Genomic DNA, 57,671 nt, shown 5'->3' with positions numbered 1-57,671 from the left:
CCTGCAACCATTCTGTAGACTGTACATCTAAATGGTTGGTCGGCTCGTCCAATAAATAAAGGTCTGCTGGCTCAATTAACACTTTTGCTAAAGCGACACGTTTTTGTTGACCACCTGAAAGGGTTAACACTTCTTTATCAAACATTTCAATGCCAAGCTTTGTCAGCGCGGTTTTCGCAAGGGCATTGACATCCCAAGCTTGCTCCTCATCCATACGTTGCTGTAAGCTAAACAATGTTTTTTGTAAGCTTTCTGACGTTGGTTTCATCGCAAGCGCAGCCACAGTTTCTTCATATTGTCGGTTCAGTTGTAAAACGGGCGAATTGCCTGCAAACACGGCTTGTAGTACCGTTTCACCACTATTAAATGTTGGTTCTTGGGGTAAATACGCTATACGATATTTATTCGGACGATCAATGGCAATTGCATCCGCTTCGATTTGACCAGCTAAAATGGACAGCAACGTAGATTTCCCTGTACCATTAATGCCGATGAGACCCGCACGCTCCCCTTCATAAATTGTAAATTCGATATTTTGAAAGAGCGTTTTATCGCCCACTGTCTTCGTTAAATTTTGTACGATTAAATGACTCATTATGCTTTTCCATCTCTTTCATTCTGTAATTGCTGTAAAAAGCTGACCATAAATTGATGGCGTTCATTTGCCATTTGCTTGCCTTTATCAGTCGTCATTAAATCTTTCAATAATAAAAGCTTCTCATAAAAATGGGTTACAGAAGATGTATTTTTACTTCGATAATCTTCCTCGGTCATTGTTGTACGTGCTTCTTCTGTATCATCGTAGAGTTTACGACCTTTGGCACCACCATAAGCAAATGTCCGTGCAATGCCGATTGCGCCAATGGCATCCAAACGATCAGCATCACGCACAATTTTCGCTTCAAGTGAAGTGGCTTTCAGTTCATTGCCCCCATTAAACGACACTTGTGCGATGCAATCACGAATATGTTGTTTTTTTGCATCACTAATCGGCAATTCATTAATAAGCTGTTCTTCTTGTTCTTTGCTATCTGTATACTTTTTATCACTCACATCATGCAAAAGCACCGCCATTTTCACAACCTCTGCATCTGCATCTGGTTCTGTATGTAAAATCGCTACCGCATTTTCATAAACGCGCTCAATATGTTGAAAATCATGACTCGCATCAAATTGCTCATAGATACCACGTACCTTGTTTTTTAAATCATTCATATCCATTCTCAGTCCTTCCTCTTTGCCTATTATACTGTATTGCTATCGGAAGTTGGTAACGATGTAGCCTTTTCTAGAGAAAAACAAATAAAAAATACATATCAATTGATTAATTATTCAGACTATTGTAAAATAACCATACAGAACAACCTCTATTGTTCTGTATACTCACAATTTGCGTAGCGTACAAAAAACTATGTGTTTTACTAGCTTAAATAACTTCAGCGGGCTTACAATTGAATACTGTTTGACAGAATGATGAAATGCGTATAGTGTAACCGATCATCTTCAATAAAAGTGAACATTTTCCCTTATTTTCAAGTTTGTCAACCCGCATAGTACATGTACAATACAAAAATTTGTGAACAACCAGTTAGTTTTGTTTGCACGACCACGAAGGCTTTTACCAAATGTAGCAAGGTATGATGGATTCTTCATTAATCGATGTTACCTTCTACTATTCGATACCTGAGTAGATTGGAACGTAACGCCTACCTTTAATGATTCATGTATCATCCACTATGTGATCATTTTGCGAAATGCCGCATCATTGGAGTCGTGCTAACAAGGATCGATAATTCATTTAGGCAACATTTTTCCGAAGTTCATTTTAGGTAAAAAGGAAGTAATACGTTACGAAGGAAGTAGGAAAGAAATTGACTGCATGTAATACCCTCCCGCTGAAGGAACTATAAAAGCTGCCCATCTTATTGAGATGTTGGCAGCTTTTATATTGTGAATGCTTTTACCCGCGAATTGAGGTATTTTATCCGCGTTTTTTTAAACTTTACCCGCGAAACAACTACTTTTACCCGCGGTTTTTAATTAAAACAACCCGACCGCATGTCCTTCACGATCGACATCCATACGTAGGGCAGCTGGCTGTTTCGGTAAACCAGGCATCGTCATAATATCACCTGTTAAGCAAACTAAAAATCCTGCACCAAGCTTTGGAATGACTTCACGAATCGTTACGGTAAAGCCTTCAGGACGCCCTAGTAAACTTGGTTGGTCAGATAACGAATATTGTGTTTTGGCCATACATATCGGCAACGTATCCCAACCAAATTTTTCGATTTGCGCCATTTGTTTTTTCGCTTGGTCTGTAAATTGGACATCTTTCCCGCCGTAAACTTTCTGCACAATAGTACGTACTTTTTCTTCAATTGATTCGGTTACATCATATAAAGGAGAGAAATTATTTTCTTCATCTAACACAGATAATACTTGTTCTGCTAAGGCTAATCCACCTTTGCCGCCCTCTTCCCAGACATTTGTACGGGCAATGCGCACATGATTTTCTTGACACCAGTTTAGCACGGCTTCTAGTTCTGCTTCTGTGTCTGTAATAAAACGGTTTAACGCGATAATTGGTTCAACACCGAAAGTGCGAACTGTCTCCACGTGTTTGGCTAAGTTTTCGATGCCTTGTAACAACGCAGGCACGTTTTCTCCAACAAGTGCTGTTTTTGCTACACCGCCATGCATTTTTAATGCGCGAATTGTTGCCACGATGACTACTGCACTTGGTTTGAAGCCTGCTTTTCGCGCTTTAATGTTCATGAACTTTTCGGCACCTAAATCGGAACCGAAGCCCGCTTCTGTTACGACGATATCAGCTAGCTTACGTGCTGTTTGTGTTGCCATAATGGAGTTACAGCCATGTGCGATATTCGCAAATGGACCGCCATGAATAATAGCAGGTGTCCCTTCTAATGTTTGCACTAAGTTTGGTTTGAACGCATCTTTTAATAGCAGCGTTAGTGCGCCTTGTACTTGTAAATCGCGCACAAATACTGGCTCACGATCAAATGTATAACCAATCACGATGCTTGCTAAACGCTCACGCAAATCATCTATGCTAGTTGCCAAACAAAATACCGCCATAATTTCAGAGGCAACTGTAATATCAAAGCCATCCTCACGTGGCATCCCTTGTACTGGTCCACCAAGACCGATCACCACTTTTCGAAGCGCACGGTCATTCATGTCCATCACACGTTTCCAAATGATACGACGAGGATCTATGTTTAAAGCATTCCCTTGATGGATATGATTATCAATAAATGCTGACAGCGCATTGTTCGCTGTTGTGATGGCGTGTAAGTCACCAGTAAAATGTAGGTTAATATCCTCCATCGGTACAACTTGTGCATAGCCACCACCCGTTGCGCCCCCTTTGACACCCATTACTGGACCTAGGGAAGGCTCACGCAATGCAACAACAACATTTTTCTTTAATTGATGAAGGGCATCTGCTAACCCAACCGTAACTGTTGATTTTCCTTCACCAGCTGGCGTTGGACTAATGGCGGTCACTAATACCACCTTTGCATCCTCACCATGAGCTGTTATTTTTAAAGGATCGATTTTAGCTTTGTAGCGACCGTATTGTTCTAATGCATCCTCTGGAATGCCGGCCGCTTTGGCGATGTCTATAATTGGCTTCATTACCGCTTGGCTAGCAATTTCTAAATCTGATAAAGGTTGATTTTTCGTTGTCATATGGAACCCTACTTTCTCTATATATGATTCAACTCCATTATAGACTTTATTGTGAAAGAATACACAGTTAGTTATGCAATATTTCGACAATCAATTGACATCTCTAATGAATTCATGTATGTTCTAAGAGAAAATGCAATTTTTCATATTTTTTCAATTATGTCACGATTTAATTGATAGTATTTTACATTCAAGCGCATTGGAGGCGAATGCTTATGCAACAAGGAATCGTAAAGTGGTTCAATAACGAAAAAGGTTATGGCTTTATTGAATGTGATGATGGAGAAGATGTATTTGTACATTTTACGGGCATACAAGAGGAAGGCTTCCGTACACTTGAAGAAGGGCAAAAGGTTTCATTTGATGTAGTGGAAGGCAATCGCGGTCCGCAAGCATCCAATGTTGTGAAATTATAAGGTACAAGGAGCTGTTCAACAACTGAACAGCTCCTTATTTATAAACGGTCCTACTTTAAACATCTCTAAGGGTTAAGCCAATAAAATGCCGAAGGAAACATTAATGTTTCCTTTGTTCGATCAGTATCCTTCAATGTCACTCCGAAAGGCCCTTCACTTTTATGTCCAAGCATCATTTTTGTAGCAGCAGCTTCTTCATAGAAATCTAAACGAATATTTGGCAAATGTAAGGCAATAAACTCGGAATGTACAACTGGCTCCGGTAATTGTAATACTTCATGCCATAACTTTGCTGTTGCCTGTGCATCTTGCACATAAAATTGCACAGATTCCATTGAAATCGTTTGTGATGTTGTTACCGCCCCACTGGCTATTAACTGCGCATAGCGCTCCTCATCTCCATCAGCCCACTCAATAAAAAATGGAAAATCAATTGCTTGCCCTACTTTCCCAAAATGCAATAGTTTCCAATGCACAACTGATCCATCTGGTCTCGTTCGACTACAAGCATCTGGTCCATAAACATCGAAACCAAGAGCACTTAATCGTTGTGCCTCTTGCTCTATATTTGTTGTACGTAAAGCAATTCTTGAAAAACCATAGCGCTCATTGTTCTGTTTGAACGTATAATGCAGAGAATACGGTAATTTAGCCGCTTCCTCAAATAGTGCATGATCGTATACTGCTATTTGTTCAATATAGCTTAATCCAAAATAGCTTAACGTATTATATGTCCCCCACATTGTGTGTTGCCCACCATTCACGGTATGGATATGACGTTTATTTAAAAAGACTTTCATATTTTCTGGTGACTGAACTTGATGAACTAAATGATCAAAATACAAAGTCATACTTCTACCTCCTTTTGTCCTTTCATTATATACTTTACCAGTTAGTTTTGTTGGTTTAAATTAAAATTAAAAATATTTAAATAGTTATAGTACTTTCTCTATACTATGAAACTATTTTAAATGATGTCATTCAAGGCCTACAATGGATTTTGTTTTAAGATTTTGCGAAGTTTGTAGCTGCTTAAGAGGATTGTAATTGAAAAAATAGACTATAAAAAAATGACCAATGCCAGTGTTCTTTCTTAACATACAACACTGCTATTGGTCATTTTTTATGGGATGTATAAGGCGAGTAGTTAATATTTGTTTAACGTAAGGATTACGTTTTGTACATCATTTTATATACGAAAGTTGTCAGCATATTTTAACACGAGCTGCGTTCGGGAAGTGACTTGAAATTTCCGATATAAATTTTGCAGATGCTTCTTCACCGTATTTTCACTGACATATAAAATACTAGCAATTTCTGCATTTTTAAACCCTTTACATAAATAGCGTAACAGTTCCTTTTCACGTTGGGTAATTTGCAATGATTGTGCTGGCTGAACGTATTGATGTAATAAATAACTATTTTCAATCAAGCGCTTCACAACTAATAGCTTTTGTCGATCCTGTTCGGTAAAGGGCTTTTCCCCCTTTTTGCGCAAAAAGCCAATTGCCGCGGATGGCTTATGTTGTATAGTCAAATACAACACCATTTCATCTATAAAATCATGGTATTGTAAAAAGCTTTCTATATAAAAACGCTTATTCTTTCTTGATATCACTTCGTTTTGTTGCATTAATTGAATATCAGGCTGGTTTTGCATATTCATCGGATGTAAAGGATCATAAAATTTATATACATTTAAATAATTTTCCACTGTATACGCTTCTACATTAAAACACACTGGTTGATTAGTTAACTCGTCATCTATCACTTCCCAGAATATAGCATGCTCGTAGTGACAACATTCACTTAATACTTGCAAAACATTCAATTTAAAATCTTCACTTGTTTGTTGCAAATTAATATTTGAAATTCTAACCATTGCTTCTAGTAAATAGTTCACCTCTTTTATTTCAAAAAATATTATAATCACCTCTATTCTCTCTTTTAAACACATATATTCTCTTTAAAGCAATTTTATCCTTTCGGGTAATGTTACTTTTTCATTTATCATTTTAAAATAAACTTGTAAGTCAAACTAATAATGAGGTGATCAGATGAATTTACAAGAATATGCTTCCTATGATGGGCTTGGATTAGCAGAGTTAGTAAAAACAAAGCAGGTGACACCGCAAGAACTTACAACATTAGCGCTACAAGGAATTGACAAAGTGAACGCTTCGATTAATGCCGTTGTTAGCGTATTAGAGGAACAGGCTGAAAAAGCAATGTCAACTTTACATGAACAACAACCATTTGCAGGTGTCCCCTTTTTAATTAAAGAACTTGTCATTCATGCGGAGGATGTGCCACATAGTATGGGCAGTCGTGTGGCAGAAAAGGCGGTGATGTCCGTTGACAGTGAATTAATGAAACGTTTTAAAAACGCAGGTTTTGTATTAAGTGGTACAACGACAACACCGGAATTCGGTTATAATGCTGCAACAGAAGCTGTCGTTTACGGCCCTACTCGTAACCCATGGAATCTAGACCATAGCCCAGGAGGTTCAAGTGGTGGAGCATCTGCTGCTGTTGCTAGCGGCATTGTCCCTATCGCACATGGTAATGATGGTGGTGGATCACTTCGTATTCCCGCATCATGCAGTGGTGTCATCGGTTTAAAGCCCTCACGTGGCCGCGTACCGATGGGCCCTTACAATAGCGAAGCATTAAATGGACTAGCCATTGAATTTGCCCTTACTAAAACCATTCGTGATACTGCTACTTTACTGGATCAAGTAGCAGGGCCAGACTTAGGTTGCTACTCGGTTATACAAAGCCCAGAAATGCCCTATAGTAAAGCGATACTACAAAAGGGAAGACCACTAAAAATCGCCTGGACTACAGCAACTAATTCTGGTGTATCCGTCGATATGGAATGTATTGAGGCCGTTCATAAGGCGGTAAAATTATTAGAACAGTTAGGGCATGAAGTAGTTGAAGCACGACCAGTTTATGACCAAGCAACCTTTTCCAGTGCAACGGTCAATATTTGGACAGCGAATATTTATAAAATGATTGAAGGTGCTGCCGCATTAACTGGGAAAACACCTTCACGCGATCATATTGAAGCAGCCATTTGGCAGTGTTATGAATATGGCAAAGAGTTAAAGGCTAGTGCACTATTAGAAGCCATCCATACCAATGCACTTGTGTCACGCCAAGTTGGAACATTCTTTGCGGATTATGATGTGCTATTAAGTCCAACAATCGCCACATTACCAGCCAAAATCGGTGAGCTAAATGCCAATAACCCAACTATTTCAGCAATTGAATGGACAGAACAAATTTTCACATACGCACCGTTCACAAACTTGTTTAATGCAACAGGTCAACCATCGTTATCATTGCCACTTGCGATGAGTGCGTCAGGCTTACCAATCGGACTCCAATTTACAGGGCGCTTCGCAGATGAGCTAACACTGCTTCAGCTTGGGAAACAATTAGAGGAAGCGGTTCCATGGAAAGACCGTCTTCCACCCGTACATGTAGGTACTGAAGTTGCAGAAATTGCTAGAAAGTAAGAAAAAGGAGGTGCAAGATTCATGCTTGCACCTCCTTTTTCTTGTTTATCGACATTGGACATTCTATTAAGTCAAACGTTTGAAATAGGAGACAACGGGTATTGTTTGGATAAAGGCGCTTCGTGAATGAATACATAGCTAAAGGATAAGCGTTTAGGTGCTGTTTCAATTGCTAGTTAGTCTAAGAAAGGATAAGAAACATGAAAAAAATTTTATATGCAAGCATCATCGCTCTAAATTTATGTTTTTTTACCATCATTCAGGATGGTAAAGCAAAGGAAAATGATGAAACGGAACGAAAGATTGTCCTTATCTCATTTGATGGCATGAAAAATGACTATACTAAAAAATATGTGCAAGAAAATAAATTACCTCATATCAAACAAATGTTAGCAAACGGGGTTACTGCAAAAAATCCTTCTACCATTACCCCTTCTCTTACTGCCCCTTCACACGCAGCCATTGCCACAGGGGCGACACCGAAACAGACGGGCATCGTAAGCAATCATTTTCACGAACCAAATACAGCTATCGATAATGAAGAAAGTGGTTTCCAAGCAGAAAGCGAAGTACCGCCCGTGTGGGTAGAAGCTAGGAAACAAGGCAAAACAACCGCTACTATCGCTTTTCCTGGAGCAAATCCTAAAGAAGAAAAACAAGGTGATTTTGCTATTTATTTTGGTGAAACATGGTCTCCAAGCACTTTGGAGTCATTAACCTTTCAACTAGCTTCCGCATGGATTGATGCCCCTACAAGCTACAGCCCTATTAAGGAAACCGAATTGTCTATTGACATGAAAAATGAAAAAAATCGCCTTCTCCATATTTTAGCGATTGACTCGTCTAACGATCAAATACAAAACTATGACACCTTTATAGTATCTGCAGATAAAAAGGTCGATGCGGATGACGTGATGGTAACAGCAAAGGAATGGGGAGCTCTTTCCTTCCAGTTAAAAGACTCTCTGTCCGCAGGTTTTTACTTTAAAGTAAAAGCCGAGATGCAAGACCTTAGCCATCCTGTAAAGTTTTATAGAACGGCCGTAACTTCTAGCTTAATTAGTGGTCCTAAAGGATTTTCCGATGAGATTGAGCAACAATTTGGTTTTTATCCTGTCCAAGATGACGACAGTGCCCTAGAAAAAGGATGGATTACGAGAAAGGAATATGAAGAAATCAGCGCCCGATCTGTTATGTGGGTTACAAAAGTTGCTCTTTATATAAAACAGCAATACAACCCTGATTTACTTATGTTTTATACGCCCCATATAGATCATGAACAGCATAAGTATTTATTAATCGATCCACGGCAACCAGACTTTTCAGTTAAAAAGTCCGAAAAATATATGGGCTATATCGAATGGTCATATCGTTTAGCGGATCAAGTAGTTGGTGAAACATTAAATTCCTTGAAAAAGAATGATGCATTATTTGTCGTCTCGGATCATGGAATGGAACCAGCCCATACTACTCTTTTCCCTAATAAAGTATTAAAAGATGCTGGGTTATTAACTGTAGATGAAAAAAACAACATAAACTATGCGCAATCAAAAGCTTACGCCATTCCTAGTGGCTCCGCGGCACATGTCTATATTAATTTGAGAAACCGTGAAAAGAAGGGAGTTGTACCACGTGAACAATATGAACATGTCCGTAGCCAAATCATGCAAGCTTTTAAAGAGGTAAAAGTCTCGGATAATAAGGAAGCACTTATTCAATATGATGTGCAAAAAATGAAAACTGCCATTAAAGTAGAGAGCTTTGCATTCCCTACTGTCCAACATCATATCAAAGATCTTTGGCACCATCTTTTGAAACCAAAAATTCATCCCTATGAAAAGGTCATAAAAAATACAGACGACAATAGTACCCTTTTAGAACATCAAAACGCAGGTGATGTTCTATTAATTGGCGCTCCTGGCTATGTGATGGGCAGCGACATGGAAAAAAATAGTGCACCACCGATTGAATTAGGGACACATGGAGGAGATGCTGATAGAAAGATGTTACAACCTATTTTTATCGCTACTGGGACAGCTATTGTAAAAGGGAAAGAAATAAACACCACGTCTAATTTAGATATTGCACCAACGATTTATCATGTACTTGGCTTAGATATCCCTTCATTTGTTGAAGGCGAAATTATTGAAGACATTGTTACCACCCAAAAAAGGGAATGATTCACACAATCATTCCCTCAAAGTATGAGCAACACGCAGCCGTTTGTTCTTAATCGAACAATAGTGTACCCGCATAAATTGCGTTTGTTCTTACCCCTGGTTTAATTTCTCCATTTATAGAATAAATGTTGCTATCCATTAACACTAAGCCCTCACCACAAGGTGCATCAAATGGGACTTTTCCTACAGAACGCCAAGTATCTTCTTGCGCATTATAGATGAGTACATCTTTATTCCACTTAAATTCATAAGGGTCTGCAGTAAAGTATTTTGTTCTAAATGCCAAAAGTTCATCATCTTTTAATGTCCCTAAATTTTTTACTGCATCATCATAAACTTCTTTATTGAAACCGCCAATGACCATCATTTCATTGTTATTTAATTTGACTGAATTAGCGCCAAGTAAAGATAGCTCTTTGTCATCCAGTTTTACAGAGGAGGCTTTAGACCATTGATTTTTTTCAATATTATATTGGTAACCATCTGTATAGGCAACAGATCCGCCACCACTAAATACATAAAGGTTTCCATTTAATATTTGGGCCACACTTTGGTTTCGAACACTTTCCCCTGGTATCGAAGCTAGCTCTTTTATTTTCAATGTTTTTAAATCATATTCATATAATTTATTACTTTCTTTTGCATTTTGCTTACCAAGTCCAATATACAATTTACCATTCTTTTCAGCCGCTATCCCATCACTAAATGTAAATGGCAAATCCCCTATTTTCTCTACTTTCAATTTTTGATTTTGGTCAACCGTCAATAATGTGATATCATCTGCATATTCTTTGTCAGGACTGCCACCAATATAATAGATTCCCTTTTCTGTCGTGATAGACGCTCCATAACCAATCTCATGATTAAGGTTCGTATGCTCTACCAGCGTTAACTTGTTGTTATCTTTTTTATAGACATAGACATCGGAGTAATGTTTCTTTGCCCCTCCATTTAAAACTGTATCATAAGGGAAATTAGCACCTCCTCCTACGATTAAATAATCTTTATAAGAGCCAGCTAAGACGCCAGCTGTTCCAATATTCTTGTCAAATCCTTTTTGTGCCTCAAGTTCTCCTGCATATTCCGATACGAAAAATTTGTTAAAGTATATTTAAATCTTTATAGAAACAATTTTTACTATGGCACAACTTATATCTTTCGAATTTCGTCTTGTGCCTTCCTGTTTCACCAAGTCTCGATTTGCCGAAGCTACTACGATTTGATATAACTCTCCACAGGCTTAAATTCCGCAGTATCGTTGCGTACATATCTAAGGTTTATTGTTCGTTAAATTCCTTAGATTGGGTAATTTGCTAAATTGATTGAAGCATTCAAATCTCTATCCATTTCATGACCACATGAACATTTAAATACTCGATTAGACAATTTCAAGTCTTTCTTAATATTTCCACAACAAGAACACATTTTCGAAGAAGGATACCATTTATCAGCTTCAACAAATTCAATCCCATACTTTTCGCATTTATATTGAATCTGTCTTTTGAACTCATGTAAGCACTGTTTCGCTATTGCTTTCGATACATGCTTATTCTTCATCATTCCTTTGATATTCAAAGTTTCCATAACAATACGAGATGGTTTGGTTTTCACAATCTCATTTGAAGATTGATGAAGATGATTCCTTCTGATATTAGTTAGTCTTTTATAAATCATTCGAATCTTATCGTTTTGTTTTTGAATGTTTTTCATGTTTTTTAAAGGTGCTTTGTAGATGGGTTTACGATTTTTGGTATGTGCAACAATATTAGCTTGAATTTTACGAGATAGTTTCTTTTGTTCTCGTTTCAATTTTCGTTCTAATCGTCTAACTTCTTTCGTTTTGTTAATGTTCTTTTTGAATGAACCATCAGAACAAACAGCCAATTCCTTGATACCAACATCAATTCCTAAGCTCTCACCTGTTAATTCTACTTTTTCATATTCAATCTCATACCCAACAGTTAGAAACCAATTTCGCCCATCATATGAGATTCTAGGGTTTGAATAGTTCTCACCTTTCGGTAGTTTAGGTAGAGGTTGATATGTTTTGACAACCCCCATCTTTTCACCTCGAAAACCTTCTTTTGTACGCTTCAGACTTTCATAATTTACATAAAAACTAACTTTACTTTTGAATTTCGGCTTGCCTGATACACCGTCAAACCAACGTTTTCTAGCTTTATCAGCGTCCTTTACTGCTTGTTTCATTACATTGCTTCCAACTTCTTTTAACCATTGATGGGTAGTCTTTTTCAATACATTGTTTATATATTTTCTAACGTCACTTTCTTTAATGGTTTTCTTTTCGTGTTTACCGTTAAGATATTCAGAATAGTGCCGTTCACTTTCAGCAAGAAAGAAGTTATAAGCCCACCTAGCAGTTCCAGCAGACTTCCAAAACAAACGTTCTTGTTCTTTAGTGGGATTAAGTTTGATCTTCATCGATAGTAGCAATGTTTTTCACCTCGTCAATCAAACAGTTTTCTTTGACGGATGACGCTCTTAATTGTTCAGTCGAGTATTATCTAGTATTCTGAAACAGACATGGTTTAAGCAATACTTCACTATCATTTTTCTAATGGTAGAAATGCTTACGCCAACTCGTTTAGCAAATGAACATTAATTTCATACTTACTCTCTCCATGTTTCATATAAAAATATAAAACCGAGAAACCAAGTTAAATTTGTTTCAATATAAATTTAATATTTTTCAACAGATTTTTTCTTGTTCACACCAAGGCGCAACCCTTAATGCAGTCTTTCTCTCGCGAGTAGACTTCTCATGCTTTCACATGAGCGCAGACTATTTCTTCATCTCAACAAAGAGATGCGGTATTTTTCTTCCGCCATTCGCTTGCGGCTTTACTCTCCCTCAAGGAGATAGTCGTTGAAGGTGTCCCATATCAAAGATTGACTTAGGGCTTTCCCTGCTAAACACCCATTGTACTAGCACTTAGCACTCCGTTTACTATATGTCACGATAATCCATTTATAGTCACTGAGAGGTTGTTTTCAGCTTATGCTATCCTTATTTTTTTTTCTGCTTTCGCACCGTTACGCTTACCGTTTCCAGTTTCGCTTTGGTCATAAGGCTTTAGGGGTTCAAAGCAATTAACACCGAGTACGCACCGTTCACACGATACGCAGGGTATTCAGTTGATAAACCTATACTTTAAATAAATTGCTATCAATTTTTATAGATTTTTAGTAACTGTTTAGTTACCCATGTTATTCTGTCCACTGATTCTCCGTCCCTAGAAGCTTCTACTTTTTTATTTGCCACACCAACACCTAAAACCAACATTGATGCCATAGCTACTACCAAAAATTTTTTCATACGTTCGCCTCCTCTTCATTTGGAAATATAAATTTCTTATTATGGATATAAAAAATAGTGCGCAAATCACCTCCTTTGGGGGGATTGCTTTTATTTCTAAATAGCCCTATAAAAATTCTAAATATTCCGAATATTTAAGTGTGAAAAAGATTATTCTTTTGAAGGAAAACGATAAGAGGTGAAAATAGCGTTTATATTAAACGACGGACATCGTAACAAAATCTATGTTGAAACGATACTTACTAGTATTTAAGAAAACAATCAGCTTCTTCGACAACAAAACTCCTTAAATAAACCAATGCTAGTCATCCATTGATAGTTCTTTTTGATAAGATAGGACACCTCTACAAAAAGTCATTAGCACCTCGTAATGATCGTCTAAAACTACTATATCTGCATCCTTCCCTACTGCAATACTTCCTTTTCGATGACTAATATTTAACTGCTTTGCAGGATTTCTTGACGTCATGTTAATAACATCTTCCAGTGTACAGTCATCACAGTAATGCAGCATGTTTTTCATTGCATCATCAAGTTTTAACACACTGCCCGCTAATGTGCCATTTTGTAATTCAGCCGTACCATCTTTCACGATGACCAACTGACCGCCTAAATCATAATTGCCATTTTGTAAACATTTTGCACGCATGGAATCTGTAATTAAAATGAGCTTCTCACTTTTTTTACTTTGATATGCTAACTGAATCATTTCAGGACATACATGAATGCCATCTACAATTAACTCAGCATATAATTCTTCCAGCAACAAAGCAGCCCCCGCGACGCCCGGCTCTCGGTGATGCAATCCTTTCATTTGATTAAATAAATGCGTTACTTGCGTAGCCCCCGCAGCCATTGCCTTTTGGACTTGCGCAAATGTCGCATTCGAATGGCCGATTGAGATGACAACACCATGTTGTTTCAAATGCTGGATTAGTTCCAAGCCTCCTTTTTGCTCAGGAGCCAACGTAACTAGTTTAATGGTTCCTTCAGCTAGCTTTTGCCATTTTTCAAATAGCGAGATTTCTGGCAGCACGATAAAATCCACTGGTTGAGCCCCTGCCATGCTAGGGTTCACAAATGGCCCTTCTAAATGAACCCCTAGCACCTCTGCCTGACCTGGTTGTTGATGATTTTTTATAAAATTTGCTGCGTTTTTTAACGCCTGTGAAATATGGTCGTCCGATTGTGTCATTGTCGTCGCTAAAAAACTCGTTGTCCCTTCCTGGGGCAATGCTTCGACAATTGTTTCCAGCGATGCAATTTCTCCATCCATTACATCAGCACCAGACGTACCGTGAATATGAATATCAATGAGGCCAGGTATTACGTTCTGTCCTTGTAAATCAATGATAACCGCTTGCTCATCCGTTCTATAATTGTGCATCCATCCTATAGCTTGAATGTTCATACCCGTCATCTTTATAAATCCATCATCAATAATGCCATTTTCTGCATATATTTTGGCATTCGTTAAAACAATTGATTGTTCCATCAACCTCACTCTCCCCACCAATCAATTTACTTGTCCTAATATTTTGTCTGCCTTTATAACATCTTCTCTATAACCGCTTGTGCAGTCAGTTCTTTGTTATGAACGGAGTCCTTATTTGTTTTCTTAAAGTATTCTAAATAGAGTAAATCTAAAAGATAGAGCTGTGATATTTTTGCAGATAAACTGCCCCCTTGAAGTGGCCCTTCATTCGCGCCGCAAAGCAATGTAATATCAGAAAAACTTGTTAAAGGAGACTTGGCAAATCTCGTGATTGAAATAATTTTTGCCCCTCGTTCTTTTGCTACTTTTGCTACTTCAATTGTATCCTTCGTTGAACCCGAATAAGATATAAGCACAGCTACGTCTTGCTTTGTCATTAAAGCAGCAGACATAATTTGCAGATGTGAATCGAGCGAACACTCGGTTTTATTCGTAATTCTCATAAACTTGTTTTTGGCCTCCATTGCTGTCATTAAGGACGAGCCGACGCCAAAGAAGTGAATTCTTTGGGCATTAATCATGCACTCAACAGCTAGTGCAATATCCTGTTCCGATAGTAAATTAAAGGTTTCCGTTAGCGCTTGAACGTTTGAAGATAAAACCTTCGACGATAGTTCCGCAATCGTATCTTGCATCGTAATGGCACTAGATAGTTGCGGGGTTTCATTATCGAGAGAAATGCTATGAGCTAACATAATTTTAAACTCCTGATAGCCTTTTAAATCCATCGTTTTACAAAATCGAAATACACTTGATTCTCCTACATGACACGCATCAGCCAAATCGGTAATCGACATGTAAATAACATCTTTAATATTTTCGAGAATATAATCAGCTACCTTTTTTTCCGTGTTAGTAAAAGAATTGTATCTCGAATGAATAAGTGAAAATATATCTTGTTTTGCCATTTTAATACTCCTTCTATTAATCGCCTCGTAAATGAAGTGACACAGCACCTAAAACGCCGGCTTTATTTCCAAGTGAGGCTTGCATAATTTTAACATCTGCGAAACTTTCCATCGTTAACGCTTTCACTTGATGTGCTATAATCTCAACAAGATGATCTTGCTCCATAACACCACCACCTATTATAATCGCTTGAGGATTAAAAATGTGAATGAAGGAAGTTAACCCTAATGCTACTTCTACTATCCAATCTTGAAAAACCTTTTCTAAGCTCTTTTCTCCCTGATGCATTCTTTCGAAAATGACTCTACCATTTATAAAGTCAGCGTTTATTTGCTGTGCTTTTTTTATTAAAGCCGTTGTCGAAGCGTACGTTTCATAACATCCTTGCTTACCACAGTTACACTTATTACCGAAAGGATGCGTAATCACGTGCCCAAATTCTGCTGCTAAGCCATTATGCCCTTTATAAATTTTAGAGTCTATGATAATGGCACCACCAATACCTGTACCATAAGTTAAACAAATAAAATCATGATAGTTCTGTGCTGCACCAAAATGCTTTTCCCCTAGGGCAGCTGCATTGACATCATTTTCAACTTTAACAGGCACTTTAAAATGCCTCTCGAGAATTTCCTTTAATTTAGTTCCCGTATAGTTTGGAATATTATCATTAGCATAAATAATAGAACCATCTGCACTATTAACCTGACCTGCCGTACTAATGCCTATTGCTTGAAAGCCTTGAAACTCATGGATTATCTTAATTAGTTTATCAACTAAATACTTTCCGCCTTTGTTACTTTCCGTATCATATTCTTTAAATACTTCTAAGCGTCCATTATAATCTGCGATTCCTACTTTTATCGATGTTCCACCAATATCAGCGGCTAATATTTTCACTTGCATCATCCTTTAAAACACTATTCTTCCTCGTCTAGCAATCTTCACTATTGTATAGCCTGAACGAATCTTTTCGTAATTTCCATCGGTCTAGTGATTGCTGTACCGATCACTGCTGTATGAACACCTAAATCAAAAACGCGTTTCAATTCGTCTGGAGTCCAAATACCACCTTCCGCAATAACAGGAATCGGAAAACTTTGGACTAATCTTTTAATTAACTCTGTATCAGGCAATTTTTTATCATTTGTATATTCCGTATAACCACTTAATGTTGTACCTAAGCAATCAAACCCAAGTTCATAGGCCACTTTTGCTTCTTCATACGTGGAGCAATCAGCCATAAAAATTTGGTCTTTAAATGTTTCCCTAATTTTAGGGAAACATTCGCTGATAGTGGTGCCATCAGGTCGTATCCTTTTCGTGGCATCTAGCGCAATGATATCTACCCCCTCCTGATAAAGCAATTCAATCTCATGAGCAGTAGGTGTTATCACTACGTCGGACCCTTCACACGTCTTTTTTATAATACCAATAATCGGCAGTTCAACCATACGCTTAATTTCTCTAATATCTTCAATACTATTTGCCCGAATGCCCTTAGCTCCCCCAAGCATCGCGGCATAAGCCATTTTCCCCATAATAAAAGGGCTGTGAAGAGGTTCTTCTGGAAGTGCCTGACATGAAACAATCAGTTGTCTTTTAATACCGTCAAATACTTTTTGTTTTTTATTCATTTGCATACATCTCCATGGATAAACATTTACTTATCTGCTCCAATCGTTATTCCTTTTGTAAAGTACTTCTGGAAGAAAATAAATATCAGTAACATCGGAATCGCTGCTACAGTAGCACCAGCCATCTTATAAGCAAAGTTTGGATTTAAATCTTGCATTAAGGTTGCGATTCCTACCATTAATGTTTTGGAATGAACGTCTTGCCCAACAACAAGCTGCCATAAATAGTCGTTCCAAACTTGCACAAAGTTAAGAATAAATAAAGCACCTATACCCGGTTTAACTAATGGCAACATAATCTTAAAAAATATACGGAATTCGCTTGCGCCATCGATTTTGGCCGCTTCTCTTAATGAATCTGGGATAGTATCAAAAAATCCTTTTAGTAAAAATACCCCGAAGGCTGTTGCGACATTAGGCCAAATCATACCACTTAATGTATTGACCATATTCATATCTTGAATAATTCTAAATAGCGGAACAATCATAACCTCTTTAGGTATCATTAAACTTGAAATAAAAATAATGAAAATGATGTTTTTCCCTTTAAATTTCAATTGGGAAAAGGCATAGGCCGCAAGTGAACTAACAACAATTAAAGCAAATGTGGACATTAAAGCTACAAACAAACTATTATAAGTCCATATAAAAGCTGGCTGATTGTTAAATACATCTACATAGTTACTAAAGTTTAAGCTTTTTGGAAACCAATCTGGTGGCATTTTTACTACATCCGCACTGTTCTTAAAGGAACTTGTCACAAGCCAATAGAGCGGGAAAAGACTTAAACCGGCAAAAAATAGTACAATGCAATTTGTTATGATTTCTATTTTTTCTCTTTTCCTCTTGTTGTTATTTCTTCGCATACTCGTTCACCTCTAATTCTTCTTGAGCATTGTTCTTAGCTGTGGCGTAGATAACACTAATGTAATGAGGAACATAATTACACCTACTGCAGAAGCAATACCAAGCTGATTATACTTAAATGCATTATTGTATAAGTAATACATGAGTGTCGTAGAGGCGTTGTTTGGCCCTCCACCTGTTAATAACTGAATAACGACAAATATTTTAAGTACTGCGATAATATTCATAATAATAATGTAAATCGTCGTCGGTTTAACCATTGGAATAATGATTTTGAATATGATTTTCATGCGACTTGCACCATCGACTTCAGCCGCTTCAAAAAGTTCCTTTTGCACCCCAATCATAGAGGCAATATAAAGGATAATGGCCTGCCCCACATTTGTCGCAAATGTAACGAAAATAATGACTGGTAATACCCAATTCGTATCCCCTAAAAAGTTGACGGAGGCTAGTTCCATTTTTCTTGCTATAAAAGGAATAAGTCCATTTGCAGGGTTTAGCAAAAAGCTCCATATCATACTCATAACAACCGCCGAGACCATTACCGGAATATAATATGCACCTTGTATAAAAGACACATATTTCGCATTTTTATCAAATACAGTAGAGGCAACAAACAGGGCAAAAAACACCGTCAGCGCGACAATACATACTACAAAAATAACGGTGTTGATTGTAGACTGAACGAATACAGGATCACTAAATAATTTTTTATAGTTAGCAAAACCAACAAACACTTCATCTTGATAATTTATTTTAAATAAACTTAAACGGATTCCTTCTATAATAGGGTAAACTAAAAATATAAGAAAAAGTAAAATTTGAGGTGCGATAAACAAGTAACCTGTCATATTTTCTTTAAACGATTTTTTATTGATTTTCATCGCTATCATTTACCTTTCTACAATTTAAGCCCCAGCATCTAGGGGCTTAAATTGTTGTAAAGTTATATACACGCCATGCTATTTTTTATAAATTACAGAATCTGCTTTTGATTCTTCAATTACCTCATTGCCTTTTGTTTCATAATCTTTCACAGCCTGCTCCGCCGTTTTTCCACCCGTGTATAGTGCTTGTAGTTCTGGATATAAAACTTGTCTTAATTGGCTGTAGCCCGGTACGTTACCTGTGAAGTTAAACATGTAAGGGTCGTTAGCAGAATACGCCTCGAAATAAGGCTTTTCAGATTTGAACTCGTTGGCAACTGATGTTCTAACAGGTACACCATTTTTAGAAGCCTTGACAAGTTCAGCATCTGTGGAAATAAATTTCACAAAATCTTTACTAACTTTTATTCTCGTTTCATCTTTTGTGTCAAATACAGTTGCACCCGTTACATACGTGAACGATAATGGATCGCCACTTTCAGAAGGAATGTTTGCTAGTCTTATATCAAACTTAGGCGCTTTTCCACTTTCCATATCAGCCTTTGCGTTATTGAATAATATTGCGTTAGTAAAACTAATTGCAAGCTGTTGATTTTGGAACATCGCATTCACGTCATTTGAAGAAACAGATTCTACCCCTGGATTTGTTAAGCCATCATCGTAAATTTTCTTTAACCAATTGGCTGCTTTCACACCGTTAGCATCATCAATGATTAAATTGCCGTTGTTATCAAAAAATGGATTGCCAAACATTCTTAAATAAGCAAGATTCCAAGTATCACCTTGATTATTTAACGCATATAATCCCATAGGGTACGCATTGGAATATTGATCTTTCGGTATATCGGACTTTAACTTGTTTAATATGTTTTCATAGTCAGCTAGTGTCCAAGTTTTAATTTCATACTCTCCACCAATGTACTCGTCAAGTCCTGCAGCTTTAAACATGTCCGCATTGTAAGCTAAAGTACCTGGGTTATGCGAGAACGGGAAGAAGTACACATCTTCACCAAATGTCACACTGTCCCAATAACCTTGAGCAATATCTTTTTTTGATTCCTCATCCACAATATCATTTAATGGTACTAATGCTCCTCTATGCGCGTAGTCTCCCATGGCAAATACACTTTCAAAGAACACATCTGGAGGTGTTCCACCATTCAGATTGACATTTAATAGCTCATCTCGTTGCTCCCCTGCAATTACCTCTACATTCACCTTAACGTTATGCTCCTTATACTCAGCAGCGAAACGCTCCCCTGCATGTTTGAAGAAGCTATCATAATCTGCTCCATTTTCAGAAGCATCTAAAACCCCTTTCCATTGCGGAGTTAACCATACTTTTAGCTCGACCACATCAGATGAACTAGAGCTAGATTTTGAACTATCAGTAGAATTACTTGTACATCCTGCTAGCACTGAAAGTACAAACAAGATTGCTATTGCAGTTGCGAAATAACGCCTTTGAAACATAAACGACTCCCCCTTATGAATGTCATTAAAATAAAATTGCCTATATGAAAGACAAGCTTTTTATTAGCTTGTGTCCTCCCCTATGTGAAATTACGCTTGTAATTATCGACAACCTTTATTACTAACGGCTGTCCTTTTCAAGTGGACTACCCTTTATACTTTTGGATGGCGTTGTCGATTAACGCTTTAATACCAGCGATTTTATTTAAATCGTCACCTGATACTGACTCTAATGGAGCTCTGACACTGCCTATATAAACCCCGTTTAGTTTTAACATTTCTTTAATCGTGGAATATAGAGAACCATTTAACGAACATAAAGCAACGATAATATCATTAATATCATGTTGAATTTTTCTAGCATTTTCGAAATCCCCTGCTGACACAAATTTTTCTGCCATTAAAAATAGCTCAGGCATCACGCCATATGTTCCACCAATTCCTCCATCGGCACCGATTATTCTGCCTGAAACGTATTGCTCATCAGGTCCATTAAAGACGATAAAATCCTCACCAGCAGTGGCCTTAAATCTTTCAATATCCATAACAGGCATAGAAGAATTTTTTACCCCTATCACTTTTTGATTTTCTATTAGTCTCTTAAAGAGATTGATTGAAAGGTCAAAACCTGTCGTTTGTGGGATATTGTAAATAATAAATGGCATTTTCGTTGCATCCATAATTTCCGTCCAATACTTATAAACCGAACTTTCTGAAAATTTAAAGTAAATAGGTGGAATGGCCGAGACAGCATCATAGCCTAATTCTTCTGCATATTTTGCTAAAATTACACTATCCCTTGTTGATGGTGCCCCCACATGTGCGATTAATGTAAGCTTCCCTTTTAGTTGGTGTGCCACATATTTTAGGGTCGCTTTTCTTTCTTCTAAGCTGTGATAAATACATTCTCCTGAACTTCCACCAACGTAAAGCCCTTTAACACCTTTTTTGTATAAATAGTTACACAATTCTTTCGTTCTACTTTCAGATATTTCTCCTAGCTCATCATAACAAGCATAAAAAGCAGGAATGATTCCTTTATATTTTTCTAAATTCACCTTTGAACACCACCTAAAAAGTTTTTATATCATTGTCCGTTGACAAAACACCACGAAAATAGCATGGTTTAATGCCCTATTTTCGAAATGATAAAGCATGGCATTAACCTCTTGCGTTTTTTAAACGTCAAACATTACTGTTAACGCTTACAAGTAATATTATAACAAGTCAAAAAAGTTGTAAATAATTTTCTTTATTTTTTTAATTTACGGAGAAAAATTCCACCTTCGTAAACAATAATAAAAAACTACTCCTTATAGACATGACCGAAATCTATTTAAAAGGACCGATATAAAAGGCTTCAGACTAGCCCACTTGATGTCTAGAAGTATTTAAATTGTTTTACAGATGAAGATACGATTGTTTACAATCAGTCTAAAAAGGAGAAACCAATGCTTAAGAAATTAGAAAATTATTTTCAGACTGCCTTTACAACTACATATAATGCACAAGACAACAGTAAATATTGGTTTATAACAGAGGATAATTGTAAATTCGGCATTGTCAAAACAGCCCTTTCAGATGCCGAACGTAATCTTTTACTGACTTTATTTCATCCCATAGACAATACGATGAATGGACAAAATAACTCTAGCGTTCAACAAAAATGGTATGATTTTTTAAACAACGATGGAAAAGAGCTACCCTTTTTACAAGATGTAAAGACTTTGCGTTTTTGCTATTTCTATCTCAAACAACCAATTGATGATTTACATAATTTTAAAGAGGCCATTACAGGAGGATTTCAGCAACCGGTAATTTTAATGATGGACGATACACATGGCATTATCGTAGAGGAAAAGCCTCAAGTCGTTTTTGATAAAGAGGCATTTAGCCAACTAAGTGATACATTAACGAGTGATTTTTTTGTTAAAATCTATAGTTATATCGGTCAACTGCATCAAGCTGATTTATTCGTAAAAGAAAAGTTTAGCTATGAATACCAATGTTTCAAAGCAATCCATCGATTCGCTGATCGTGAAAAATCACTCACATTTCACGAAGCATTGCCTTTACTACTCATTCATGCTCCATCACTCGTTAACAAAAACATACTTTCCAATTTGTTTGTTGAAAGTATGCAAGGGGAGGAGATGCTTGATACAATTCAAGTCTTTTTACAATGTAATTTAAACGCGTCTTCGACTGCAAAAAAACTTTATATTCATCGCAATAGCCTACAGTATCGATTGGACAAGTTTATAGAAAATACAGGAATCGATATTCGTTCCTTTGCCAATGCTACATTTGTTTCACTTGCTATGTTGTTGCTAAAATCAGAAAATTATCAATAGTTGTTCAATATGCCCAATGACATTTTGTGTAATGTATACATATACATTTTGCATAATTTTCTCTTATACTCTAAAAAACCATTACATTTTAAGGGAGATGAACCAAATGGCAGAACTAAAATTACAACATATTTATAAAATCTATGATAAAAACGTCACGGCAGTAAAAGATTTTAATTTGGACATTGAAGATAAGGAATTCATTGTTTTCGTAGGTCCTTCAGGTTGTGGTAAATCTACCACATTACGTATGGTCGCGGGTCTCGAAGAAATTTCTCAGGGAGATTTAATCATTGATGGAAAACGCATGAATGATGTTGCACCAAAAGATCGTGATATCGCCATGGTATTCCAAAACTACGCCCTTTACCCACATATGAGCGTATATGAAAATATGGCATTTGGATTAAAACTGCGCAAATTACCGAAAGATGAAATTAACCGTCGTGTCAACGAAGCCGCACGCATTCTAGGTCTTGAGGAATATTTAAATCGTAAACCGAAAGCACTTTCGGGCGGTCAACGGCAACGTGTGGCATTGGGACGTGCCATTGTTCGGGATGCGAAAGTATTTTTAATGGATGAGCCTTTATCGAACTTAGATGCCAAGCTACGCGTTCAAATGCGTGCAGAAATTACTAAACTTCATCAACGCCTACAAACGACAACGATCTATGTTACCCATGACCAAACGGAAGCTATGACGATGGCAACGCGCCTCGTTGTAATGAAAGATGGCGTTATTCAACAAGTGGGGGCACCAAAAGAAGTTTATGAGCAACCTAAAAATGTTTTTGTTGGCGGTTTTATCGGCTCCCCTGCCATGAACTTCTTTACGGGTACGCTTACCGATGGCAAACTCAACATTGGCAGTACTTCTATTGCCATTCCACAAGAAAGAATGAAATACTTACTAGCGCAAGGCTACAACCATAAAGAAATTATAATGGGCATACGTCCAGAAGATTTCCACGATGAACAGGCGTTTATTGAATCATCGCCAGGGTCTAGAATCGAGGTAACGATTGAAGTGGCGGAATTAATGGGGGCTGAAATCATGCTCTATTCACAGGTCGAAGGGCAGCAATTTATTGCACGTGTGGATTCACATGCCAATGTTAAACCTGGTCAAGTTATCCCACTAGCACTCGATATGAACAAAGTCCACTTCTTCGATAAAGACACTGAAAACCGAATTATTCCAGGTGATAATAAACATAACGAAGACAATGAGGACAATGAAACACCACTTGTTGTAAACTAAAAAAGGCGACTAATAACCAAAAAAGTGTTAGATTGGGCGCAATCAATCTAACACTTTTTACATGGTCATTGCTGTTTGCTACGGCGTTGCATTCCACGGTCTATTCTTATTTGAAATGAAAAAAGACTGTAGAACCGATTTTTATCGGTTCTACTTTATAAATTATATTAATATCAATACTTTATTTTTAATCTTAACTACTTTTCTCTCTTGTCATAATCCAATGCTTTTAAATTGATTTATATACGGGTTTTTAATTTTTGAATTTTTTCAATTTGGTAGCTGTATCCAGTCAAATCAAGTTCTTTTACAAGAACATTAAAAAAGACTTCAGCACGATTCAAAAAGATTCCTAATAACATTTTTTGTTCAAATTCTAACACATGATCGTCGTTATCAAATAAAAATTGTATTTTTTTATTTTTTAATTGCTTTAATTGAATTCTAACTGGTTGATCGGGAAAATAACATTTCCCAATTCCTTCTTCTAAGTATTCTTCAATAACATTTAAAATATATGCCCATAGCTCCGGAAGATAATCCCAATATCGAACACCTAAAATCTCTTTATTATATTTTTTAATAGATAACCCCCCATCAAGTGTAAGAAGGCCGTCTTCTATATATTTACTCCGATTATTATTGATAAAAGAAACAAATTCATCCCAGTTATCATTTATGCTTATCGTGTACTTATCAGGATTATTTACCGCATCTTCCAAATCGTTTATAGTTCTTTTTACAATAAATTCGTTAATTGTTACGATTCCCATTATATAATTGCCTCACATTCATTCATTTAATATGTCCCTTTAATATCTCTATCTAGCACTATACCTGCTACTGAAACAAATGACTAAAATAGAATAACGTAGAAGCCCGGATACCCCATCAGCATTAAAAAATCCTTTCAATTGGTTTTTTAAATTAATTGAAATTAACGACCTTTACAGTTGCTAGATTATTTTGTAGGCTTATCCATAATAGAACGAAGAAAATGCTACAAGAACAAACAAACGGATTTCTCCATAACATAACAAGAGGTGATGTGTATGACGGACAAAGTAACTGCATTTAAACAGGCATTAGGGAATTATCCAACAGGTGTCACAGTTGTTACAGCTTGCAATAATCTAAATGAACCTATTGGCTTAACGGTCAATTCCTTTGCATCGGTTTCCATAGATCCGCTTCTCATTCTATGGTCATTGGACAAAAAATCACAACTACATCCATTTTTTAGTACTACAGAAAAATTTGCGGTCAATATTTTAGCGCATGAGCAAACACATTTATGTACGGTATTTTCAAGTAAAATCGCTGACAGATTTGCGCAAGTTCATTGGTCTACTTCTGCACATGGTTTACCTATTTTGCATGATACGTTAGCTACGCTACAATGCGAAACATATAATAAAATTGATGCAGGTGACCATACGATTTTTATTGGGCAAGTTTTACAAATTGATAATAGACAGAAGGAACCTTTGCTCTATCACCGTAGACATCTTGGACAAATTCCAACGAGCTTTTACGAATAATCTGGTTTAAGTAGGTATTTCAAATTTCCCCTTTGAGATACCTTTTTTAACGTTTTAAAATCGCTGCTCATCGCAATATTACGAGTGTAAAAGGAGTGTAACGATTATCATTCCCGATTATAGAAATATACTTGTCCCTTTATTATTCGTTTTCATTATTGCAGGTTGTACAAGCTTAGAAAAACAAAAAATTGAAGTTCAAAAAATGGCAGAAGACGGAGCTTATGAGGATTTCAAGGAAATTACCCATTCCAAAGAGGTAAAAGCGGTTAAACAAATACTACATCATGCTGACTGGAAGAAACGAAAAGTCGATATGGCAAGATTGCCAGACTATGAGTTTATATTTCAATTTGTTAATTCCAATACCAATGCAAAAGCTATCACTTATGCCGTTTGGATTGCTCCAAACAAAAACACACTAGAGGTCGTACAAGGTGAACAGCAATATGTTCATTTGAACGAAAAGGATTCTAGCACTTTGTTCGAAGCATTAACAGACAGTAAACTAGCAGATGTCAAATAAAGAAACATTTAGTGCGTTTTTTCGTTTATCGATTTTTAGTGTAAGACTACCTATGTGGCCTCAAAGGGCGCTTTTAAGGTAGTCTTTTGTTGAGTCTTCCGCATTCTATTAAAACTTTACTTTTTCTGTGGAAATCTTTGCTTTTCAAGTCGATTAATTTGTACAATCACACCATCTTGAATGGTAATTTGCACTTCACCAAATTCCAAATTTTGAATGGCCTTCGCAATCACTTCTAATTTCTTATCATCAATCTTAGACAGTTGAGACATACGATACACCCCTTCTTTTTTCACTTTTTGTATAAAAGACATTCAAACATCAAAATGACTAGTTCTCTTATCTCTAAAGATAGTACTGAATTTGCATTTTACTCTCCTAGCTTCAGTACTACGTTTCTTGGAAATAATTCTATAATTCAGAAAACCTATTGTCAATATAAATATTATAAAACCTAGCTGAATACTTTGTAATTAAGAAAAAAGTTTCATTTTTCCCTTACAATTCCATATTTTTAATACCTTATTTCATCGATAGTGGTAGTGGCAAGTGGTAAATCACCTTTACTTTATTCATATTTTGGAACGGAATGATGTATGACAACAAAAAAACTGTGCAGAATATCATCTTCTACACAGTTTGTTGTTATACATTTTGTAAGTAATTCATCAATACTTTTGCCGTTTCTTGTTTGCCAATTACTTTGATGGGATCACCTTGTGCAGGTACAATCCAATGAGGCTCTTGACCACCGTACAGCGATTGCGAGCTATTAGCAACCATGCATTGTGCGTTCGCCGTTTCCATACGAAGACGTGCACGCGATAGTAAGAACTGTTCATCCTCTGTTGCCTCTAGCTTAAAGCCTACTAACGTGACATTCGGTTGCCAGCCCTTTATTTGTCCTAACACTTTCGGTGCTTTTTTAAAGTGAATAATAGGAGGCTCGTCTGACGGCATTTTACCCGCACCTTCCATGAGATTGCCCGATTGATCGTAAACTTTATCAATTACCCAATCAGAGCCGGCCGCTGCCATGATCACGATATCTACTTGTCCTTCCTGTACCGCATGGCGAACCTTGTCACCTAAATCTTCAATCCCCTCAAAGCGTACAGTACGCATTTTATCTTGGTTAACTGGAAGTTGTGCAAAATAGCCATGCATATAGATAACATCTGCCCCAGCTTCTAATGCTGCTTCAGCCAAATAGCAGCCCATCGTCCCCTTCGATAAATTCGTATGCCCGCGCACACGATCCCATTTTTCAAGTGTTCCCCCACTTGTAATGAGTACGGTTTTTCCTTGTAATGTCCCCACTCACACTCACCTTTTCTTTTCAAACTATCATGAAATACTAAGCTTTCTTCATGTTCTATTTTAACGTAAAAAGTTAAAATAACCTATTTCTTATTTTGTTCTTTCAGCCATGCACTTAAAATTTCCGCAAATTTTTTTGTCACTGGTGAGGCTTGGTATTTCATTGCCAGCCCAATTGTTCGATAACCACCTTGTTTTAACGGGATGGCCTTTAATGAAGACGGCAATCGATTAATAACTAAGCGAGGTAAAATACTAATTCCTAAATGATGCGAAATCATTGAAATAATTCCTACTTCCTCTGACAGCTCAAAGCGGATGTTTGGTTTCACATGATACTGCTCTAAAAGAACTTTTACATCATTGGTGCCCCGATATGACGTCATTATAAAAGGCATATCCTCTAATTCAGCAATATCAATTTCTGCTCGGTTATAGAGAGAACTTTGATTGGAAACGATACATAAAAGAGGGTCTTGTACTAACTGGATAAATTGGAATTGTTCCGATTTTTGACCATTTAAAAACCCAGCATCCACTACACCGCTTTGTAACCACTGTTCGATTTCATAATAATCGCCTTCGCGCAATTCTACTTGTATGCCTGGAAACTGATTGTCCATAATACGAATAATTTCGGGCATCCAATTGGATGAAATACTAGAAATAACACCTATTCGCAATTTACCACGGGTCACACCAAGAATATGGGCCGCTTCTTGCTGTAATAATTCATTTGCATCGAGAACTTGACGCATCGCACGTAGCATCGTTTGTCCTTCGCTCGTTAATGTTACACCAGTTCGACTTCGATGGATTAGTGCAAATCCACATTCTTTCTCTAAGCTTGAAACAGCATGACTAACTGCCGATTGGGTTAATCCAAGCGCATCAGCTGCTTTTGTAAAACTCGATACTTCAGCAACTTTATTCAAAATCTCGTATTTGACTAAACTCATTCACTTTCCCTCTTATACATGAATTTTTTTAATATTAATCATTATAAACATTCGTTTTACTAATCACAATACAAGATATATAGTAAATTTTAGTATAAAACTGTTTTAGTACACAGATTGAAGGTGGCATAATGAGTAATCAAGGAAAAGCAAATTTACTAATGGTAATTGTAACAATGTTTTGGGGATTGTCTTATACGTTTATGGTTATGGGGCTTGAAACATTGGCTGTTTATAATGTGGTAGCGTTGCGTTGTATTATCGCATTTTTTGCAGCAGGCATAGTCTTTTATAAACGCATGATCAAAGTCGATTTCAAAACATTAAAATACGCAGCTATTCAAGGTTTGCTTTTATTCATTGTGTTTGCACTTAGCTTATTCGGACTGGAGACTACTTCCGTTTCCAACGCAGGATTTATTTTAAGTCTGACAGTTGTGCTAGTGCCTATATTCAGTAGCTTTATCGACAAAAAATTGCCTTCAAAAGCTGTTAGTTTTGCGATTGTTAGCACAATGATTGGTATTACTGTATTAACTGTACAACATTCATTTACTTTCCAAACAGGCGATATTTTAGTCGCTTTTGCTGCGTTAAGCTATTCAATTTATCTGCTGTTAAACGGTCGATTTACTCGTAGCGTAGAGTCGATTTCATACGGCATCTATCAACTCGGCTTCGCTGGATTGTATGCACTTGTTTTAACGCTACTTTTTGAAACACCGACACTTCCAAATTCTACCACTTCATGGATTGCCATTTTAGGGCTTGGTATTATTTGTAGCGCATTTTGCTTTGTTGGCCAAACTGTTGCACAACAGTATACATCTGCTACACATACAGGGCTTATCTTTTCATTGGAGCCTATTTTTGCCGCGATGTTTGCCATGATGTTTATCGGTGAGGGGCTTACGGTTAAATTACTGATTGGTGGTAGCTTTATTTTAATCGGCAATCTTGTTGCCCAACTGGAACATCTTCACCTTTTACGCTTTATAAGAAAACATGAACAGGAAAAAGTGATGCATTAATCAATACGAAAAGAGTGAGATTGACCATAATCAATCCCACTCTTTTCTATTATCTGCTGCTCTACCCACTCGGTGAGCGCTTTCCGCGACAATAATCATTTATCGTTAACTACAAATATCTTCTTATTTGTTCCGCATCATTCATACGCTCTTCAGCCTTTAAGCGTTCCTCACGTTGAGCTGGTGTCTCATCCACAATCGATTCAGGTGGCGTGACACGTGTATCCAGCGCATCCAGTTGTGCACGTTGTGATTCGACGCCAAGTGTAGCCGATGTTGGATCGATGTTGTCATCATGTTCCGCATATAATACAATGGCCCCTTCTTCCACAAGTTGTGCGTAATATGCTGTCTGACCCTCTGTCAAATCAAAACGTTTTAATCCTTCTGTAACCGCTGTTTCTCCTGTAAACCATGATTTAATTTGGTCAAACCAATTACCAGCTTCGTGGGTTTTCACATCAGCGTTCCATTTGACATCTTCCAAATCGCTAGCTTCTCTTGCAATAATATGGATTTCATCCGTGTGGTAACCTTCCATGCGCATACATTTTAAAATGTGAAACATCTCTTCTCTCGTATGTGCAACTTCAATTTTTGGGTTTTGTTCATTCATCATGTTCAATTCCTCCTAATTTGTAAGGCTTACTATGTATGTACCCCGACACTTTAAGAAAAAACCCTTTTTGTGCATCCTTTATACAACTGTAATAATTGTCATCTCAATTATTATTCTGTTGCCTGTTTGTCATATTGCCTGTCCTCCCAAAATTAAAAAAACACTTGGAGCTTTAACTAAACTCCAAGTGCTCTGTATTTTAAGCGCCTTTTTTATCAAGAAAGGCTTTTAACATCCAAGTATGTTTTTCAAGGGATTGATACATCGCATTCAGCAAATCTTCTGTACGGTCATCGCCTTCTTCTGCAGCAAGCTGCATCGTATTATGGATAGCTTGCATTTGCTTTTCAAAGTCAGAAATAGTAGTTGCGACCATTTCCTCTGCTGTCTCTTTTCCCGTTGCTTCTTCTACATAGGATAACTCAAGGTATTCTTTTAAAGTAGCGACAGGCTCGCCACCTTTGGATAGAATACGTTCAGCCGTATCATCAAAATTTAATGTAACCTCATTGTATAATTCTTCAAATTTTGCATGGAGTGTAAAAAAGGCATTCCCGGTTACATACCAATGATAGTTATGTAGTTTTGTATACAGTACCGACCATGTTGCTACGAGTTTATTCAATTCCTTGTTTAAATCTTGTGGCATAATTACCCCTCCAAATTATTGTTATTTATATAATTTCAGTATGCAATATACTGTCGAACCCTGTCAAGTAGACACCCTAAATAAAATAAAAAATAACAAAAAGGGTAAAAATCTTAATACACTATGTACGATTGGCATCCAAATAAAAAGAACTCTACATCGAGTACTTTGAACAAGCATACTTGATAGCGTAAAGTTTGTTAAAGCATTATGTCCTTAAATTACGTATAATGGAATAAAAATGTTGGATACATCTTGCCAAAAAAGGAGACTCTATGAATATTACATTAAGCCAATTGACATACGTTGATATGGAAAGTTTATATACATTCGAGCTTACTAATCGGGCTTATTTCGAAAAAATGGTACCAAGTCGTGGTGATGATTATTATGAATTTAATAATTTTCAAAAGCAAAACCTTATGCTAATACATGAACAAGAGCAAGAACGATCTTATTTCTATTTAATCAAAAATGAACTTGCACAAATCGTTGGGCGCATCAATTTAACCAACATAGATAAAAAACAACAGTTAGGTCATATCGGTTATCGAGTTGGCGATGAACATAGCAGCAAGGGCATTGCTAATAAAGCGTTAAAGTTATTATTAACAATCGCGAGCAATAAAGGCATTCGACAAATTGCTGCGAAAACAACAACAAACAATATAGCTTCACAAAAAGTATTAGAAAAAAATGGATTTATATACACTGGCACAAGTTCTGAAGAGTTTGCAATGAATGGACAAAAATTAAAGTTTGTTTATTATAATTGGAGCGATTCGGAGGCAAGCCGTTCGTAACAATACGGGTTTATTTAATCATAGTATCACTTAAAATAGAAACTACTTCAACGAAGGGTTATAGCCAAAATATAGTAGATAGACAAAAACCGAATGCAAATTGTAGGTACTACAAGCATCCTTCATTTTAGCATTCGGTTTATTGATTTAGTTTATATATTTTTAGCAGTATTCCGCAATTCTACTCCTCATTTAACAGATTTTCAGCAGGATTTTTTAGAGTTGGGGTAGGCTGTGGTGCATCCATTTGCATACTTTGTGATCGCGAAGCAGCAAGTTTCATCAATCGATAAATCCGTTTATGATTAAATTGTTTATTGTATTTATGGTTTAGATGGAGCTTCATTTTGCGATAGCCAACGTTTGCTTGTCCCTTTTCATGTAGCGCGCTTATTTCTTTTAAAATTTCGTTATTTTCAAGCTGCCTTTTTGTTGGTACGCGCTGTGTCCATTTATAGTAAGCAGAGCGTGCAATTCCTGCGCATTCGCATAGTACCGAGATAGAGTAGTTGTCGTTGTGATGCAATGCTTGAATGGCTGTATATTTATTTACATAACTCTCCTCCCTTCGATTTCCTCTAGCTTTTTTAGCAAAGCATTTTCTGTACGTAGACGTTCATTTTCGCGTTCAAGACTTTTTATTTCTTCTTTAAATTGTTCTTCTATTGTACGCTCCTGTTCTTCTTTAGTTCGCCCGCGTTTATCTTGTAGCGATGCTTCGTCACCCGCTTCATATTTTTTAACCCATTGGTAAACTTGTTGGTACGATACTTGAAACCTATCTGCAGTAAGTTGGTAGTTTTTATCATGCTTTAAACAAAAGAAAACGATTTGAACTCGTTCCTCTAATGTCGTTTTTCTTCCCTTTGGCATCAGTTCGGCTATCCTTTCAGCAATTCCTTTTTATACTATTATAATAGTTAGAACAATAAACGAGAACAGAATAGTAAAGCAATATATTGTAAAAACCCCCTTCTTTAACAGAAGAGGGTTTTACTTACGTATTATCTTTATTCAATTGTTCCGCTTCTTCCAAACTTTCTTCTGCTCTTAACCGATGCTCTCGTTGCTCAGGCGTCTCGACATGATCAATCGTATCAATAAATGGTTCAGGCGCAGTAACGCGAGGTTCAAGTGGATTATGCCAATAGCGATTTTCCTCTTGATCAATCGCTATTGTTACTGGGGCATCTGTGTTTGCCTTCTCGCCAAACACAACAATAGCACCATGCTCTACAAGTTGTGCATAATAGGCCGTTTGCCCCTCACTTAAATGAAAACGTTTGACGCCTTCTTTTACAGCAGATTCACCTGTAAACCATGATTTAAACTGATCGAGCCAATTGCCTGCCTCATGCGTGTGTATATCTGTTTCCCATTTAATGTCCGCAAATGGCGTAGCGTCCTTCGCAATAATATGAATATCATTCGTGTGAAAACCTCGGTTATGCATTTGTTTTAATATTTCTAGCATTTCCTCTTTCGAGTGTGCCACTTCAATAAATGGATTTTGTTCATTCATGCAATATATGTCCTCCTATTTTTAATGGCCACTCCATACTTATTCGTATCAGAGGAACTGCCTTTACTGTTTTTTTGTCTTCCTTTTAAAGTTATTCGTTCAGGAATGCTTTTAACATCCATGCATGTTTTTCAAGTGACTGATACATAGCGTTTAATAAGTCTTCCGTTCGATCGTCGCCCTCTTCTGCCGCAAGCTCCATCGTTGCGTTTAAAGCTTTCATCAACTTTTGGAAATCAGAAATTGTTGTAGCAACCATTTCTTCCGTTGTTTCTTTACCTGTTGCTTCTTCTATATAAGAAAGCTCCAGATGCTCTTTTAAAGTAGCTACTGGTTTGCCATCTTTGGATAGAATACGCTCTGCGATTTCATCTAAATTTAATGTTGTTTCATTATATAATTCTTCAAATTTTTCATGCAGTGTAAAAAAGGCACTGCCTGTTACATACCAATGGTAGTTATGCAATTTTGTATACAGTACAGAGTATGTTGCTACTAGCTTATTTAGTTGCTTGTTTAAATTTTGTGACATAATATCTCCTCCAATAATTCATACTAGCCTTTAGTATGCGTTGCTTTGTACTCTGGCTATACTTCATTTTTCCCTACTGACACAATTTCAAACATGTTCTGCTTCTTTTTTAAAAAAAATCATGATTTCGCTAGGCTACTAAAATCTTATTCTTCCCCCTGTAATTATTTCACTTTTCGAAATAGTTTCGTTATAATGGAATCACTTACGTTAAAAGGGGTGTTCTGACATGGAAGTATTACCATTAAGGAAAGATGTTGCAGTGGAAGAAACGTGGAATTTACAGGATTTACTTGAAAATGACGCTGATTTTGAACCTGCATTAGCTCAGTTTGTAGAAGATGCAGTAAAATTTGAAAGCACCTATAAGGGGAGCATTACGGATGCGCAAAAGGTAATTGAGGTACTGACAGCCTTTGAAGCATTACAAGTAGGCATTATCCCTCTGGGAACCTATGCGAGCTTAAATATACAGGCTGATCGTACGGATGACGTTGCACAAATGCGCGCAGCAAAATTTAGCACCGCGATTGGAAAAATTAGCAGTTCCATCGCATTTGTGAATAGCGAATTGCTTGCATTAGACGAAACCATTTTAGAGCAAGCTGCAGCGTCAAGTCCCCTATATAATCGTTATATCACACAACTGTTAAAGCAAAAGCCTCATCAACTACATCCTGAAGTAGAAAAAACGCTTGCTGCTTTGCGTTCTACATTCGACGCACCTTATGAAATTTATAATACGACAAAGCTCGTGGATATGCATTTCGGGGAGTTTGAGGCAAATGGCAAAAATTATCCGCTTAGCTATGTGTTATTCGAAAATGATTGGGAACTTGAAAGCGATCCAACGATACGTCGAGCAGCATTCAATGCCTTTTCTAACAAGCTTCGTGAGTATCAACATACTACGGCAAAAGTATATAACACGCATATCCAGCAAGAGAAAACAATCACCGATTTACGAGGCTTCGACTCTGTCATTGACTTTTTATTATTTGACCAAGATGTCGATCGTTCGCTTTATAATCGTCAAATTGACCTTATTACAAAAGAGCTTGCCCCACATATGCGTCGTTATGCCAAGCTTGTACAAAAAGCGCATGGCTTAGATAAAATGACGTTTGCTGATTTAAAAATATCACTCGACCCAAGCTATGATCCAAAATTAACAATGGCAGAAGCAAAAGATTATGTTGAAAAATCATTAGCTGTAATGGGCAAAGATTATGAGGAAATGATTGAAAGGGCGTTCAACGAGCGCTGGATTGATTACGCACCAAATAAAGGAAAATCTACAGGCGCATTTTGCTCAAGTCCCTACGGTAGCCATCCGTACATTTTAATGTCATGGAATGAGCGTATGAACGAGGTATTCACACTAATCCATGAGCTTGGTCACGCCGGTCATTTTGTTAATGCACATGCACATCAATCGTATTTGAATAATCGCCCTTCCCTTTACTTTATTGAGGCACCATCTACAATGAATGAAATGCTATTAGCAAACTATTTATTGACACATAATGATGATAAACGCTTTAAACGTTGGGTTATATCAAACATCGTATCGAAAACATATTATCATAACTTCGTCACACATTTACTAGAGGCAGCATACCAACGTAAAGTATATGAACTAGTGGACGCTGGCGAATCAGTGAATGCTACAGTATTGAATCAATTAAAACGTACTGTTTTAGAAGATTTCTGGGGCGATACTGTCCATATCCTAGAAGGCGCAGAATTAACATGGATGCGTCAGCCTCATTACTATATGGGCTTGTATCCATACACATATAGTGCTGGTTTAACGATTTCTACACAAGTATCGCAACGTATTTTAAAAGAAGGTAGTACGGCTGTAGATGAATGGTTAAAAGTACTGCAAGCAGGTGGCACTAAATCGCCTGTAGAGCTTGCCCAAATGGCAGGTGTTGATGTCACGACAGATCAACCGCTGCGAGATACAATTGCTTACATCGGTCATTTAATTGACGAGCTTGAAAGACTAACAGCAGAGATTGAAGTCTAATAGTATTACCATCTACGCTCAATTCAAGTGCGTAGATGGTTTTCTTTTTTAGTTCTAAGCTAGAAAATACATACATATAATAGAATTAGGGCGTCCCTCTAATTTTTTGATATTTCAAAATAGATAATCATTTTTCTTCATACAAAAGTACCGTTATTATTAAGTGTACGCAATTTATTTAGCAAAAATCGACTAACAATTTTCAAAGGAAGTGTTTCTAATTATGGTAAAACGTAATGATCCATGCCCATGCGGTAGCGGCAAAAAATACAAAAAATGTTGTGAAGGTAAACAGCAAGTTACAGTTGAAGCTGTAGCAATCGAAGAACTAGAGCGTGTACTACAAACATTCTATTTAGAATATCCAGAACGCAAAGATGTTCGTGCTTATATCGAGCATGTTGGCACATGGCAGCCTAAATTAGAGAGCGTACTACAACGTGAGCTTATTGAAGCGATTGCGTTAGACGACTTCTTCTTCCATCAAGAGCCATCTATTTGGAAAGGGTATTTAAAGAAAACGAAGAAAAAGACGGTAAGACCTTCAACTTTAAAAGTACTTGAAGGCTGGTCACAACCTACACTCTTTATTGGTACGGTAACTGTTGTAGAGGAAAAATATTTTAAAGCTAGTCATGTTCTTTCAAATGAAGAAATTTATATCCGTCGCGAAAATGATAAGCCAATTCCTGAGGGAATGCATGTCTTTGCGTTTATCTTGCCAGATGGCACGAAGCAGGAAGCGCATTATCTAGCGGTATCAACGCTTATATTCTTCCCACATGACCATGAACAAGTATTTGTGAAGTTAAAAGAAAACTTCGAGGCTTCAAATAAGAAAGTTCAAACATTCTTAAAAGAAGATCATCTAACATTCTGGGAGCTACTTGTGTCTAACGGCTACAAGGGCGAAGAATTCACAAACTTCGAGAACGGTGTTATTACGCAAGTCAAGGAATTCCTTGAACAAAATGAGCGTGAAACAGCTCCGATGCTTGAACTATTAGAGGATTACTTAATCGAAGGACAACCCTCTGCACGTAAAGAAGCGGCCATCGCAGCAGGTGCTATTCGCTACGGTCAGGAAAAAGAGCTATTTGAATCACTTTCTATGACAGTCAAAGAAATTGCAGCGACTTTCGATATTTCCCCTTCCTCTTTAACAAAATACTACCAAGATTTAAGTCAATACGCTTCAACAAAATAAAAAACAAAAACAAGTGTTAGATTGAGTTACAATCAATCTAACACTTGTTTTGCTAAAGCGGTATTTGCCTTCTATCCGCGATTTCTTCTGTTTTACCCGCGTTTGATGGACCTCTATCCGCGATTTACACTGTTTTACCCGCGTTTGATGGACTTCTATCCGCGATTTACACTGTTTTACCCGCGTTTAGTGGACTTCTATCCGCGATTTACACTGTTTTACCCGCGTTTCAAAAAATAAATAGAAAAAAGCTACGTTCGTTATCTGCATAATAACAGATAACAAGGTAGCTTTTTCTATGGTAACCAACCAATTTTATTATTTCCGAACATATAGTTATTTATGCAAGAAAAGCACTACATATGCTTAATTTCATGCATAAAAATTTCTTATTGGATATTTTTATGTGGGTTCTCACAATCAGCGCCTTATTTGCTATACACTTTCATTAGCTCTTCCCCTAAAAACTGCAGTCGCTCTCCTACTGTACACGCCTCAATACAAAAACGATGGGCCCCTTGTTTCCCACGCTCTTTCCGCAGTTGCTTAATGACTAAGCAATCAGCACAGTACATATCATGTAGTTCATCAATATCTTTCATAACCGTCACTTTATCCATTAAGAACATTCGCCCCCTTCACGTCCAAATTTCATGTCTTTCTATTATGAAGTCAACATTGTGTTCAAGCAACTATTTTGTTCATCCTAATTTAACAAAAATTGTTTCAATCATTTGGAGGTTGTCAAACAGCCCCATTGCTGTACAATAAAATGGAAGTCTAATCGCAAAGTAGGGATTTTCATGTTAGAGGTCTATATCGATGCGGCAAGTGCAGGTAATCCTGGCCCTAGCGGCATTGGCATTTTTATTAAAGGAGAAGGCCATCACGTACAAATTAGTGAGTACATCGGTCATACAAATAATCATATCGCCGAATTCACCGCATTAGTACGGGGCTTAGAAGAAGCACAAAAACTAGGTACAAGCATTGTGTCCGTACGTTCCGATTCAAAAGTGGTCGTTACATCTATAGAAAAAGAATATGTCAAAAACGAAGAATTTAAACCTTTTCTTGAACAAGCATTAACACTTGCAAATAATTTTGATTTATTTTTCATCAAATGGATTCCAGATGGGCAAAATAAAGCAGCAGATGCACTAGCACGCAACGCTATTCAAAAAGAAAAAATTAAAACAATAGGGGGACCGCCCGCTAAAACAAGCAGTCCCCTATTCGCTTATTTTATTTCATTGTACGTTTCTAAAAGTCCACGATAAGAACTTTCTTCGGAAAACTGTAATTTCTCATTTTTACAAAACTCCACAAAATTAATAAATTCCTTTTTCACTTCATTTTTGAAAAGTTCAATAGGAACTAGAAAGCGTTGGTGACAATCTAGTTGTATTTCATAAAACTCACCAACTTCTTGAATTACCGTATCATTATAGGAAGCATTATCTAAAAAAACAATTCCATGACTTCTTCCATCATAGTGATTATTAAAAATATAAATTAAATCACTCCACGTTTCTAATAAACTTTCCGTTAATTGTTCTTCACCAAAAATCACCGTCTCATTATAAATCAAGCTGACAAAGCCACATAAGTAATCACCCTCGTTTTCTTCTAATATCTTCTGTGCCTTTTCCACAGCTAATGGATTGGTAATAGGAAAACTTTCGATTTTATAAACAGGAGCAGTTATATCTTCTTCTCCTATAAAAGTCTCGATTTTTAGTTTATTCATAAAAAGCACCACACTTTTTTGAAAATGAGTTCCAAGTTTTTTAAATAATACTGTATATTGTGGGACTGCTCATTGAAAATAAACAGTCCCTTGTCTGTATTTTTACCTTTCAACTTCTTTCATCTTCATCATAAAGTAATTCATCATACGTTTCTAAAATTCCACGATATAAACTTTCTTCGGCGAACTGTAATTTTTCATTCTTACAAAACTCCACAAAATTAAGAAATTCCTTCTTTACCTCATTCCGGAATAGCTCTATAGGTACGAGAAAACGCTGTAAATGATTTAGTTGAATTTCATAAAAATGGCCAATTTCTTGAACTAATGCATTGCCCTTGTAATTATCTAAAAAAGTAATATCAATACTTCTTCCATCATATCTATGGCTTAAAATATAGATTAAATCACACCACGTATCTAATAAATCTTCCGTTAATTGTTCTTCACCAAAAATCACCACATTATTATAAATTAAGCTCACAAAGCCACATAAGTAATCACCTTCGTTTTCTTCTAATATCTTCTGTGCCTTTTCCACTGCTAATGGATTGGTAATAGAAAAACTTTCGATTTTATAAACAGGAGCATTTAAATCTTCTTCCCCTATAAATGTTTCGATTTTTAGTTTATTCATAGAACACCCTAGTTATGGGGACTGCTCGCTAAAAACAAGCAGTCTCCCTAATAAATTTTAGATTTTAGCCTTCTAGTTTTTATCTTCTTCATTTTGTATTAATTCATCATACGTTTCTAATAGCGCTTGATATAAACTCACTTCTGCAAACTGTAGTTTTTCATTTTTACAAAACTCCACAAATTTGAAAAATTCCTTTTTCAGTTCATTTTTGAATGATTCTTTTGGCAAGAGGAATTGGCTTGAACTATTAAGTTCAATTTGATAAAACTGCCCTATTTCTTTAATTACTGTATCATCAAAAGAAGCATTATCTAAAAAAACTATCCCATGCCTTCTCCCATCATAATGATTATCAAAAATATAAATTAAATCACACCACGTATCTAATAAGTCTTCAGTTAATTGCTCTTCTCCAAAAATAACAATATCATTATAAATTATGGATACATAGCCACTTAAGTAATCTCCTTCATTTTCTTTTAAAATAGTCTGTGCCATTTCAACAGCTAAAGGATTTGTAATAGAGATATTTTTAATAGTTGTATCTGAAACATTATCCCGACTAATAAATGTCTCAATTATTGGTTTGTACATAAAAATGATTCACCTTCTTTTTTTATTTACCAACTGGATAAGCAGAATTTATATGCCCAGTCCTACTAATCCTAACTCTATATTCAATTCCGTTTACTTTCGCCTGCACTTTTATCCCTTCCTTTTTAATTAGCTGTCTAGATATCTCAGATTTATTATTATTAATTACCGTTGTGACAATATTTTTAATATCATTTACAGATAAATCTGGATCAAAAAACGACTTTCCTTCATTTCCAGTCCAATAATTTGGATGATGATTTTCTAGAATATGTCTCATTTTAGCTTTCGTAAAGTAAACCTTTTTACCACCGCCTACATCCAAAGTGATATCTGTAAAGTTGGCTACAGCCTTTTTCGCCGCATCTTTTGATTTACTAAAAAATGTACGTTTGCCAATTTTCAGAACCTGTTTAAAACCAAATTTTTGTACTGTATATCTAACGACCGCACCACCGATTAAGTATACCAATTGCGGTATTACGTGTGCCTGCAACCTTACAGGATTGCTTTCAAAGATTTCATCCGTTTCTAAATTCGTAAAGATTGTACTAAAATGGTCATCTTCCAATTGTTGCATCGTCACACGATAATGGTTTTGCTCAACAGTGCCGTTTTCTTCGATGACACTATCGATTAATATGTCTTCGCTTTCACTATCAAACTTGATGTCTAAATCCGCTTTCAAATCCTCGGACTCAAAAGTTGTTTGGAGAAGTAATTCATTATCATATATTTCAATATTCCGAATATTTATCGTACTATCGTCTGAATAAATAAGATTTTTATTTAATTCATCGTATAGTTCTTGTTGGTATTCTTCTGTATTCACATCCTGTATTTCATCTATGGAAATCATCACAATAGGCTCATCAGATACTACATCATATTCCTGTGCAGAAATCAAATTGGGTGCAATATTTGCAAATAGCAACGCTGCAATAATAATAGATATAAAGTGTTTTTTCCATTTCATCGTTTCATTTCTCCTTTATTATTGTATAAATATCGTACCTTTGCCATATTCAGCTTCATTCCAAAAATCTTTTGTCACAGTATATTGTTGTAAGATAGCGTTAAAATTTTCTTTTGACTCAACCTCCTTATATATTTCTTTCAACTGAATGAATAGATGTGTTGCATAGGCAGCTGCAAAAGAGGTTCCCGTAAAGACAGATGCTTGCCCATTATGATGAATACTTTGTACATTCTCCCCGTTAAAAACATAATCAATTTTTCCAATAGCTGAAAAAGAGGATCGTTTATTTTTTTCATTAATAGAACCAATTGACAATACACCATCCAATTTTGCTGGATAGTCAGTTGCTAAACCATATGTATTACCAGCTGCGGCGACTATAGTAATTCCTTGTTCTACTGCTTTTTCAATAGTAGATTCTAGTTCAGCATTGGGCGTTTGAAAGCCAAAACTAATATTAATGAAATCTACCTGTTTATCTATGCACCATGTAATAGCTTCTACTAAATGATCAATTGAGCCATTGCCTTGTGCATCTAAAAGTTTAATATCATATATTTTTAATTTAGCTTTTGCTTCTCCTACAATAATTCCCGCGACTGGCGTACCATGATTAAAATCATCTTTAATTTTTTCCCCAGGATGCGTTAAATTGACTTCTTCAAATGCGACACCTTGAAAGACATCCAAATCTTTATTTATACCACTGTCCAGTACAGCAACTTTTATATATTCGCCGTCACTTTTTATTGCCAATTGTCCGAAGGCAAAATAACAAAGAATGCAAATAATCAATGACAACAATACACTAAATTTTTTATTAATAGTGTTCGCCACCTTGTTATGTAGTTGTTAAAAAATATTTCCAACATGGATTTCGTAAAGAGAGTTATTCTGTAGGGTTTTTCGAAGACAAATGAAGTTTTTCAATCATTTTTTAGATTATTCTAAATTATCTCGATAAAGGTTGTCAATCAATTTAATGTAGATTTCCATGCCAATTTTAATGGCGTTACCTATTAGTTTAGTGGCGTTTTCTGTAGGTTTTGTGGCGATTCCTGAGGGTTTCGTGACGTTACCTGAAGTTATACTGGCGATTTCCTCATGACTCTATCAACAAAAAAAGCTATCTCAAATGAGACAGCTTCTCTATTATTTTAAATTCCTTTGTAAAAATGCTTTTGTCCGTTCGTGTTGTGGATTCGTAAAGAACGCTTCTGGATGGTTGGCCTCGATAATGTCGCCGCCGTCCATAAAGACCACCTTGTTTGCGACCTCTCGTGCAAACCCCATTTCATGTGTCACAACAATCATCGTCATTTGATCTTCCGCTAAATCTTTCATGACTTTTAATACTTCACCTGTCAGTTCTGGATCAAGGGCAGAAGTGGGCTCATCAAATAATAAAATTTGTGGGTTCATCATAAGTGCTCGTGCAATAGCCACACGCTGTTTTTGCCCTCCAGATAGATTCGCTGGATAGGCCTGTGCCTTATCAGCAAGACCAATTTTTTGTAATAAGTCTTGACAACGTTTTTTAATTGCATCCGATGACTCCGTTTTTAGTAAGCCTGGTGCAATTTCAAGGTTTTGTTGTACTGTTAAATGAGGGAATAGGTTAAAATGTTGAAATACCATGCCCATTTTTGCGGTAATTTTTTTAATGTCTTGTTGCTTAGCATATGCCCCGTTTTGTACTAAATAGTCACCATCTACACAAATGCTGCCGCCATTAATTTCTTCTAAATGGATTAAGCTTCGAAGCATTGTACTTTTACCCGATCCAGAAGGCCCAATAACAGCCACGACATCATTTTTCTCTACGTTCAATGTGATGGTCTTTAGCACCTCTAACTTGCCAAAGGATTTCTTCAAATTCGATACTTCAAGCAATGCCATCTGTGTCCACCTCTATTCAAATTTAAACCGTTTTTCAAGCCACTTAAAGAATACCGTTAAAACAAGCGTCATAACCAAATAAATAGCGCCCGCAATAAAGAACGGCACAATGGTAAAGTCACGGTTGACAGCTGTTTGTGCAAAATGCAGCAGTTCAGGTACAGCTACCGCATAAAGAAGTGCTGTGTCTTTAATCAATGTAACAGATTCATTCGATAAAGCAGGCAACGCTACACGGAACATTTGTGGCAATATAATGCGTGTTGTTGTTTGCCATTTTGACAGACCTAACACTTGCGCTGCTTCGTATTGGCCTTTATCAATTGCTAATAAGCCACCACGGAATATTTCTGCAAAGTAGGCAGCATAATTTAAAATAAAACCAAGACATGCGGCAACAAAGCGGTCAAGTACCAGATATTCACCGATTACCGGCACCATCGGTAAACCGAAGCAAATTAATAACAATTGTAGTAATAGCGGTGTACCGCGCATGACATAAATATACGTATTGGCTAGCCAAGACAGTGGTTTGATACGGCTTTTCACAGCTAATGTAAGCAAAAAACCTAGTGGAATCGATACCAAAATGGCAATAATGAACAGCAACACCGTCATTTTTGCGCCTTCAAGCATCGGCAAAATCATTGTTTGCCAGTAGTCCGCCATAATTATTTTCCCTCCAAAAAGATAAGAGTTTCACGAGGAAACTCTTATCGACTGATAACATTCAATTAAAACGTGCCGCATAAGTACACGATTTATTACCATTATTTTAAAACCTTGTTTTCACCAAACCATTTTGTTGAAATTTCTGCGGCTGTGCCATCTTCATTCATTTTATCTAAAGCGGCTTGCAGTTTTTCTAATAATGCTTCGTTACCTGGTTTGACACCAATTCCATATTGTTCTGGTGCTAATGATTCATCTAATAATTTGAATGTGTCAGGCTCTTGCGTCATGTAATATTCTGCTACAACAGCATCAATAATGACTGCATCTACACGCCCCGTTTTTAAATCTGTTAAAGCTAAAACATTGTCTGCAAATTCTGTTACGTTTTTCACTTCTTTGTGGATTGGATTTGAATTCAGTGCTTCAGCAGCAGATGATTGTGATTGAATACCGATTTCTTTTCCTGCTAAATCACTTAATTTTTTAATAGACGATTTATTTAATATCATTACAGCTTGTGAGTTTTCTAGGTACGGTTTTGAAAATAAAACCTTTTCTTTACGCTCATCTGTAATTGTGTAACCATTCCAAATTACATCGATACGACCGCTAATCAATTCTGCTTCTTTCGTTTTCCAATCGATTGGTTGGAATTGAGCTTCCATTCCCATATGTTCAGCAGCAGCACGTGCTAAGTCAATATCAAAACCTACGATTTCATTTTTATCATCACGGAATCCCATTGGTGCAAACTTGTCGTCGATTCCTATAATAATAGTATCTTTGTCTGTTCCTTTCGTTGTCTCCTTCGAGCTATCCGTCGTACTCGATTTATCTCCAGAAGTACCACAAGCTGCTAAAGCAAGAATAGCTGTAAGCATAAAAAGTAGTGTAAAAATACGCTTCATGATTTAATATCCCCTTACATTGTAATTTGTTTTATAGCAAAAACTACACTTTCTCTTGCTAAACTACTAATGTGTTAAAGAATATCAAACTGGCGCATTATTGTCAATATCCTGATTGAATTATTAGAATATTATTCAATAAAAATTTCTCTATTCTGAACGATTGAATATAACAGAAGCATAACTTGTTCCACCAAAAAAACAATTCAACTACTCAACGTAGCTGAACTGTTTTTCAAGATATTATTTATGCTGTTGTTTTAGCCATCCTATTGCTACATTTGCATGTAGAGCAGCACCATATTTAAAAATCTCTTCATTTTGGCGCATGCGCGGGTTATGCACTGGAGCCTCGCCTTCTTTGCCAGTTCCTAACACAACAAATGCAGAAGGTACTTCCTGTGAAATGTAAGAAAAGTCTTCCGAACCTCCGAGGTATCCGTTATCCACCACATTTTCAGCTCCTACTACATGTTTTAAAAATGGGGTAATGGCATCAATAAATTGTGGATTATTATAAGTTGTTGGTGTATGGAATTCGATTGTATGATACTCTCCACGCCATGCTTTTACCGTATGGTCAATCATCTCCGGAATGCGTTTACATAAGTGGTCACGTGTTTGTTGGTCATAGCTACGCATATTGCCTTGTAACACTGCTTTGTCAGGAATAATATTGGTCGCCGTACCGCCACTCATAGCACCTACCGAAAAGGTGACACTATGGTTTGGATCTGCTTCTCGTGTCATTAATAGGTTTAAACTAGTATATAACTGATTCATAATCATATTCGCATCAATTGTTTTATGTGGCTGCGAGCTATGGCCACCATTACCTTGAATTGTAACGATATACGTATCCATCGCTTGCGTTAATGTCCCTTTATGGACAGATAATGTGCCCGCTTGTTGATCGGGCATAATATGAATCCCAAAAGCAGCATCCACCTTTGGATTTTGTAGTAAACCATCATCAATCATTAGTTTAGAACCATAACCCCACTCTTCACCAGGTTGGAACAATAATTTAACCGTGCCCTGTAACTCTGCTTCCCTGTCCTTTAAAATTTGTGCAGCGCCTAAGAGCATTGCCACATGGGAGTCATGACCACAAGCATGCATCACACCTGGATTTTTTGAAGTAAATTCACAGTCTACTTGTTCTTCAATGGGTAGTGCATCCATATCAGCGCGCAAAAGTATACAAGGGCTTCCTTGCCCAATTGTCGCAACTACGCCTGTACAATAATCTTGCGAACCAAATCCTGCTACTGCATATTTTTCTTTTATCTCAGGGGGGACTACTCCACATTGCTTATGGGCTATCCCCATTTCATCAAGCCGTTGTTGAATATATTTTTGTGTGTTCGGTAGTTCAAAGCCAATTTCCGGATATTGATGTAAATAGCGCCGATCTTGAATAATTTGTTCTTCATATTTCTTAGCATGTTGTAAAATATTCATCATGTTGCAATCCCCTTTATTTTTTAGAATGAATTAATCTATTAGAATGGTCCTAGATCCATATATTGAGCGATTAATATTAAGACAAATGCCGCGAAGTGTAGTAAAAGGAATAGTTTCACTGAAAATTTCACCCAAGCGGAATAACTAACATTTGACATACCAAGCGCTGCCATTAGCCCTCCTGATGTCGGCCATAAATAGTTCGTGAAGCCATCACCAAATTGGTAGACGACAACCATTACTTGCTGATTAATGCCTAATATTTTCCCTAAAGGTCCCATAATCGGCATTAAAATAATAGCCTTCCCACTTCCTGAAACAACGAAGAAGTTAAAGAAAATCACCACGATGAAAAGGACTAATAAAGTAATAATAGTTCCTGTATTACTTAATAGATTCGATAATGAATGGACTGCTGTATCAATTATTTGCGCCTGCGTCATTAAAATCATCACCGAACGTGCAAACCCAATGGCTAGACCTGTAGGCAATAATCTCGCCGCTCCAATACCAAATGTTTCAGCAGCCTCGCTTGGTTTAAGTTTTAAAATTAGGACTAGTACGATCGCATAAATCGCATAGACAGCCGATAGTTCAGGCATGCCCCATCCTAGTTTAATCGCACCGAAAGCACTACCAACTAATACAAAAACTAAACCTACTAATGCTAACTTTCTAGACCGTGTAAATTCTTCTTCTTCATATTCTGCTGTTTTTGAATTCTCCAGCTCTTCCAAATACTCTGTAGCCACAATACTTTTACTCGGATCTTCCTTTGTTTTATTTGCATAGCGAAGAATGTAAATGATTGAAATAATGACAAAGACCATTAAGGCAACGATACGGAATGCTAAACCCGAATAAATTGGCAATCCAACAATGGATTGACTAACACCCGTCGTATAAAAGTTAACCACTCCTGATGTAAAACCAATGGCTAAGCCCACAGTTGGAATGGCAAAAGCCGTGATGCGGTCATACCCCAAGCCCATCACAACAGCCATCGCAAGTGGAATAAATGGAATGCCTCCTTCTCCGAAGCCAATTGTTCCCAATACGGAAAACAAGATGAGTAAAGTAATAATAATTAGTTTTTCTTTTCCTGCTGCAATGCTTAATAATTTATGAATACCGGCTGCAATCGCACCAGACTTTTCAAGAATAAATAGGGCGCCACTTGCAAACAGCAACATGACAATGATATCTGCTGATTGCACTACCCCGTTATGTAAAGCTGTGAAAAAATCCATAAACCCTATTGGTTTTGCTTGTTCCACATACGTAAATTTTTCTGTATTAAGTTCGGTAATGCCCGTATCTGGATTGACAATTCGCTCATACTCCCCACTTGGAACAATCCAAGACAATATTACAACGAGCAACATGACGAGCATGAACATAATGTAAACATGTGGAAAGTTAATTCCCTTTTGTTTGTCCTTTAATGACATGTGAAATCCTCCAAATCCCTCTTGTTATTAGCAAAATTAGTATTTAATTAATGCTTTAAAAAGCTCCACACCCGATTCAATTAATTCATCACGGAAATCATATTCATGTGTATGGACATGTGGGTAATCTTCACCATTCCCTATGAAACAATAGGCTCCTTTTGTTAACTTCGTAAAGTGTCCAAAATCTTCAGACCCACGAAAAGCTTCGCTCAATTCTACGAATGCGATACCTTCCGATTTTGCAGCACAACGAATCTTATCTACACTTTCTTTGTGATTGACCGTTTCCGGGAATTCATCATTGTAGTGAAAACTTACCTGTAAGCCGTATTGTTGCGCTTGAACTTTGGCAAAATGTTCAAGGTTTTCTTGAAGCGTATTGAGTTCCTCTTCATATAGGGCACGTATCGTTAAACGTAGATCCCCTTTCGAAGCTGCGATACCAAAAGCATTTTCTCCAACATCAATATGTACAACTGTACAAAGGACAAGCCCATTATGGCGTTCTGGAGCTGTAAAATCAGGAATTGCTTTGACAATGTTCGCAATCGCAAATGCTGGATTAATGCCCTTTTCCGGCTGACTGGCATGGGTAGGTGAACCTTCCATATGGATGGTCATACCCTTAGAAGCACATAATGCTGTACCATCAATAATTCCGACGGTTTTATAAGCGAGCCCACTCATATTATGGTAGGCGAAAATTTCATCGATATTATGTGCTTTAATAAAATCGACACATTGAATGGCTCCATCGCCCGTTTCTTCCGCAGGCTGAAAGAGGAAAAAGATATTTTTATCAGCGCCCATTTGATCGACTTCAAGTGCCAAACCCGCTAAAGTCGCTGCATGACCGTCATGTCCACATTTATGTGCTTTACCTGGAAATTGAGAAGCCCAAGGAAGATCAATTACTTCATCCATCGGAAGTGCATCAAAATCTGCACGGAACGCGATATTTTGCGTAGCTGATTGGGCATAGTAAATGGCATAAAACCAGTTTCCTTTATCTACAATTTCTAGATTTGTATACGTTTTCAAAAAATTGATTAAATGCTGCTTTGTCCACACTTCCTCGTTCGAAAGTTCTGGATGTTGATGCAATTCGTGTCGCAATTGTTTTGCTAAATCGAAGTTTAAACTTTTCACTGTGTAATTCCCTCCTAAAATAACCAGATTTTTTAATCCCTAACGCTTTCAATTTATACAAATTCGTATAATGTATATTGTATATTATATTTTATATTTTAATTTTTTCAACAAAAAAATAATTCTGTCTTTTTAAAGACAGAATTATTTATTGTGTATAAGCGAGCATTTTTCTTCCTAAAGTGGGATAAGCTCTGCTTTATCAATATTCCAATGTACTTCTTTCATGTATCTCTCTAGTTCAGCTAGCTCACCTTTTTCAAATAATTCCATCATTTTTCGATGTTCATTATTAGTTTGAGACAATCTTTTCTTTGTCAGTTCTGCCTCACCAGAATGAGCGAAGTTTTTCAAAAACTTTTTTTGTAATTGTAAAAGAAGATTTACAAGACTTTTATTTGGGCAGACAGAAAGATAGACGCCATGAAAAGCTTCCTGCATTTTATGATACATCGAGAAATTACCAGTATTAATGGCTAAATCAATACTTTGAATATAAAACTCCATTTCATTCATATGTTTCTCGGTTAAAAAAGGGGCTGCTAATGAAGCAGCTAAACCATCTAATGCCCCAATAATAAAATACGTTTCTTTCGCTTCTTCTGTTGTTAGGTTTTTAATTACAAACCCTTTTCTTGGCACATTTTCTAATAACCCTTCAGAAGACAATTGTATTAATGCCTCTCTAACGGGTGTCCTGCTAACATTTAAGCTTTCACTAATCGCACTTTCATTGACCTTTTTTCCAGCAATCAGATTCCCGTTGTTGATTTGATCTACGATATAATTATAAACATGGTCTTTTAACGATAAATAATTATTCATAAAGTAACCTCTATTTAATAATATTTTTACAATCCTTTTTATCTACTATACACTATACACTTTTTTCAAGTATCTTAGCCACAGTCATGAAATGGATTTTTATTTGTTAAATCGCTTTCCCTCTTACGTTACTTTACAAATATATTAAAAAACCATTATACATTGCGATATTTCGCTAACATAATCTCATCATAGTATTTATCGAATTGAGGTAAACCCAACGCTTGTGCAATCTGAAGCTCAGCCTCTCTATCGTACTTTACCCTAATAAATTGAATAGCATTGTTTGCATAGGTTCCATCTAGTATTGCATAGGAAGCTGAAGTTAAATCCAGTGAATTGCCGACGCTCCCCACGTTACACAAAATACCATTTGTATATGTATGTAAAAAAGTTGTATGAATATCGCCGTAGAATACAATATCAGGAATTTTATTGTTATGGTTTGGATCGGTTATTGTACTATTGTCAAACATAGATAATCGCTTCTCAAGTGGATGACTATCCAAAATACGCTCAAATTCACTTCTTGGAGACGCATGGAAAAACCTTATCAATTGTCCATTTAATTCGAGATCAATGTGAAATGGTAACGATTTTAAATACTGATAATCTTTTATTGTTAATCTATTTTTGAACCACTGAATAAAATCATTGTCTGTAGGCGATTGAATAAATACGTCCCAATTGCCTCGCACAACTCGTTCGCAATTCTTTTGGATAAGTTCTATACATTCAGATCCACGCGGACCTTTGCCAATTAAATCACCTAAACAAAAAATTCTTTCAATTTTTCTTAAGCGAATATCTTTTAAAACTGCTTCCAATGCCGTTTTATTTCCATGGATATCCGAGATAATTGCAATTTTCGTCACAAAGCTTCCTCCTCTTACCCCACCTAATCAGGATTACCTATTACTGGAAAAACGAGCAAAATGTCTTCTACTTCCTTTACTAATCTTTGCAAATAGGATTGATCAGATTTAAATTCAAATTTTAACACCGCTCCGTTGCCTACTGGATAACATGTTTGACCTGACCACAATAGTTGTCCCATCTTGTTCATTTGACATTCAAGTTGTATATAATCTTCCATATTTAATAGCATTGCTTTACCACTTAAATCACTACTTATCATAGTTAATTCAGCAAGAAAATCCCTTAATTCGTCTGTTCTTAAATCTGCAGTAAATTGAACTAAGTAACCTGGGATTTCTATTTTTATCGCTGATGTAATCCAATTGGCATCCCAATAATCTGTGCTATTAGGGTAACTTCTTATTAGTACTTCAATTTCTATTCGTTCATTTTTTTCCCCTAGTATATAAAATTTCATTTAAATCACCTCCTCAATCAAAATAAACCTTAAAGTGTCCCTTTAAATTTCTCGGGCTTTTTGACATAGCTTTCGATAATAAAACCGCAGTCTGTACAAAGAATATATTCAACTTCTGAGCCAAAGCTCATCTTGTTCACTGGGTGCATTAATGCATAACCACTATGTTTTCCCTTCCCTAATTCTAGTCCACCACATTTTGGACATTCCGTTATTGTCGGATATTGATTCATGCGAAAACCTCCTGATTTGATCTATGTAAAAGTTCAATAGATGCCATATTATTCATAGTTAAAAAATGTATGCTTATCCTTACTATATTTACGACCGAAGAATTATTTCGTTTCATTTCAAAGTAATCGTTCACATTTACTAATAGTTTTTCAACAAACAATCTCTAAAAATATCTCCTTTTATCGTAATTCTACTATATTCATCTTAGTGCCAAACAACGCGAAGAACTTTTAACCAAAAGAAGTATTATAGATACATGTTTGTGTCCATTTTGTTAAAGATGTATTTTATATATTGCTTTAAAGATTGTTTAAGCATATAGTAAAGCACGAAAGGACGTGTTCAACATGTTAGATCAACATACAATTAACGTGATTAAATCCACAGTACCGGTTTTGGAGGTACACGGTGTAGCCATTACAAAAACTTTCTATCACAATTTATTTAAAGATAATCCATCACTATTAAATATTTTCAACCATACTAATCAAACAAAAGGTCGCCAACAGGGCGCTTTAGCAAATACAGTGTATGCCGCTGCACAACATATCGATAACTTAGAACCGATCGTACCAGTTGTCGTACAAATTGCACATAAACATGTAAGTCTTGGCGTCTTACCTGAGCATTATCCAATTGTCGGTCAATACTTGCTTGCAGCTATTAAAGAAGTTTTAGGTGATGCAGCAACTGATGAAATCATCGAAGCTTGGGGCAAAGCGTATGGCGTGATTGCAGATATCTTTATTTCAGTGGAAGAAGATTTATATAAAGCGGCAGAACAAAATAATGGCTGGCGCGCATTTAAACAATTCAAAATTACGCGCACTGTCAAAGAAAGCGATGATGTTACATCCTTTTACTTGCAACCAATAGACGGCTCAAAAGTACCTGCGTACAAACCAGGCCAATATGTTTCTATTCGTGTAACAATTCCAGGTGAAGATTATTTATTAAATCGTCAATATACATTATCCCAAGCAAGTAATGGGCAAGAATTCCGAATTTCTGTGAAACGAGAAAGTGCACACAGTCCAAAAGGGAAAGTTTCCAACTTCTTACATGATGCTGCACTTGGAACAATTATTGATGTTAGTGCACCAGCCGGTGTATTCACATATGAGCCAACAAGTGCTCCCGTACTATTCATTAGTGGTGGTATTGGTGTAACACCGTTAAATGCGATGTTACAAACGATTGAAAATAAAGAAAATGTTACGTTTCTCCAATGTGCACGGAATGAACAGGTCCTTGCTTTCCATGAAGATATTCAAAATAAAATGAATGCTTTAAATGGTCCTACTGGTTTAAGCAAGCTGTTCCGCGTATTCAAAAAAGACAGCAATGCCCATCATAAAGTGTTGTATTCTGATAATAAGGAGTACATTAATGCGAATGTGCTTGGACCTCTGTTAACACCAGATACGCAAGTATACATTTGTGGCCCAACTCCGTTTATGGAAGCAGCAGTAAATGCTTTACACGAATGCAATATCGCAGACAGTCAAATCCATTACGAATTTTTCGGTCCCGCACTACAATTAAATACAAAGTAACAATGGACTAGCCCTGTATGCGCAGGGCTAGTTTTTTCTATTGCTTAAGTCATAAGCTTAATTAGCGTTCCTCCATTATTATATGAATTGTATCCTTAATGTTATTTTGTTGACATAGAACTGTAATATTAGCATGTTAATATCATTATTGTACCAAGTAATACGTTTTAATGTTTTTAGGAGGATACATATCATGAAAAAGAATAAACGAAATAAGTGGGGGATGAAATTAGCAGTATTAGCGTTAGGCTCTTCTGTACTTTTTTCAACAATTGACACAGCATCTGCTGCAACATATACAGTGAAATCTGGGGATTCTCTATGGAAAATTGCCAGTCAAAACGGCATTTCTTATCAAACATTGATGAGATGGAATAACTTAACTTCTTCAAATATTCGTGTTGGACAAAAATTAACGCTGAATAGCACGCCTGCAAAAGTTCCAGCAACCCCGAGCGCACCGAAAAGCCTTGTTCAAGTTGCCAAACAGCAATTAGGTGTAAAGTATACATTTGGTGGTAGCAAACCGAGCACAGGATTTGATTGCTCAGGCTACATTACTTATGTTTATAATAATGCTGGTATTTCGACAAGCCGCAAATCAGCAGCAGGCTTTTATTATGCTGCAAAAAAAATAACATCACCACAAGTTGGGGATTTAGTATTTTTCGCCAATACTTATAAAGCAGGCATTTCACATGCAGGTATTTATATTGGCAATAACCAAATGATTAATGCTAGTGATGGCGGTGTTAGCATTGCCAACATTCACAGCTCCTACTGGAAGAAACATTTTGTAGGTTATGGACGCTTATCATGATTTATAAAACAGTTAGGCATGCCCTAACTGTTTATCTTTTTTTATAGTATTCAGGCTAATCCCAAAATAAAATCGCCCTTTACAATCGTAATGGGCGATTTCTAGGTTTATCGGCATTCACAAATATGTTACGTGTGTGCTACTTTCTTGGCTTTTAATTTTGCTAAACGAAGCAAATAGATAATAAAAACAATCCCAAGTACAGCTGCTGCTGTAAAATAGACGGAAGCGTACCCTACTTGCACCGCGACCATACCTAAAATATAGGATCCAAGGGCAATACCAAGATCGAACATTGTAAAATATGTTGCGGTTGCATAGCCACTACGAGTATGAGCGGTTGATTGAACTGCTAGTGCTTGCAAGCTTGTCGTCACAGCACCGTAACCAAAGCCAATAAAAATGGCCGAAACTAAAAATAGTGCTGCTCCTGCAACATTAGCAAGGAGGATTAGTCCAATTGCGAAAGAAATAATACCGGGGATAATAACAAACTGCGGTCCTTTCGTATCATAAAGCTTGCCAGTATAAGGTCGTGTAATTAACATAGCGGCTGCAAACACAGCATAAAAAAGACTTGCCACAGCCATTAAATCTTTTTGCTGTGCGTATACTGACAAAAATGATAACACACTTGCATAAGAAAACGCGACCATACTTGCAATGGCAGCTACTGGCAATGCTTTCCGTTCAAATAAATCATCAAACTTAAATGTCAATTTCCCCGTATGTTCAGGCTTGGGTAAATCCTCTGTATCAACTGTTACAGCTAGTATACCCCCTACTAAAATACAGATACTCATAACGATAAACAAAACATTAAAACTACTATATTGAATTAGTAGTAAACCGATAAAAGGACCAATGACTACGGCTAAATTTGTAGACATTGTAAAATAGCCTAGCCCTGCTCCTTTACGACTTGCCGGCACAATATCAGCCGCTAAAGAACCGGCTGCTGTCGTAATAATGCTAAAGAAAATCCCTTGCACAAAGCGCAAAGTTAATAAAAGGCCAAATGGATGAATAAATAAATATAAAATGGTACATAAAAAATAGCCTGCAATTGCGATAACTAATAGCTTTTTCTTACCGAACACGTCTAATAACTTACCAGAAAACGGGCGTACTATAATGGCAGATAACAAGAACCCCGATAGTAATAATCCCGCTTCTTTATCCGTTTGGTGCAGTTCACCAATCGCATATAAAGGTAAAGTTGTGACTAGACCATAAAAAACAAAAAATACCGCTATATTTGTTAAAAATAAACTAATGAACCGCTTCGTCCATATTTGTGTGTTTTCCTCTTGCTGCATATCAATCAACCTTTCATTTTTTGCAATAGATTTATAAATTGTGACTGTTCTTCTTCAGTCAGGGAACCAACCATTTCTGCTTCAAATGCTAATATCGTTTTTGTAATAATCGGTAAACGTTCTTCCGCCATGGCTGATAATGTCACAATTTTTTCGCGCTTATCTTCTCCTTCAACTCTTTCCACCCAGCCTAAATCTTCAAGCCGCGATATAGCTCTTGTTATACTTGGCGCCTCGACATTTAAATACTTCCAAATTTGTGTCAAAGTCATTGAACCGTGCTTATGTAAACAATATAAAATGGTCCATTGCGAACTATACAACTGATGTTGTTTTAAAACTTCGTTTAAACAATTCGTTAAATATCGACTTTTTTGAAATAATGCATGGAAAATTGGATTCATTGCATCTCCCCCTCATTTATTTACCTAGCTAAATAAATACTATACGCCTCATTTTTTATGTTGTAAAGGAAGATATTTATACTGGCGTTGCGCATGCATTTTATGGCGTTTTTCTTATGGTTTGTGGCGATTCTCACGAGTTTAGTGGCAATATGTCCTGTTTTACCCCTACTAGCAGGGAATTTATAGTAAATGTCGAATAAAGCTACTAGACTAAAAAAGGGAGATGGAAACATGGGGAAAAACATACTAATTATCGCAGGTGATGCAGTAGAAGCTTTAGAGATTTACTATCCATATTACCGCTGTTTAGAGGCGGGCTATCATGTCACTATTGCTGCTCCATCAGTAAAAAAGATGCAAACGGTTTGTCATGATTTTGTGGATGGTGTGGATACGTATATCGAGCGTCCAGCATATGGCATAGAAGCAAATGCAGCCTTCGCGGATATCGATCCAGCACAATTTGATGGTTTAATTATTCCTGGTGGGCGTGCCCCTGAATACATCCGATTAAACGAGCATGTTCCGGCGCTTGTAAGCCATTTCTTTGAAGCAAATAAACCAATCGCAGCTGTTTGCCATGCCGCACAAATTTTCGCGACAATACCGGAAGTCCTAAAAGGGCGCGAACTAACAGCTTATATCGCCTGCAAACCGGAAGTTCAAGTCGCAGGCGGTACGTATATTGACGCAAATCTGCACTCCGATGGTAACCTTGTCAGTGGTCATGCATGGCCAGATTTACCTGGATTAATGCGTGAGTTTATCAAAAAAATAGAAGCATAAGGAAGAAGAAGTTGGGACATAACTAAAAAAAATTAAGAAACAGACGAAATGTGTTCATAATTTTTTGCTATATGGGAACTTAGCTATTCTTGCTTTTGTAATTAAAAAAATTAGAAGTGTTCACTAGTTGTTGGTAGCGGAGGTGGTGACTCCTGCGGGACAGCACAGAACGTAAGACGCGGGCAGACCGCGCGTTAGCGAGGGTTGCGGCTTACTGTGCTGAGCGGAAAGCACCGCTGTAGCGATTACAACGGCAAAAAAGTGTTAGATTGATTAGGTTCAATCTAACACTTTTTCTCATATGTCCCAGCCTCTATTTCGACGTTTCCTGAAGCTCGATATCAACTACTTGTTGTGTTTTGGTCGTATATTTTATTGTTACATAAACACCAAATTCTTTGTCACCCTCTTGTAACCACAGTTTAAATTTTTCAATCGTTGCACCTTCTTTTATTTCACTGCCTTCATGCAAATAATCAATAATTTTTGAATTAGGATAGGATGACTGTGTTTTTTCAATCGCAAGCTTGCCCCATTTTGCATAAGCAGGCGTTTGTTGTTCAGCATTGGCATCTGGCATTTGTTGTGGAAGCGCCAATACTGTCATCATAATCCCAAGTGCTGCAAGTATTTTTCGCATGTTGTAAGCCCCTTTCTTTTTTATAGAATGTGCAACATCCTAAAAATCATTATGCCTTAAGCAAAATAAAGAAAATCGAATCGTTTAGATGTATGTATTTGTTTAGCCTTGCTGAAACTAAAAAATGCTCCAAATAGTAACTTGGAGCATTCCACTTAAATTACTTAACGACTTTTTTTGCTTGGTTGCTGGGGATTATTATGAATAACTTGATTAAATTCGGCTGAATATTCTTCCCGATCATTTCTTTTATGTGTATCTTCTTTCTTTTTCTTTTTGAAACTTGTTTTACTTTTCTTTGCCATTGCTAACGCCCCCATTTTAGTTCTTTTTATTGGATTGTTGGTTTTTATCATGGTTCGTTTTATTGTTTTTGTTTTTCGCTTTAGCATCAAATTCTGCACTGAATTCTTCGTTTAAATTATCATTTGGGTTGTTGTTGTTACTATTACTATCATCAAGGTCTTTACTTTTATACGTTCCAAAAGGATTATGTGTTCTTTTATTCATTGTTTTATTGTTATTTTTATTATTTCTATTTCCCACAGATTTTCACCTCCTCCTTGTAATGTGCGCACGCGTGAAGGTTTTATGCTATGGTGAAAACTTCAATGGAAAAATTCCAACTACTGCAAGACTTACCATACTGACAAATTGGAATAAACAATCTAGCAAACTTCATATATTATAAGAAGATATACTACATAATACTTTCACTGTACGTCATAACTTAAATCATAAAAGGAGACATACCATGTCAAGTTCTCTATCATCCGCGAAATTAAATGTGCCTTATAGTACGACCGAAACAATTGAAAGACCTAGATTACATGATTTCTTTCGTGAAAATGACCAGAAAAGGATTACAATACTTCGCGCGCCAGCAGGCTACGGCAAAACAACACTTTTAAGTCAATGGCTTATCCATTCTCAACAACCAATTGCTTGGGTCGCCATAGACCAAGCAGATAATGATCCAATCAGATATTGGACTTTTGTCTTTCAGGCAGTAGCGCAAGCCTGTGAAACCGATGTCGATAAAGTGCTCGCACCACTATTACAAGGGCAAGATGTTTCCACTTTCGATTTTCTGATGGAGTCGTTTATCCATGAACTAAATACGGCTAAAAAAAGCTTTCATCTTGTAATGGACGATTACCATTTGATAGAAAACGAAACAATTCATCGCACGATGATTAAACTAATCGAACAACTACCATCTTATGTTCACATATATTTGACTACTCGAACAGCTCTTCCATTACCAATTGCGATATGGCGAGTAAAACAATGGGTACATGAATGTAATACCGAACATTTACGCTTTACTTACCAAGAAACAAAGCAGTTTTTTTCCTTAAAAAATTCAATCTCATTAAACGAACACCAATTACAAACAATACAAAATAAAACAGAAGGATGG

At 36.7% G+C, this 57,671-nt stretch carries 62 protein-coding genes and 1 pseudogene (2 of these 63 only partly in view); 16 read left to right on the top strand and 47 right to left on the bottom strand.

Going from position 1 to position 57,671, the window contains the following annotated elements; genetic code table 11:
• The 3 genes from T479_RS08475 to T479_RS08465 form a co-directional block, all read right to left on the bottom strand.
• Positions 1-595 carry the start of an ABC-F family ATP-binding cassette domain-containing protein gene (locus T479_RS08475; RefSeq protein WP_025219230.1) on the bottom strand. Its footprint begins 1,292 nt before the window's first position, so 595 of the gene's 1,887 nt are visible here — the first part of the coding sequence; its start codon is at positions 593-595; its stop codon lies beyond the left edge, outside the window.
• Entirely contained in the window at positions 595-1,215 is a 621-nt protein-coding gene (locus tag T479_RS08470; RefSeq protein WP_024363477.1) for an HD domain-containing protein, read from the bottom strand. Before T479_RS08470 ends, T479_RS08475 begins: the two co-directional genes overlap by 1 nt.
• Positions 1,216-2,040: 825 nt before the next feature.
• Positions 2,041-3,720 (bottom strand): formate--tetrahydrofolate ligase, encoded by a 1,680-nt coding sequence (locus T479_RS08465; protein ID WP_025219229.1) that lies wholly within the window; start codon positions 3,718-3,720, stop codon positions 2,041-2,043.
• A gap of 215 nt (positions 3,721-3,935) precedes the next feature.
• Here T479_RS08465 and T479_RS08460 point away from each other — a divergent pair, with 215 nt between their 5' ends.
• The gene (locus tag T479_RS08460; protein ID WP_004269397.1) at positions 3,936-4,136 is read left to right on the top strand and encodes a cold-shock protein; all 201 of its coding nucleotides are present in this window, start codon (positions 3,936-3,938) and stop codon (positions 4,134-4,136) included.
• A 65-nt stretch (positions 4,137-4,201) separates the two neighbouring features.
• On the opposite strand, the gene T479_RS08455 is transcribed toward T479_RS08460, so the two are convergent.
• Both T479_RS08455 and T479_RS08450 read right to left on the bottom strand, forming a co-directional pair.
• Positions 4,202-4,987: a VOC family protein gene (locus T479_RS08455; protein ID WP_024363475.1), complete on the bottom strand. Its 786-nt coding sequence runs from the start codon at positions 4,985-4,987 to the stop codon at positions 4,202-4,204.
• 338 nt (positions 4,988-5,325) lie between these two features.
• Positions 5,326-6,069 (bottom strand): response regulator transcription factor, encoded by a 744-nt coding sequence (locus T479_RS08450; RefSeq protein WP_227665426.1) that lies wholly within the window; start codon positions 6,067-6,069, stop codon positions 5,326-5,328.
• A gap of 124 nt (positions 6,070-6,193) precedes the next feature.
• Here T479_RS08450 and T479_RS08445 point away from each other — a divergent pair, with 124 nt between their 5' ends.
• Together T479_RS08445 and T479_RS08440 are read left to right on the top strand one after the other, a co-directional pair.
• Entirely contained in the window at positions 6,194-7,660 is a 1,467-nt protein-coding gene (locus T479_RS08445; protein WP_025219227.1) for an amidase, read from the top strand.
• A gap of 200 nt (positions 7,661-7,860) precedes the next feature.
• Positions 7,861-9,840 carry an alkaline phosphatase family protein gene (locus tag T479_RS08440; RefSeq protein ID WP_025219226.1) on the top strand — a complete coding sequence of 660 codons (1,980 nt, stop codon included), beginning with the start codon at positions 7,861-7,863 and terminating at the stop codon, positions 9,838-9,840.
• A gap of 49 nt (positions 9,841-9,889) precedes the next feature.
• Here T479_RS08440 and T479_RS08435 read toward each other — a convergent pair whose 3' ends face one another.
• The 11 genes from T479_RS08435 to T479_RS08390 all read right to left on the bottom strand — a co-directional run bounded on the left by T479_RS08435 (position 9,890) and on the right by T479_RS08390 (position 21,506).
• Entirely contained in the window at positions 9,890-10,879 is a 990-nt protein-coding gene (locus T479_RS08435; protein ID WP_227665457.1) for a cyclically-permuted mutarotase family protein, read from the bottom strand.
• A 257-nt stretch (positions 10,880-11,136) separates the two neighbouring features.
• Positions 11,137-12,294 carry an RNA-guided endonuclease InsQ/TnpB family protein gene (locus T479_RS08430; RefSeq protein ID WP_025219224.1) on the bottom strand — a complete coding sequence of 386 codons (1,158 nt, stop codon included), beginning with the start codon at positions 12,292-12,294 and terminating at the stop codon, positions 11,137-11,139.
• 733 nt (positions 12,295-13,027) lie between these two features.
• Complete coding sequence (locus T479_RS23685; protein ID WP_158497875.1) at positions 13,028-13,177, bottom strand: hypothetical protein; 150 nt, start codon at positions 13,175-13,177, stop codon at positions 13,028-13,030.
• Positions 13,178-13,478: 301 nt separating this feature from the next.
• Positions 13,479-14,672, bottom strand: a complete 1,194-nt coding sequence (gene nagA, locus T479_RS08425; protein WP_025219223.1) for an N-acetylglucosamine-6-phosphate deacetylase — start codon at positions 14,670-14,672, stop codon at positions 13,479-13,481.
• 53 nt (positions 14,673-14,725) lie between these two features.
• On the bottom strand, positions 14,726-15,580 hold the full coding sequence (locus tag T479_RS08420; protein ID WP_025219222.1) for a MurR/RpiR family transcriptional regulator: 855 nt from the start codon (positions 15,578-15,580) through the stop codon (positions 14,726-14,728).
• A 16-nt stretch (positions 15,581-15,596) separates the two neighbouring features.
• Positions 15,597-16,481: an ROK family protein gene (locus T479_RS08415; protein ID WP_025219221.1), complete on the bottom strand. Its 885-nt coding sequence runs from the start codon at positions 16,479-16,481 to the stop codon at positions 15,597-15,599.
• A 47-nt stretch (positions 16,482-16,528) separates the two neighbouring features.
• Positions 16,529-17,218, bottom strand: coding sequence for an N-acetylmannosamine-6-phosphate 2-epimerase (locus T479_RS08410; protein WP_024363467.1), 690 nt, complete (start codon positions 17,216-17,218; stop codon positions 16,529-16,531).
• Positions 17,219-17,244: 26 nt separating this feature from the next.
• A complete protein-coding gene (locus T479_RS08405) occupies positions 17,245-18,084 on the bottom strand; it encodes a carbohydrate ABC transporter permease (protein WP_024363466.1) in 840 nt (279 codons plus the stop codon).
• Positions 18,085-18,096: 12 nt separating this feature from the next.
• Positions 18,097-18,972 carry a carbohydrate ABC transporter permease gene (locus T479_RS08400; protein WP_024363465.1) on the bottom strand — a complete coding sequence of 292 codons (876 nt, stop codon included), beginning with the start codon at positions 18,970-18,972 and terminating at the stop codon, positions 18,097-18,099.
• 78 nt (positions 18,973-19,050) lie between these two features.
• Entirely contained in the window at positions 19,051-20,448 is a 1,398-nt protein-coding gene (locus T479_RS08395; protein WP_025219220.1) for an ABC transporter substrate-binding protein, read from the bottom strand.
• Positions 20,449-20,594: 146 nt separating this feature from the next.
• The gene (locus T479_RS08390; protein ID WP_025219219.1) at positions 20,595-21,506 is read right to left on the bottom strand and encodes a dihydrodipicolinate synthase family protein; all 912 of its coding nucleotides are present in this window, start codon (positions 21,504-21,506) and stop codon (positions 20,595-20,597) included.
• Positions 21,507-21,899: 393 nt separating this feature from the next.
• On the opposite strand from T479_RS08390, the gene T479_RS08385 reads away from it, so the two are divergent.
• Positions 21,900-22,802, top strand: a complete 903-nt coding sequence (locus tag T479_RS08385) for a PucR family transcriptional regulator (protein ID WP_025219218.1) — start codon at positions 21,900-21,902, stop codon at positions 22,800-22,802.
• Positions 22,803-22,908: 106 nt separating this feature from the next.
• On the top strand, positions 22,909-24,066 hold the full coding sequence (locus T479_RS08380; protein WP_025219217.1) for an oligosaccharide ABC transporter ATP-binding protein MsmX: 1,158 nt from the start codon (positions 22,909-22,911) through the stop codon (positions 24,064-24,066).
• A gap of 239 nt (positions 24,067-24,305) precedes the next feature.
• On the opposite strand, the gene T479_RS08375 is transcribed toward T479_RS08380, so the two are convergent.
• Complete coding sequence (locus tag T479_RS08375; RefSeq protein ID WP_025219216.1) at positions 24,306-24,839, bottom strand: hypothetical protein; 534 nt, start codon at positions 24,837-24,839, stop codon at positions 24,306-24,308.
• 279 nt (positions 24,840-25,118) lie between these two features.
• Here T479_RS08375 and T479_RS08370 point away from each other — a divergent pair, with 279 nt between their 5' ends.
• Positions 25,119-25,607 carry a flavin reductase family protein gene (locus T479_RS08370; protein WP_025219215.1) on the top strand — a complete coding sequence of 163 codons (489 nt, stop codon included), beginning with the start codon at positions 25,119-25,121 and terminating at the stop codon, positions 25,605-25,607.
• A gap of 205 nt (positions 25,608-25,812) precedes the next feature.
• Positions 25,813-26,133 (top strand): YhfM domain-containing protein, encoded by a 321-nt coding sequence (locus tag T479_RS08365; RefSeq protein WP_052599467.1) that lies wholly within the window; start codon positions 25,813-25,815, stop codon positions 26,131-26,133.
• A 116-nt stretch (positions 26,134-26,249) separates the two neighbouring features.
• Here T479_RS08365 and T479_RS23140 read toward each other — a convergent pair whose 3' ends face one another.
• From T479_RS23140 to T479_RS08355, 3 genes are all read right to left on the bottom strand, one after another.
• Complete coding sequence (locus T479_RS23140; protein ID WP_080653350.1) at positions 26,250-26,405, bottom strand: YezD family protein; 156 nt, start codon at positions 26,403-26,405, stop codon at positions 26,250-26,252.
• A 373-nt stretch (positions 26,406-26,778) separates the two neighbouring features.
• Positions 26,779-27,453 carry a phosphopantothenoylcysteine decarboxylase domain-containing protein gene (locus T479_RS08360; protein WP_024363458.1) on the bottom strand — a complete coding sequence of 225 codons (675 nt, stop codon included), beginning with the start codon at positions 27,451-27,453 and terminating at the stop codon, positions 26,779-26,781.
• Positions 27,454-27,536: 83 nt separating this feature from the next.
• The gene (locus T479_RS08355) at positions 27,537-28,412 is read right to left on the bottom strand and encodes a LysR family transcriptional regulator (RefSeq protein ID WP_025219213.1); all 876 of its coding nucleotides are present in this window, start codon (positions 28,410-28,412) and stop codon (positions 27,537-27,539) included.
• Between the two features lie 131 nt (positions 28,413-28,543).
• Here T479_RS08355 and T479_RS08350 point away from each other — a divergent pair, with 131 nt between their 5' ends.
• Positions 28,544-29,443, top strand: a complete 900-nt coding sequence (locus tag T479_RS08350; RefSeq protein WP_025219212.1) for a DMT family transporter — start codon at positions 28,544-28,546, stop codon at positions 29,441-29,443.
• 109 nt (positions 29,444-29,552) lie between these two features.
• Here T479_RS08350 and T479_RS08345 read toward each other — a convergent pair whose 3' ends face one another.
• Entirely contained in the window at positions 29,553-30,062 is a 510-nt protein-coding gene (locus tag T479_RS08345) for a general stress protein (protein WP_024363455.1), read from the bottom strand.
• 199 nt (positions 30,063-30,261) lie between these two features.
• Positions 30,262-30,711, bottom strand: a complete 450-nt coding sequence (locus T479_RS08340) for a Dps family protein (protein ID WP_025219211.1) — start codon at positions 30,709-30,711, stop codon at positions 30,262-30,264.
• Positions 30,712-30,986: 275 nt separating this feature from the next.
• On the opposite strand from T479_RS08340, the gene T479_RS08335 reads away from it, so the two are divergent.
• Positions 30,987-31,514 carry a GNAT family N-acetyltransferase gene (locus T479_RS08335; RefSeq protein WP_025219210.1) on the top strand — a complete coding sequence of 176 codons (528 nt, stop codon included), beginning with the start codon at positions 30,987-30,989 and terminating at the stop codon, positions 31,512-31,514.
• A gap of 181 nt (positions 31,515-31,695) precedes the next feature.
• On the opposite strand, the gene T479_RS08330 is transcribed toward T479_RS08335, so the two are convergent.
• The 4 genes from T479_RS08330 to T479_RS08315 all read right to left on the bottom strand — a co-directional run bounded on the left by T479_RS08330 (position 31,696) and on the right by T479_RS08315 (position 33,568).
• A complete protein-coding gene (locus T479_RS08330; protein WP_025219209.1) occupies positions 31,696-32,040 on the bottom strand; it encodes an IS3 family transposase in 345 nt (114 codons plus the stop codon).
• A 23-nt stretch (positions 32,041-32,063) separates the two neighbouring features.
• Positions 32,064-32,387 (bottom strand): helix-turn-helix domain-containing protein, encoded by a 324-nt coding sequence (locus T479_RS08325; RefSeq protein ID WP_025219208.1) that lies wholly within the window; start codon positions 32,385-32,387, stop codon positions 32,064-32,066.
• Positions 32,388-32,511: 124 nt separating this feature from the next.
• On the bottom strand, positions 32,512-33,036 hold the full coding sequence (locus T479_RS08320) for a general stress protein (protein ID WP_025219207.1): 525 nt from the start codon (positions 33,034-33,036) through the stop codon (positions 32,512-32,514).
• 91 nt (positions 33,037-33,127) lie between these two features.
• Entirely contained in the window at positions 33,128-33,568 is a 441-nt protein-coding gene (locus T479_RS08315; RefSeq protein ID WP_024363449.1) for a Dps family protein, read from the bottom strand.
• Between the two features lie 229 nt (positions 33,569-33,797).
• Between T479_RS08315 and pepF the strand changes: the two genes are divergently transcribed.
• Positions 33,798-35,603, top strand: coding sequence for an oligoendopeptidase F (gene pepF, locus T479_RS08310; RefSeq protein ID WP_025219206.1), 1,806 nt, complete (start codon positions 33,798-33,800; stop codon positions 35,601-35,603).
• A gap of 223 nt (positions 35,604-35,826) precedes the next feature.
• Complete coding sequence (locus T479_RS08305) at positions 35,827-36,810, top strand: SEC-C domain-containing protein (RefSeq protein WP_024363447.1); 984 nt, start codon at positions 35,827-35,829, stop codon at positions 36,808-36,810.
• A gap of 428 nt (positions 36,811-37,238) precedes the next feature.
• Here T479_RS08305 and T479_RS08300 read toward each other — a convergent pair whose 3' ends face one another.
• Positions 37,239-37,430, bottom strand: a complete 192-nt coding sequence (locus T479_RS08300) for a zinc-finger domain-containing protein (protein ID WP_024363446.1) — start codon at positions 37,428-37,430, stop codon at positions 37,239-37,241.
• Positions 37,431-37,613: 183 nt separating this feature from the next.
• Between T479_RS08300 and T479_RS08295 the strand changes: the two are divergent.
• Positions 37,614-37,997 (top strand): annotated as a pseudogene (locus T479_RS08295) (ribonuclease HI family protein); the annotation flags it as partial.
• A 53-nt stretch (positions 37,998-38,050) separates the two neighbouring features.
• Here T479_RS08295 and T479_RS08290 read toward each other — a convergent pair.
• From T479_RS08290 to T479_RS08220, 15 genes are all read right to left on the bottom strand, one after another.
• A complete protein-coding gene (locus T479_RS08290; RefSeq protein WP_025219204.1) occupies positions 38,051-38,560 on the bottom strand; it encodes a hypothetical protein in 510 nt (169 codons plus the stop codon).
• Positions 38,561-38,669: 109 nt separating this feature from the next.
• Positions 38,670-39,197: a hypothetical protein gene (locus T479_RS08285; protein WP_025219203.1), complete on the bottom strand. Its 528-nt coding sequence runs from the start codon at positions 39,195-39,197 to the stop codon at positions 38,670-38,672.
• 72 nt (positions 39,198-39,269) lie between these two features.
• Entirely contained in the window at positions 39,270-39,794 is a 525-nt protein-coding gene (locus tag T479_RS08280) for a hypothetical protein (protein WP_025219202.1), read from the bottom strand.
• A 22-nt stretch (positions 39,795-39,816) separates the two neighbouring features.
• On the bottom strand, positions 39,817-40,770 hold the full coding sequence (locus T479_RS08275; RefSeq protein ID WP_025219201.1) for an SAR2788 family putative toxin: 954 nt from the start codon (positions 40,768-40,770) through the stop codon (positions 39,817-39,819).
• 18 nt (positions 40,771-40,788) lie between these two features.
• A complete protein-coding gene (locus tag T479_RS08270; protein WP_158497874.1) occupies positions 40,789-41,529 on the bottom strand; it encodes a S8 family peptidase in 741 nt (246 codons plus the stop codon).
• 396 nt (positions 41,530-41,925) lie between these two features.
• A complete protein-coding gene (locus T479_RS08265; RefSeq protein ID WP_024363439.1) occupies positions 41,926-42,672 on the bottom strand; it encodes an amino acid ABC transporter ATP-binding protein in 747 nt (248 codons plus the stop codon).
• 12 nt (positions 42,673-42,684) lie between these two features.
• A complete protein-coding gene (locus tag T479_RS08260; RefSeq protein WP_025219199.1) occupies positions 42,685-43,341 on the bottom strand; it encodes an amino acid ABC transporter permease in 657 nt (218 codons plus the stop codon).
• A 101-nt stretch (positions 43,342-43,442) separates the two neighbouring features.
• The gene (locus T479_RS08255; protein ID WP_025219198.1) at positions 43,443-44,255 is read right to left on the bottom strand and encodes an amino acid ABC transporter substrate-binding protein; all 813 of its coding nucleotides are present in this window, start codon (positions 44,253-44,255) and stop codon (positions 43,443-43,445) included.
• Between the two features lie 243 nt (positions 44,256-44,498).
• A complete protein-coding gene (locus tag T479_RS08250; RefSeq protein WP_025219197.1) occupies positions 44,499-45,722 on the bottom strand; it encodes a M20 metallopeptidase family protein in 1,224 nt (407 codons plus the stop codon).
• A 38-nt stretch (positions 45,723-45,760) separates the two neighbouring features.
• Complete coding sequence (locus T479_RS08245) at positions 45,761-47,173, bottom strand: YfcC family protein (RefSeq protein ID WP_025219196.1); 1,413 nt, start codon at positions 47,171-47,173, stop codon at positions 45,761-45,763.
• A gap of 36 nt (positions 47,174-47,209) precedes the next feature.
• Positions 47,210-48,325: a M20 metallopeptidase family protein gene (locus T479_RS08240; protein ID WP_025219195.1), complete on the bottom strand. Its 1,116-nt coding sequence runs from the start codon at positions 48,323-48,325 to the stop codon at positions 47,210-47,212.
• Between the two features lie 177 nt (positions 48,326-48,502).
• A complete protein-coding gene (locus T479_RS08235; protein WP_025219194.1) occupies positions 48,503-49,150 on the bottom strand; it encodes a GntR family transcriptional regulator in 648 nt (215 codons plus the stop codon).
• Positions 49,151-49,305: 155 nt separating this feature from the next.
• Positions 49,306-50,025 carry a metallophosphoesterase family protein gene (locus T479_RS08230; RefSeq protein WP_024363432.1) on the bottom strand — a complete coding sequence of 240 codons (720 nt, stop codon included), beginning with the start codon at positions 50,023-50,025 and terminating at the stop codon, positions 49,306-49,308.
• A 23-nt stretch (positions 50,026-50,048) separates the two neighbouring features.
• Positions 50,049-50,486 carry a WapI family immunity protein gene (locus tag T479_RS08225; protein WP_025219193.1) on the bottom strand — a complete coding sequence of 146 codons (438 nt, stop codon included), beginning with the start codon at positions 50,484-50,486 and terminating at the stop codon, positions 50,049-50,051.
• 29 nt (positions 50,487-50,515) lie between these two features.
• On the bottom strand, positions 50,516-50,719 hold the full coding sequence (locus T479_RS08220) for a hypothetical protein (RefSeq protein ID WP_024363430.1): 204 nt from the start codon (positions 50,717-50,719) through the stop codon (positions 50,516-50,518).
• Positions 50,720-51,067: 348 nt separating this feature from the next.
• Here T479_RS08220 and hmpA point away from each other — a divergent pair, with 348 nt between their 5' ends.
• Both hmpA and T479_RS08210 read left to right on the top strand, forming a co-directional pair.
• On the top strand, positions 51,068-52,276 hold the full coding sequence (gene hmpA / locus T479_RS08215; RefSeq protein ID WP_025219192.1) for an NO-inducible flavohemoprotein: 1,209 nt from the start codon (positions 51,068-51,070) through the stop codon (positions 52,274-52,276).
• Positions 52,277-52,469: 193 nt separating this feature from the next.
• The gene (locus T479_RS08210; protein ID WP_024363428.1) at positions 52,470-53,096 is read left to right on the top strand and encodes a C40 family peptidase; all 627 of its coding nucleotides are present in this window, start codon (positions 52,470-52,472) and stop codon (positions 53,094-53,096) included.
• 128 nt (positions 53,097-53,224) lie between these two features.
• On the opposite strand, the gene T479_RS08205 is transcribed toward T479_RS08210, so the two are convergent.
• Positions 53,225-54,415, bottom strand: a complete 1,191-nt coding sequence (locus T479_RS08205; RefSeq protein WP_025219191.1) for an MFS transporter — start codon at positions 54,413-54,415, stop codon at positions 53,225-53,227.
• 5 nt (positions 54,416-54,420) lie between these two features.
• Entirely contained in the window at positions 54,421-54,819 is a 399-nt protein-coding gene (locus T479_RS08200; protein WP_024363426.1) for a MarR family winged helix-turn-helix transcriptional regulator, read from the bottom strand.
• A gap of 234 nt (positions 54,820-55,053) precedes the next feature.
• Here T479_RS08200 and T479_RS08195 point away from each other — a divergent pair, with 234 nt between their 5' ends.
• Positions 55,054-55,608, top strand: a complete 555-nt coding sequence (locus T479_RS08195) for a DJ-1/PfpI family protein (protein WP_025219190.1) — start codon at positions 55,054-55,056, stop codon at positions 55,606-55,608.
• Positions 55,609-55,921: 313 nt separating this feature from the next.
• Here the strand turns inward: T479_RS08195 and T479_RS08190 are convergent, their stop codons facing one another.
• The 3 genes from T479_RS08190 to T479_RS08185 form a co-directional block, all read right to left on the bottom strand.
• Positions 55,922-56,248: a DUF3889 domain-containing protein gene (locus T479_RS08190; protein WP_025219189.1), complete on the bottom strand. Its 327-nt coding sequence runs from the start codon at positions 56,246-56,248 to the stop codon at positions 55,922-55,924.
• A 164-nt stretch (positions 56,249-56,412) separates the two neighbouring features.
• Complete coding sequence (locus T479_RS23905) at positions 56,413-56,553, bottom strand: hypothetical protein (protein ID WP_162832722.1); 141 nt, start codon at positions 56,551-56,553, stop codon at positions 56,413-56,415.
• Between the two features lie 16 nt (positions 56,554-56,569).
• Positions 56,570-56,794, bottom strand: a complete 225-nt coding sequence (locus T479_RS08185; RefSeq protein WP_024363423.1) for a hypothetical protein — start codon at positions 56,792-56,794, stop codon at positions 56,570-56,572.
• A 208-nt stretch (positions 56,795-57,002) separates the two neighbouring features.
• Here T479_RS08185 and T479_RS08180 point away from each other — a divergent pair, with 208 nt between their 5' ends.
• Positions 57,003-57,671: the start of a winged helix-turn-helix domain-containing protein gene (locus T479_RS08180; protein WP_025219188.1), read on the top strand. 1,812 nt of this gene lie beyond the right edge of the window; only the first 669 of its 2,481 coding nucleotides appear in the window; it begins with the start codon at positions 57,003-57,005; its stop codon lies beyond the right edge, outside the window.

This window comes from Lysinibacillus sphaericus, assembly GCF_000600105.1.
GTDB classification, from domain to species: Bacteria; Bacillota; Bacilli; order Bacillales_A; family Planococcaceae; genus Lysinibacillus; species Lysinibacillus sphaericus.
The sequence above is the reverse complement of the archived record's forward strand: the minus strand, read 5'-3'. Positions and strand labels throughout refer to the sequence as shown.

Bases quoted from the DNA above. Each gene is read 5' to 3' on its own strand.
- T479_RS08470 (WP_024363477.1), bottom strand. From the start codon at position 1,215: ATGAATGATTTAAAAAACAAGGTACGTGGTATCTATGAGCAATTTGAT.
- T479_RS08465 (WP_025219229.1), bottom strand. From the start codon at position 3,720: ATGACAACGAAAAATCAACCTTTATCAGATTTAGAAATTGCTAGCCAA.
- T479_RS08460 (WP_004269397.1), top strand. From the start codon at position 3,936: ATGCAACAAGGAATCGTAAAGTGGTTCAATAACGAAAAAGGTTATGGC.
- T479_RS08455 (WP_024363475.1), bottom strand. From the start codon at position 4,987: ATGACTTTGTATTTTGATCATTTAGTTCATCAAGTTCAGTCACCAGAA.
- T479_RS08445 (WP_025219227.1), top strand. From the start codon at position 6,194: ATGAATTTACAAGAATATGCTTCCTATGATGGGCTTGGATTAGCAGAG.
- T479_RS08440 (WP_025219226.1), top strand. From the start codon at position 7,861: ATGAAAAAAATTTTATATGCAAGCATCATCGCTCTAAATTTATGTTTT.
- T479_RS23685 (WP_158497875.1), bottom strand. From the start codon at position 13,177: ATGAAAAAATTTTTGGTAGTAGCTATGGCATCAATGTTGGTTTTAGGT.
- nagA (WP_025219223.1), bottom strand. From the start codon at position 14,672: ATGGAACAATCAATTGTTTTAACGAATGCCAAAATATATGCAGAAAAT.
- T479_RS08420 (WP_025219222.1), bottom strand. From the start codon at position 15,580: ATGGCAAAACAAGATATATTTTCACTTATTCATTCGAGATACAATTCT.
- T479_RS08410 (WP_024363467.1), bottom strand. From the start codon at position 17,218: ATGAATAAAAAACAAAAAGTATTTGACGGTATTAAAAGACAACTGATT.
- T479_RS08405 (WP_024363466.1), bottom strand. From the start codon at position 18,084: ATGCGAAGAAATAACAACAAGAGGAAAAGAGAAAAAATAGAAATCATA.
- T479_RS08400 (WP_024363465.1), bottom strand. From the start codon at position 18,972: ATGAAAATCAATAAAAAATCGTTTAAAGAAAATATGACAGGTTACTTG.
- T479_RS08395 (WP_025219220.1), bottom strand. From the start codon at position 20,448: ATGTTTCAAAGGCGTTATTTCGCAACTGCAATAGCAATCTTGTTTGTA.
- T479_RS08385 (WP_025219218.1), top strand. From the start codon at position 21,900: ATGCTTAAGAAATTAGAAAATTATTTTCAGACTGCCTTTACAACTACA.
- T479_RS08380 (WP_025219217.1), top strand. From the start codon at position 22,909: ATGGCAGAACTAAAATTACAACATATTTATAAAATCTATGATAAAAAC.
- T479_RS08375 (WP_025219216.1), bottom strand. From the start codon at position 24,839: ATGGGAATCGTAACAATTAACGAATTTATTGTAAAAAGAACTATAAAC.
- T479_RS08370 (WP_025219215.1), top strand. From the start codon at position 25,119: ATGACGGACAAAGTAACTGCATTTAAACAGGCATTAGGGAATTATCCA.
- T479_RS08365 (WP_052599467.1), top strand. From the start codon at position 25,813: ATGGCAGAAGACGGAGCTTATGAGGATTTCAAGGAAATTACCCATTCC.
- T479_RS23140 (WP_080653350.1), bottom strand. From the start codon at position 26,405: ATGTCTCAACTGTCTAAGATTGATGATAAGAAATTAGAAGTGATTGCG.
- T479_RS08355 (WP_025219213.1), bottom strand. From the start codon at position 28,412: ATGAGTTTAGTCAAATACGAGATTTTGAATAAAGTTGCTGAAGTATCG.
- T479_RS08350 (WP_025219212.1), top strand. From the start codon at position 28,544: ATGAGTAATCAAGGAAAAGCAAATTTACTAATGGTAATTGTAACAATG.
- T479_RS08345 (WP_024363455.1), bottom strand. From the start codon at position 30,062: ATGATGAATGAACAAAACCCAAAAATTGAAGTTGCACATACGAGAGAA.
- T479_RS08340 (WP_025219211.1), bottom strand. From the start codon at position 30,711: ATGCCACAAGATTTAAACAAGGAATTGAATAAACTCGTAGCAACATGG.
- T479_RS08335 (WP_025219210.1), top strand. From the start codon at position 30,987: ATGAATATTACATTAAGCCAATTGACATACGTTGATATGGAAAGTTTA.
- T479_RS08325 (WP_025219208.1), bottom strand. From the start codon at position 32,387: ATGCCAAAGGGAAGAAAAACGACATTAGAGGAACGAGTTCAAATCGTT.
- T479_RS08320 (WP_025219207.1), bottom strand. From the start codon at position 33,036: ATGAATGAACAAAATCCATTTATTGAAGTGGCACACTCGAAAGAGGAA.
- T479_RS08315 (WP_024363449.1), bottom strand. From the start codon at position 33,568: ATGTCACAAAATTTAAACAAGCAACTAAATAAGCTAGTAGCAACATAC.
- pepF (WP_025219206.1), top strand. From the start codon at position 33,798: ATGGAAGTATTACCATTAAGGAAAGATGTTGCAGTGGAAGAAACGTGG.
- T479_RS08305 (WP_024363447.1), top strand. From the start codon at position 35,827: ATGGTAAAACGTAATGATCCATGCCCATGCGGTAGCGGCAAAAAATAC.
- T479_RS08300 (WP_024363446.1), bottom strand. From the start codon at position 37,430: ATGGATAAAGTGACGGTTATGAAAGATATTGATGAACTACATGATATG.
- T479_RS08290 (WP_025219204.1), bottom strand. From the start codon at position 38,560: ATGAATAAACTAAAAATCGAGACTTTTATAGGAGAAGAAGATATAACT.
- T479_RS08285 (WP_025219203.1), bottom strand. From the start codon at position 39,197: ATGAATAAACTAAAAATCGAAACATTTATAGGGGAAGAAGATTTAAAT.
- T479_RS08280 (WP_025219202.1), bottom strand. From the start codon at position 39,794: ATGTACAAACCAATAATTGAGACATTTATTAGTCGGGATAATGTTTCA.
- T479_RS08275 (WP_025219201.1), bottom strand. From the start codon at position 40,770: ATGAAATGGAAAAAACACTTTATATCTATTATTATTGCAGCGTTGCTA.
- T479_RS08265 (WP_024363439.1), bottom strand. From the start codon at position 42,672: ATGGCATTGCTTGAAGTATCGAATTTGAAGAAATCCTTTGGCAAGTTA.
- T479_RS08260 (WP_025219199.1), bottom strand. From the start codon at position 43,341: ATGGCGGACTACTGGCAAACAATGATTTTGCCGATGCTTGAAGGCGCA.
- T479_RS08255 (WP_025219198.1), bottom strand. From the start codon at position 44,255: ATGAAGCGTATTTTTACACTACTTTTTATGCTTACAGCTATTCTTGCT.
- T479_RS08250 (WP_025219197.1), bottom strand. From the start codon at position 45,722: ATGATGAATATTTTACAACATGCTAAGAAATATGAAGAACAAATTATT.
- T479_RS08245 (WP_025219196.1), bottom strand. From the start codon at position 47,173: ATGTCATTAAAGGACAAACAAAAGGGAATTAACTTTCCACATGTTTAC.
- T479_RS08235 (WP_025219194.1), bottom strand. From the start codon at position 49,150: ATGAATAATTATTTATCGTTAAAAGACCATGTTTATAATTATATCGTA.
- T479_RS08225 (WP_025219193.1), bottom strand. From the start codon at position 50,486: ATGAAATTTTATATACTAGGGGAAAAAAATGAACGAATAGAAATTGAA.
- T479_RS08220 (WP_024363430.1), bottom strand. From the start codon at position 50,719: ATGAATCAATATCCGACAATAACGGAATGTCCAAAATGTGGTGGACTA.
- hmpA (WP_025219192.1), top strand. From the start codon at position 51,068: ATGTTAGATCAACATACAATTAACGTGATTAAATCCACAGTACCGGTT.
- T479_RS08210 (WP_024363428.1), top strand. From the start codon at position 52,470: ATGAAAAAGAATAAACGAAATAAGTGGGGGATGAAATTAGCAGTATTA.
- T479_RS08205 (WP_025219191.1), bottom strand. From the start codon at position 54,415: ATGCAGCAAGAGGAAAACACACAAATATGGACGAAGCGGTTCATTAGT.
- T479_RS08200 (WP_024363426.1), bottom strand. From the start codon at position 54,819: ATGAATCCAATTTTCCATGCATTATTTCAAAAAAGTCGATATTTAACG.
- T479_RS08195 (WP_025219190.1), top strand. From the start codon at position 55,054: ATGGGGAAAAACATACTAATTATCGCAGGTGATGCAGTAGAAGCTTTA.
- T479_RS08190 (WP_025219189.1), bottom strand. From the start codon at position 56,248: ATGCGAAAAATACTTGCAGCACTTGGGATTATGATGACAGTATTGGCG.
- T479_RS23905 (WP_162832722.1), bottom strand. From the start codon at position 56,553: ATGGCAAAGAAAAGTAAAACAAGTTTCAAAAAGAAAAAGAAAGAAGAT.